Origin of the sequence: Aeromonas sp. 600276 (assembly GCF_049175815.1) — a bacterium.
Classification (GTDB): domain Bacteria; phylum Pseudomonadota; class Gammaproteobacteria; order Enterobacterales; family Aeromonadaceae; genus Aeromonas; species Aeromonas dhakensis.
On the sequence record NZ_JAAKVU010000002.1, the window covers coordinates 227877 to 285547 of the forward strand.

The following is a 57671-nucleotide window of genomic DNA, read 5'->3' on the forward strand; positions in this document are numbered from 1 at the left end:
AGCTCGACGTTGGCGGCTTTGCACATGGCATCCGCCGCTTCAATGCAGGCCACCAGGCCTTTGGTTTCAATCAAACCCAATGCATCACCCATTTGCGATCTCCCGGCCTCAAGCCTTGTGTTTAATGACGATTTTGTTGATGTCGTTGTGCGGACGGGCGATGACCAGCGAGGTCACCACTTCACCGATGCGCTGTGCCGACTCCACGCCGGAATCCACCGCCGCTTTCACCGCGCCGACATCCCCCTTCACCATGACGGTGACCAGGCCGGAGCCGATGTTTTCATAGCTGATCAGCTCCACGTTGGCGGATTTGCACATGGCATCCGCGGCTTCAATGCAGGCCACCAGACCTTTGGTTTCGATAAGCCCCAATGCATCACCCATGGTGATCTCCTCAGAACAGATTGTGTGGTGTGGTTAAGGAACCCCGTCCGTGTCACGGCGATGAGCCACGGTTGCGGCGTTCAATCGCCACTATAGGTATTGGCGGCATTTGTGGAATTTGAATCTGTAAAACTGGGATATTTAGTTTGTTATTCTGAATTTATTATTTTTATAAGCCCTATTTATCTATTTATGCTGCGACTACGAGGCTGTTTTCGCCTTGCATAAGGCCGAATTCAGGCTCGGGAAAAGATCGTTGGCCGATGTTAATGAGTTGTTGGGTAATGGGGGCCGAGAGGTAATTTGGCCAGCTGCTAACTGTGGCGGAGCTCATGTTTTGCCGGCGAGGCTAAATGTAAAAAGTGAGCGGGGTGTGACGGGAAGAAGAGATAAGGGCGGTGACGGCGGGTCAGACGGGATGAGGTTGCATTGAGAGCGTGGTGTGAGTCATGTGGATGCCGGCGCGAGGGGGGATGGGGCGGGCTGGAAAAGTAGCGGGAACCGGTCCTGCTTGGTGATGCGCAAGGGGCGTCTTGTCGGCACGGATGTGTAGTCGGGGGAAGGGGTGGCCGGCAGTCACCACGGCATTGCCTTCAGGGCAAACAGGCGGACAGGTCGCATTGGGGTGGCGTCATAGGGGCTTGCGCGGGTCAGCTTGTGGGGCAGGGCGATATGTGCGCGTCGTCGGCGCTTGGGTCGGGACTGCCGCCGTATTGCCGGAACTAGTTCAGTTTGCTGCCGGATTTGAGGGTGCAGATCCAGAGCGGCGAGTTGATGGAGCTCAGCAGTATGGCCTGCTGATTGAGCCGCTGGGCACTCAGAAACAGCCCATCGTGACTGTCGGACATCTCGCGCATGAAGTAGTCGAAGATCACGTCCGGCGACTGATCGATGGAGGAGGCGCTTGCTTCCCATTTGTTGATGCGGTACTGACGCTCGGTGGCGGAGACCCGGTTGCTGCTGTAGGTAAACGTGACGTAGCGCTGGAGGTAGAGCCAGCCTGCGGCCGAATCGGTATAGCCTTCAACCACCATGGAGCCTTTCCCCTGGCGGCCGAAATTGAAGTGGATGTTGCCGTTGACGTTCTCTTTGTTCATGTCCTCAAAGCGCATGATGCCTTTGGTGGCGCAGCTCATGACGCCATCATTTTCGCTGGGCAGCTGGTAGCAGGCATAGAGTGCCGCGGCGAGAAACAGGGTGCAGGAGAAGAGAAAAAAGGGACGCGGCGCAAGTTTCATCACGGCTTCCAGGAGTAGTAGAAATAGTTGTCGCAATAGCTGAACGGGTTATCTTCATGCATGGCGCAGTGGGCCAGAAATACTCGGCCCAGGCCGTTGGTTTCCAGTCTGTCCCCGTAGAAAAACAAAAAACGCTCGCCCGGTTTGCAGCTGATGTTCAAACGCTGGCGCACCTGCTCGAAATGCTCACCGTAGGTCGTGGCGCTGACCGAGCGCAGCATCTCGTCGCTGGCCAGCAATTCGCACTGGCTGTTGGGGATCCCGGTCAGGGTGACGGGGCGCGGCTCACGGCCATTCAAGAGACCAAATGCCAGCAGCATGAGGGCAAACGCGAGCATGCAGCCCCCCGCGATATACCAGCAGATGCCGCGTGAGGGACGTGGCCATTCGGCAGGGTCGAATGCCGGCTCGGCGGCGGCCACCGTGGAGGGCGAAGGTACTATTTCAATGGACGGTGCAGGTGCGTGCTCAATAGGCTCGATGATGACCTCGGGATTGAGCTGCAAATAACCGCGTGACACCGTGATGATGATATTGTCGATATCGTAGTGGCGAAAAGCCTTGCGCAATATGCTCAGGTATTGGTTGAGGTTGCTGTTCGATGAGGTTAATCCGTTATCGTCCCAGACTTTTTTAAGCACCTCTTCGCGGCTGACGATCCCGGTATTTCGCAAGAAAAAATAAAACAGCGCATTGGCGGTGATGGATAATTGGCTGTCCGGCTCAACGCTTTCCCGTTGAGTCAGAGAGCCATCGGTCGCGTCATAAATGAAGCGGGCATTGATGTGGTAGCGCATCTCGGCCTCAATCCATCAGCTTCACGTGGGGAGCGTCATATTATGCAGGGTCTTGACCAGCGCCTGACGGTGCTCGTTGCTCATGGTGCGCCCTTCGGTCAATTCCGATAGCCAGATGCCGTCTGCGGCATAACGCACCAGGGTGCCGGTATGGCCATTATCCAGCTCATCTCCTTGTGCCAGATGCACCAGCATCCAGTCACGCCAGCATTGTCGCAGCACCGGCTCATCCGGCATGGCCAGCGATAGCACCATCAGCTGGCGGCTCTCCTGGGTGTCCGTCAGTTCAGGAGCAGAGAGATAGTGCAGGTAAGCACGGGTAAAGCGGCCGTAGGCGGTCTTGTCTGCCGCCATCAGCGCCGAGATGGCCTCTTCCATGATGGCCAGCAGACGCGCAAACAGGGCAAAGATCAGCGCCTGCTTGTTGGGGAAGTGGTGCAGCAAGCCTCCCTTGCTCACTCCGGCCTCAAAGGCAACGGCGTTCAAGGACAGGGCGGCGATACCATCCCGGCCGGCGATGGTGGCGGCCGACTCCAGCAGTTGTCGATAAAGACGCACAGGGTCTTTTTTTCTATGTTGGGTTTCTATGTTCATGACCCAATCATACCGACCAGACGGTATGATCATTCTTGATCGCCATCAATATGAGGAAATGGGGAGTGGGAGGGAAAGTCGTTATTGTGTGGTGCTTCACAAATAACCTTGAAATAAAGATGAAAACGTCGTTTTAAATATTTTGATTGGATTTGTTTGAGAACTTTGCTTGTCAATGAGTCACGACTTGTTTATCTCCTTGTTAAAGTCATTCTCAATGAAAAACAACTATTTTAAGGAGTCGGGATAGGGATTAAGCTGTCATTTATTTACCTCATTACAGCAATCATTTTCCTGAGCGGTTATCTCTTCTTGTTAACCAGTGGGCGGCTGTTTTTTAGCAGAAAGGTATATATTTCTGCCACCTTTGGTTATGGCAGAAATATAAAAATGAAGTGTGCTTGTTAGCGTCCCCTTATTTTTCAATGGGGGGGGGCTGCCTCTTGCACCAGCTCGAGGAAGGCGCGCATGGCGGGGGTGATGCTGTGCTGGCGGGTGATGAAGGCGGTGTGGCCGATGTCGCGTTGCGGCGCCAGCGGCAGGCAGACCAGATCCGAGAGCTTGCTGGCGGATCGGGCGAGGCCGGCACTGACGATGGCCCAGCCCAGCCGGTGGCGCACGGCGCTCACCAGGTGAAACAGGGAGTCGGTTTCCAGCACCACGTCAAGCCGGATGCCGGCCCGCTCGGCGGCGCGGTCCAGATACTTGCGAAACTGCATGGTGCGGCTGGGCAGTACCAGCGGCCGTTGCTGCAGTGCGGTCAAGGTCAGCTCATCGCCGGGGAGGTGCTGATCCGCCTCGTCGCGGTTCATCAGCACCGCCATCTGGTTGTGCCCCTGGGGATAGAGGTGAAAAGTCTGTCTGGCGGCGCCGGTGAGCGGTTCGTCAAACCCCAGCCCGATATCGCACTGGTGCAGCTCCAGCTGTGACAGCAGGGCTTCGTTGCTGAGCACCGAGAGACGGATGACTATGTCGGGGTAGCGCTGCTTGCTGCGGGCGATGAGCGGCATGATGTCGACATTGGACTGGGGCACGATGCCGATGCGCAGGGTGCCGGAGAGCTCGCCATGAAACAGCGCCAGCTCCTGCTTGAGCGCCTCCTGCTCCAGCAGCATCCGCTCGGCATACTGGCGCACCAGCTCGCCCGCTTCGGTGAGGGCGACGAACTGGCTGGTACGCACCACCAGATCGGTGCCGAGGTTCTTCTCCAGCGCCGTGATGCTGGCCGAGAGGGTCGGCTGGGTGATGTGGCAGGCCTTGGCCGCCCTGGCAAAATGCTGATGTTTGGCCAGTTCGTGGAAATAGTGCAGCTGTTTGATGTTCATGATCATTCGGGAGGCGAGGATGAATCTAAAAATTAATCAATTGAAAAAACGTCGTCAATAGAACAACTCTATTGCCATATAGATTTATTTCATTGGTTTTGCGTCTGCCGCCTCTCTAAACTTGAATGCAGTTTGCATTTTTAGGCCAACCTGCATGCCTGCCTACACGCCCGTCGAGATACCCGTCAATTTGCCTGCCTCGCCCGCACTGGATCATCTGGTGGAAGAGGTGGCCGTCGCCATCAACATCAATGGCATCAACCATGCGGTGATGATGGCGACCCCGGACGATCTCGACGACTTTGCCGTCGGCTTTCTGTTTGGCGAGGGGATCATCCGGCACAACCACGAGGTCCACGACATCCAGATTGGGCTGGCGGAGCAGGGGATGGTGCTGGACATCTCCATCGCCAATCGCTCCCTGGCCGCTCTGACCGAGCACAAGCGCCGGCTGACCGGGGCGACCGGTTGCGGCATCTGCGGCGTGGCGGCGGTGGAGCAGGCGTTGCCCGCATTGCCGGTGTTGTCGCTGACGCCGCCGCTGGATGGGGCCTTGCTGGCGGGGCTGCGTGCGCAGATTACCCAGTGGCAGCTCAAGGGACAGCAACACGGCGCCCTGCATGCGGCGCTGGCGCTGGATGCCGAGGGCCGGATCCTGCACTGCCGGGAAGATATCGGGCGCCACAATGCCCTCGACAAGCTGATCGGCCTGCTGCTGCGCCGGCACAGTGCGTGCGACACCATGGTGGTGACCAGCCGCTGCGGCAGCGAGCTGGTGCAAAAAGCCGCCCGTTTCGGTGCCCGTCACCTCATCTGTCTGGCATCGCCCAGCCAGCTGGCGGTCAGGCTGGCCCTCAAATACAACCTCAACGTCGTTCATATTCCCAAGTTTGATGCCCCGGTCAGCTACTCCAGCTATCGCCCGGCGGATCCCATCGGAGAGTGCCATGAGTCATATTGAAAAGCCCGCCAAAGCCGGCGGTTTTTCGTCCCTGCAATCCACCATGAAACAGGTGCTGCGCAGCCAGAAGACCCGTCAGAACATCAAGAACCTGCTGCGGGTCAACCAGACCGACGGCTTCGACTGCCCGGGCTGCGCCTGGGGTGACAACGACCACGGCACCTTCCAGTTCTGCGAGAACGGCGCCAAGGCGGTGGCCTGGGAATCCACCGGCAAGACGGTGGGGGCCGAGTTTTTCGCGGCCCACTCGGTGCGCCAGCTGGCCACCCAGAGCGACTACTGGCTGGAGTATCAGGGACGACTGACCGAGCCGATGCGCTACAACCCGGCGACCGATCACTACGAGCCAACAAGCTGGGACGACGCTTTTGCCCTGATTGCCGACACCCTCAAGGGGCTGAATAGCCCGGACGAGGTAGAGTTCTACACCTCGGGTCGAGCCAGCAACGAGGCCTCTTATCTTTATCAGCTGTTTGGCCGCCTGTTTGGCACCAACAACTTCCCCGACTGCTCCAACATGTGCCACGAGGCGAGCGGGGTGGCGCTGATCCAGTCGGTCGGCATCGGCAAAGGCACTGTGGTGCTGGATGACTTTGACCAGGCCGATGCGGTGTTCGTCTATGGCCAGAATCCGGGTACCAACCACCCGCGCATGATGAATGCCCTGCGCCAGGCGGCGCGTGGCGGCTGCAAGATCGTCAGCTTCAACAACTTGAAAGAGGTGGCGCTGGAGCGTTTTGCCAGCCCGCAGAGCCCGCTGGAGCTGCTGACCCCGGCGGCCACCACCATCAGCCACCAGTACCTGACGCCGAAACTGGGTGGCGACATGGCCGCCATGCGAGGTATGGCCAAGTACATCCTGGAAGAGGTGCCAGAGGCGGTGGATCGCGACTTCATCGCTCGCCACACCCGCCACTTTGCCGAGTACGAGGCACAGGTACGGGCCACCGACTGGGCGGCGATCGAGCAGCAGTCCGGCCTGAGTCGCGCCGAGATCGTGCAGGCCGCCCGGGTGTTTGCCGCCAGCCAGCGCATCATCAGTTGCTGGGCCATGGGGGTGACCCAACACCTGCATTCGGTCGACACCATCCGCGAAATCGTCAACCTGCACCTGATGCGCGGCCAGATTGGCAAGCCGGGAGCGGGGCTCTGTCCGGTACGGGGCCACAGCAACGTGCAGGGCAATCGCACCATGGGGATCAACGAAAAGCCCACTGCCGCCTTCATCGACCGGCTCGAGCGTCACCTGCAGGTGAGCTTGCCACGGGCCCCTGGTCACAACGTTTACGAGGCGCTCAAGGCGCTGGACGAGGGCAAGAGCAAGGTGCTCATCTGCCTGGGTGGCAACCTGGCAGCAGCGGCGCCCGACACCGACTTCACCTACGGAGCGATCAAAAAGGCCGAACTCAACGTGCAGATCAGCACCAAGCTCAACCGCAGTCATCTGCAGGTGGGCAAGGCGGCGCTGATCCTGCCCTGCCTTGGCCGCACCGAGCTCGATATCCAGCACAGCGGCAACCAGAAGATCACGGTGGAGGACACCTTCAGCATGGTGCACGCCTCGACCGGTGCGGCCGAGCCGGTGTCGCCGCTCTGCCTCTCCGAGACCGACATAGTGGCGCGGATGGCTCATGCCACCGTGGGCAGCGAGCGAGTCGACTGGCTGGCCCTGCGCGATGACTATGCGCGTATTCGCGATCTCATCGAGCAGACCATCGCCGGTTTTGCCGATTTCAATGCCCGCATCCAGCAACCGTGCGGTTTTCATCTCGATAACTCCGCCGCCAAGCTGGTGTGGAACACCGCCAGCGGCCAGGCCGAGTTTCGTGCCTGCACCCTGCCACACTCTGTGTTGCCGGAGTGTACCCGTCATGCCGAGCAGATGAGCGATCAGCCGGTGTTGCTGCTGCAGAGCCTGCGCTCTCACGATCAGTACAACACCACTATCTATGGCATGGATGATCGCTATCGCGGCATCAAGGGCCAGCGCAACGTGGTGTTCATGAACGAGGCGGATGCTCGCCAGCTTGGCTTTGCCGAAGGGGACAGGGTCGACATGGCGGCCATCTGCAACGACGGGCGCGAGCGCTGCGTGACCGGTTTTGTAGTGGTGATCTACGAGATCCCGCGTGGCAACATCGCGGCCTACTATCCGGAAACCAACCCGCTGGTGCCCATCGACAGCATAGGGGCGGGCTCGTTTACCCCGACCTCCAAGTCCATCCCGGTGCTGGTGACAGCCTCCAATCGGCAGGACAATCTGTTGCTGCTATGAGCCGAGAGGTTTGCAGGCTAGCCGGTTCAAGCCGGCCAGCCCCATGCAGCAGAGCCTGGACATCCTATAAACAACAACGCCGCATAAGCTATGCGGCGTTGTTGTTTTTCAGCTCTGGTGCCGGTAACAGGAGTCGAACCTGCGACCTTCGCATTACGAATGCGCTGCTCTACCAACTGAGCTATACCGGCGTGCCACTAGATTCCTGAAAACCCGGGGGCAAGTCAATGAGCTGCACTCGGTTTTATGAGTGAGCTCATGGAGTTACGGTCAATGTCAGAGGTCGGCGAACTCCGGAATATGGGCCCGGCCGCGGCTTTCGAGAAAATCGAGCAGGGCGCGGGGGGAGCGTGCCAGGATCCGCTCTTCGGGGAAGCCGGCCTCGGTCACCAGCCGGTGGCAGTGCTCGAAATCCCCGAGGCTGAAGGCCACGTGGGAATCTGAGCCGAAGGTGAGGTAGGCCCCCATGTCCCGCGCCGCCTCGACGATGGCGCGGCAGTTGCCTTCACTGCCCGGGCGGGAGTGGCTGAAGGAGGAGTTGTTGAGCTCCAGCGCTACCCGATACTCTGCCGCCGCCTTGACCACCGCCTGGATATCAATGGGGAAGGCGGGATTGCCGGGGTGGCTTATCATGTCGACCCGGCCGCTCTTGATGGCGTTGATCATGGCCTGGGTGTGGGTGGCCTGGTCGCAGGGGGGGAACACCGGTTCGTGAAAGCCCGCCATGATCATGTCGAGCCGCGACTCGTAGCGCTCGGGGAAGTCTATCTCGCCGTCGATGTTCTTGATGTTGGCTTCGATGCCGCGCAGGATGCCGACCCCGTCGACCACCCGTGGCAACACGTGCAGGTTGACGAAGTGCCAGAAGTGGGGGGCATCGGCCATGTCGGGGCCATGATCCGTGGTGGCGAACAGCTTGATCCCCTTTGCCTTCGCGATGGGCAGGTAGTCATGAATGGTGCTGTAGGCGTGGGTGCTGGCGACGGTGTGGGTGTGGGTATCGACCGTGTACTTCATCTTATCTTCCCCTCTGGCGTGAGGGGCCAGCATAGCAAAGGCGGCGGGTCGAGACCATGTGGTGGCTTGTCATACTTTGTCACAAATTGAGGGCAGGTTGACAAAGTTTGAACACGCTTGGCGGCCATGATGGATGCATCGATGAAAGCCTGAACTCGCATCGATGGGTTGGATCAGGATGGTGCAACCTCATTTCCCCGCCGTCGCGCCCTGCGACGGTTTTTTTTGCCCGTTTGCCAGCGTGCTGGGTGGCTGCTGGGTAAAAAAATGCCCAACTAGCATGGAGCAGGTTGGGCGAGACTTAATGTTTAATTGCAGTGGCATAGATATAGAGTCCGATTCGTCCGTGAAGTTCCCGCCTTGTTCCCCATTTTCATGAAAAACATTTCACTAACACCTGTTCACATTCTCTTGACACAAAAGGTTGTGAAACGTACTTTTTAAACATTCGTTTAAGTGAGGTGTCCTGTGAGTAAAATCGATACCAAAAACCGCATTCTCGATGCCGCCGAGGTGTTGTTTGCCGAACGGGGGTTCGCCGATACCTCTTTGCGTCTGATCACCAGCGAGGCGGATGTCAACCTGGCCTCGGTGAACTACCACTTCGGATCCAAGAAGGAGCTGATCCAGGCGGTGCTCGATCGCTATCTGAGCCTGTTCATGCCCGAGCTGGATGCACGCCTCCATACCCTGATGACGCAGGAGCAGCTGACCCTGCTGCAGGTGTTCGAGAGCTTCGTCGACCCGCTGATGAAGCTGGTAGCGGTGCGCACCAACGGTCCGGCCATCTTCATGCAGCTGCTGGGTCGTGGCTACATCGACAGTCAGGGCCACCTGCGCCGCTTCATCACCGCCCACTACGGCCCCATTTTGCAGCGGATCACCCAGGCCATCTCCAAGGCCAACCCTGAGTTGTCGCCGGCGGATCTGTTCTGGCGGCTGCACTTCACCCTGGGCACCGTCGTGTTCACCATGGCCTCGGCCGATGCGCTGCGCGACATCGCCCAGGCCGATTTCGGCCAGCAGCTCGATGTGGAGGGGCTGGTACGCAACGTCATTCCTTATCTGGCGTCCGGTGTCGGGGCGCCCGTGGAGTCGACCAGGCTCTCCCTGGCCGTGTAACAACCAACAATAAATCAACGGAAACAGTGAAATAGAAGGAACTTGAGTATGATCACATTGCTTATCCTGCTGGTGCTGGCGATAGCCGTCGTGCTCGGCGTGCCCTCCATTCGTAAAAAGGTGGTCACCCGCCCGGTGTTCGGCATCTTCAAGAAGATACTGCCGCCCTTGTCGGCCACCGAGCGGGAGGCCATGGAAGCCGGCTCCGTCTGGTGGGATGGGGAGCTGTTTCGCGGCAACCCCGACTGGAAAAAACTGCACGGCTACGGCAAGGCCGAGCTGACCGCCGAGGAGCAGGCCTTCATCGACAACCAGGTCGAAACCCTGCTCGCCATGGTCGACGACTTCAAGATCGTCAACGAAACCAAAGACCTGCCGGAACCGGTGTGGGACTATCTGAAGAAGGAAGGCTTCTTCTCTCTGATCATCCCGAAATCCTACGGCGGCCGTGAATTCTCCGCGATTGCCAACTCCACCATCGTCACCCGCATCGCGACCAAGAGCCTGAGCGTGGCAGTCACCGTCATGGTGCCGAACTCCCTCGGCCCGGGCGAGCTGCTGATGCACTACGGCACCCAGGCCCAGAAGGACTTCTGGCTGCCAGGGCTGGCCAACGGCAAGGAAGTGCCCTGCTTCGCCCTGACCGGGCCGGAAGCGGGCTCCGATGCCGGCGCCATTCCTGACAAGGGGATCGTCTGCAAGGGGATGCACAAGGGTGAAGAGGTGCTGGGTATTCGCCTCAACTGGAACAAGCGCTACATCACCCTGGCGCCGCGCGCCACCGTGCTGGGGCTGGCGTTCAAGCTCTATGACCCGGAGAAACTGCTGGGTGACAAGGAAGAGCTGGGCATCACCTGCGCGCTCATCCCCACCAGCCACCCCGGCGTGCGCGTCGGCGATCGCCACTACCCCATGGGGCTGGCGTTCCTGAACGGCCCGACCTTCGGCAAGGATGTGTTCATCCCGCTCGACTGGATCATCGGTGGCCCGGATTATGCTGGTCGCGGCTGGCGCATGCTGGTGGAGTGCCTCTCCGCCGGGCGCGGCATCTCGCTGCCTGCCCTTGGCACCGCTTGCGGTCATATGGCGAGCCGCACCGTGGGGGCCTACTCCTATGTGCGTAAACAGTTCGGCATGTCCATCGGCAAGTTTGAAGGGGTGCAGGAAGCGCTGGCTCGCATCGGCGGCCTCACCTATCAGCTGGAAGGGGCCCGTCGCATGACCGCAGGTTCCCTGGACTTGGGTCAGGCTCCGGCCATCGTCACTGCGATTTCCAAGTACCACATGACCGAGATGGCGCGCCAGATCATGGATGACTCCATGGACATCCACGCCGGCCGTGCCATCCAGCTGGGCCCGAAAAACTACACCGGCTACGCCTACATGGGCATTCCGGTGGCCATCACGGTGGAAGGGGCCAACATCCTGACCCGCAACCTGATGATCTTCGGGCAGGGGGCCACCCGCTGCCACCCGTACGTGTTTGCCGAGCTGGAAGCGGCGGCCGATACCGACGTGGAGCGCGGCCTCGAGAAGTTTGACGCCCTGCTGATGAAGCACATCGCCTTTGGCGCCGGCAACTTCTTCGGTTCCCTGTTCCAGGGGCTGACCCTGGGTCAGTTCAACAGTGCCCCGGTGGCCGGTGAAACCGCCCGCTACTACAAGCAGCTCTCTCGCATGAGTAAGGGGCTGGCGCTGTGCGCCGACGTCTCCATGCTGATGCTGGGTGGCGATCTCAAGCGCAAGGAGATGATCTCCGCCCGTCTGGGTGACGTGCTGAGCCACCTCTACCTGGCCTCCGCCACCCTCAAGCACTACGAGGATCAGGGCCGCATGGTCTCCGATCTGCCGTTCGTGCAGTACGCGGTGGAGCGCAACCTCTACCTGATTGGCAAGGCGTTCGAGGGCTTCTTCCAGAACTTCCCGAACAAGGTGGTGGGCGCCGTGCTGGGGCGTGTGGTGTTCCCGTTCGGCGTGGGTTACAAGATGCCGGCCGACGATCGCTGCCATGCCATCTGCCTGGCCATGATGAAGCCGGGCGAGTTCCGCGACCGTCTGACCGCGCTCTGCTATGTGGGCAAGGACGAGGCGGACCCGGTCGGCCTGATGGAGCGAGCCTTCCAGGCCATGGTCGCAGTGCAGCCTTACGAGAAGAAGCTGGTGCAGGCCCAGAAAGAGGGCAAGCTGCCTCGCAAACTGGCGCTGCCGGAGCTGGTTGCCGCTGCTCTGTCTCAATCCATCCTGAGCAAGGACGAGGCGGACAAGCTGCTGGCCGCCGATGCCCTGCGCTACGAGGCGATCCAGGTGGACAACTTCGCCCCGGGCGAGCTGGAGGGATTATCCCAGCAAAATCCGGTGGTGCACGCCGCCTGAGAGAGCTCTCACTCCTGAACCTGAAACCGGCCGTCATGGCCGGTTTTTTTGTTTGTTAACCTTGCATTTACAACCTCGATTAATTCCAGTTTAATGCAATGGCCCCCACCCTTGGGGCAGGAAGCAAGGCCAGCGGAATGGCCGACAACAACAAACTCAGGAAGAGTGAATGAATCTCGCCAAAACGGCGATCGAACGCCCCATCTGGGTGGCGGTCTCGATCGTGCTGATTTTTCTGCTGGGCCTGCTCAGCATCCGGGGGCTGCCGATCCAGCTGTTTCCCGACATCGATCGCCCGCACCTCAACATCTCGGTGGACTGGCGCTCGGCCTCACCCCAGGAGATGGAGTCGGAGATAACCGACCCCATCGAGCAGGAGATGCAGGGGGTGCAGGGGCTCAAGAACCTCACCAGCAACAGCTTCCCCGGCTTCACCGAGATCGATCTGGAGTTTGCCCTCGGCACCGACATGCAGCGGGCCCAGCTTGACGTCATCTCCCGCCTGAACCGGGTCTCCGGCCTGCCGGACAAGATTGGCGGTCCCTACGTCAACAACTACAGCAGCAACGACACCCTCACCTTTTTCTTCATCCAGCAGCTGCCCGGCGCCAAGGGGCCGATCGACGATCACCAGGCGCTGATCGAGGCGCGGATAAAACCCGAGCTGGAGCGGATCCCCGGGGTGTCGACGGTCGACATCCAGGGGATCAACGAGCGCCAGATTCAGATCCGCTTCGACCCCTACCGCGCCGCCGAGCTGGGGGTGGAGATCCCGGTGCTGGCCAGCCGGGCCAGCACCGGCTGGGACGTCTCCGCCGGCACCCTCGACATCGGCCGCTGGGAGTACAAGCTGCGCTTTGCCGGCCGCTACGACGTGGCGACCCTGGGAGACAAGGTGGTGGACTGGCGCGACGGCCTGCCCATCTATCTGCGGGACGTGGCGGAGATCCAGCTGGCCCGGGAGGAGAATCCGGTGCTGCGCATTCAAAATGGCAACACCGCCATCGCCGCCCAGATCTTCAAGGAGAGCGGGGCCAACGCCCTGGCGGCGCTGGAGGCGATCAAGCTCAAGGTGGGCGAGCTCAACCGCGAGGTGCTGGAGCCGGTCGGCCTGCACATGGAGCAGTCGTTCGACGCCTCTCTCTATATCAACCGGGCGGTGAGCATGGTGACCGCCAACCTGGGGCTCGGCGTGCTGCTCTCCTGCGCCATCCTCTGGGTCTTTCTGCGCCGGCTCAAGGCGACCCTGATGATCGCGATCGCCATCCCCATCAGCATCATGCTCACCTTCTGTCTGCTCAAGGTGCTGGGACGCACCCTCAACGTCATCTCGCTGGCGGGCATCGCCTTTGCGGTCGGTATGGTGCTCGATGCCGCCATCGTGGTGCTGGAGAGCATCTACCGGCGCCACGAGCGGGGGGATCTGAGCAAGGCGGAGGCGGCGCTGGACGGCACCAGTCGGGTGTGGACCGCGCTGGTGGCCTCCACCCTGACCACGGTCGCCATCTTCCTGCCGGTGCTGCTGCTCAACGACGTGGAGGGGCAGCTGTTTGCAGACCTTGCGCTGACCATCGCCTGCGCCGTCACCGTCTCCATGCTGGTGGCGGTGACCGTGCTGCCGGCGGTGGCGGCGCGCTGGATGGGGCGCGAGCGGCTGACTGACCCCTATGAGGCGCTGTGGCAGGGTACCACCCGCCACGTGATCCGCTGGACTGCGACGCCCCGCCGGCGCTGGATCGTCATCACCCTGATGATGAGCCTGCCGGCGCTGGCCACCTGGGCCCTGCTGCCGAAGATGGACTACCTGCCGGACGTGAAGCGTGACGCGGTGGATGTCTGGATGAACTTCACCCCGGGCTTCAACCTCAAGGCCCAGCGCGAGGAGGTGATCGACACGCTCATCGCCAGGCTGGATCCCTATATGAAGGGGGAGCGGGAACCGGCCCTCAAGAACTACTACATCCTGCGCTACCCGGGCGGCGCCCAGATCGGGGTGCGGCCGAAAGAGGAGGATCAGATCAAGGTGCTGGAGCAGCTGCTGATGAAGCAGTTGCTGGTGGGCATCCCCGACACCCAGGTGTTTGGCGGTCAGGGGTCGCTGTTCGGCGGCTTTGACAGCGAGAACGGCATCTCCCTGTTGCTGCAGGGAGGTGATCTGGTTGAGCTCTATCGGGCGGCGCGGGCCGCCATGGCCATCGTCAAGCAGGATCTGCCGGGGGCCCAGGTCAGGCCGCAGCCGGATCTCGATTTCACCGCCCCCGAGCTGCGGCTGGTGCCGCAGGACAGGCGCCTCGCCGAGGTGGGCTGGGATCGCACCCCCATGCCCGCCATCATCCAGACCTTCGGCGACGGGCTGCGGGTCGGTGAGTATTTCGACGGGGAGGAGCGGCTCGACATCATGCTGATGGGGCAGACCTCCGCCAACCCGGACGAACTCAAGGCGGTGCCGCTGGCGACCCCGTCCGGGCGCATCGTGCCGCTCGGCGAGCTGCTGCGGGTGGAGCACGACATGGGGCCGGCCAGCATCTTTCGGGCTGACGGGCGGCGCAGCATCAGCCTGCAGATCTCACCCCCGGCGGGGATGAGCATGGAGCAGGTGCTCGATACCCTGCAGAGCAAAAGCTTTGCCGCCATCCGGCCACTGCTGCCCGCCGGTGGCGAGCTGCGGGTCTCCGGCAATGCCGACAGCCTGCAGCAGGCGCTCAGCAACCTGGGGGCCATCTTCCTGTTTGCGGTGATGATCCTGCTGATCCTGTTGTGGGGGGTCTTTGCCTCCCTCAAGGATGCCGTGCTGGTGCTGCTGACCCTGCCGCTCGCCACCGTCGGCGGCGTGCTGGCGCTGCACCTGAGCGGCCTGCTGGTGCCGTTGCCGATGGATCTGCTGACCATTATCGGCTTCGTCATTTTGCTGGGGCTGGTGGTCAACAACGCCATCCTGCTGGTGCACCAGACCCGCACGGCGGAGCGGGAGGGGATGAGCCGCCAGCTGGCGGTGGCCGATGCCCTGCAAAGTCGGATGCGTCCCATCGCCATGACCAGCCTCACCAGCATCTTCGGCATGCTGCCGCTGATGCTAAGCCCGAGCGAGGGCAGCGAAATCTACCGGGGACTGGCCACCGTCATCGTTGGCGGCATGAGTTGCAGCACCCTGTTTACCCTGGTCCTGCTGCCCGCCTTCCTGCGGCTGGGTGAGCGGGTCGACGTGCCGCAGGCCATTCGGCAGCGGGCCTGAGCAAGGAGCTCATCGATGACACACGGTTTTACAAGGATGGTTGTGGGCGCGGCGCTGCTGGCGGGGGGCGTGTTCCCCGCGCTGGCACAGGGCAAGATGGTGACCCTGGCGAACGTGACCCGGGGGGAGGCTGCGGCCAGCATCTGGGTCAGCGGCACGGTGGCGAGCCGCCAGCAGGCGGCGCTCAGCGCCGAGGTGAGCGGCCGGGTGGAGTGGATCGCCGAGTTCGGCAGCCGGGTCAGCAAGGGGGATGAGCTGCTGCGCCTCGACAGCGCGGCGCTGCGGCTCTCGTTGGAGCAGGCCCAGGCCGAGCAGGCCAAGTGGGAGAGCAACGTGCGCTTCGCCCGCGCCGAGTTTGGCCGGTTGGCGACCCTGCATCGCCAGAAGAGCGCCTCCCAGAGCCAGTATGACAAGGCGCGCTACGACGTGGAGCAGGCTGAACTGGCCGAGCGGTTAGCGCGGGTGCAGGTGCGCCAGATTGAGGAGCAGCTGCGCAGAAGCCACATCTTCGCGCCGTTCGACGGGGTGGTGAACAACCACTTCATCCAGCCGGGGGAGCATGTGGATGCCGGCGAGCAGGCGCTGGAGCTGGTCAACCCCGATCAGCCCGACATCCGCCTGCAGGCCCCCATCGTCTGGGCCGGCCAGCTGGCGCCCCAGACCCGGCTGCGGGTGGAAGGGGATCAGCTCAGCGGCCACGGGGTCTACTACCAGCGGGCGGCCAGCGCCGATCCCAAGTCGCGCCTCATCGAACTGCGCCTCAAGCCGGAGGGGGGGCGCTTCATCATCGGCTCGCCGGTGCGGGTGGCGTTGCCGCTGGCGGAGCAGCAGACCATGCTGCTGCCGCGCGATGCCCTGGTGCTCAACACCGAGGGGAGCGTGGTCTATCAGGTGGAGCAGCACGGCGAGGAGCTCAAGGTGAACCGGGTGCCGGTGACCGTGCTGTTCGGCGACAGCCGGCAGGTGGCGGTGAGCGGGGCGCTCAAGCAGGGGGACAGGGTGGTGGTGCGCGGCGCCGGCAGCCTGCAGGACGGCGACAAGGTGGAGCTGTTTCGCGGCTGATACCGCTTGGTCACCATGAAAAACGGCTCCCGCGGGAGCCGTTTTTGTTGCAGGCAGGAGGGGCGATTACTCGACCATCATCACCTTGCAGGTGTTGGTACTGCCGACGGTTTCCATCTTGTCGCCGTGGGTGAGCAACACCATGTCGCCGCTTTGCAGCAACCCCTTGGCCTTGAGCACGTCCAGCGCGTCGCGGCACACTTCGTAGACCGGCTTGGTCTCGTCGCCGTCAAACAGCACCGGGGTCACGCCGCGGTAGAGGTTGGTCCAGGCCAGGGTCTTGTTGTGCGGTGACAGGGCGAAGATCGGCAGGCCGGAGCTGATGCGGGACATCAGCAGCGGGGTGGTGCCCGACTCGGTCAGCGCCACGATTGCCTTGACCCCTTCCAGGTGGTTGGCCGCATACATGGTGGACATGGCAACCGCCTCTTCCACCGAGGTGAAGGTGTAGCTCATGCGGTGGTTGGAGACGTTCAGGCTCGGATGCTTCTCGGCGCCCACGCAGACGCTGGCCATGGAGGTAACGGTCTCGATGGGGAACTGGCCGGCGGCGGTCTCGGCGGAGAGCATCACCGCATCGGTCCCGTCCAGCACGGCGTTGGCCACGTCCATCACTTCGGCACGGGTCGGCAGCGGCGCGTTGATCATTGACTCCATCATCTGGGTCGCGGTGATGACCACCCGGTTCAGGCGACGGGAGTGGCGAATGAGCTTCTTCTGCACGCCGACCAGCTCGGGATCGCCGATTTCGACGCCAAGGTCACCACGGGCCACCATGACGGCATCGGAGCCGAGGATGATGTCTTCCATCGCCTCGTCGGTGGCGACGGTCTCGGCGCGCTCGACCTTGGCCACGATCTTGGCGTTGGAGCCGGCTTCGCGGGCCAGCTCGCGGGCGTAGCGCAGGTCATCGCCGCAACGAGGGAAGGAGACGGCCAGGTAGTCCACGTTCATGCGGGCGGCGGTCTTGATGTCTTCCTTGTCCTTCTCGGTCAGGGCCGGGGCGGAGAGGCCGCCACCCTTCTTGTTGATGCCCTTGTTGTTGGAGAGCGGACCGGCCACGGTGACCGTGGTGTGGATGCGGGTGCCTTCGACCTGCTCCACTTTCAGTTGCACGCGGCCGTCGTCCAGCAGCAGGATGTCGCCGGGCACCACGTCATTGGGCAGGCTCTTGTAGTCGATGCCGACCTGCTCCTGGCAGCCTTCACCCTTGCCGAGGGCGGCGTCGAGGATGAATTTGTCGCCGATGGCCAGATAGATCTTGCCGTCCTTGAAGGTGGAAACGCGGATCTTGGGGCCCTGCAGGTCGCCCATGATGGCGACGTGACGGCCCAGCTTGGCGGCGATGTCACGCACCTGGTTGGCGCGCAGGATGTGGTCTTCAGCAGTGCCGTGGGAGAAGTTCATCCGCACCATGTCGGCACCGGCACGGATGATCCCCTCGAGGATCCCTTCGCGATCGGTGGCCGGACCGAGTGTGGTTACAATCTTTGTACGTCTTGGCATGAAAGACTCCAGTTTTGAAGTTGATATGACTTGAGATACTGCCCCGTCAAGCGCATGACCCATTGCACCCGCTTGCAAGCCATCTGGGTGGCTTTTGTTACTAAATTACAATACTACACCAAGGAAGGTGGCAGAGACAGCCGGGGGCCGGGGCCCCCGTTGTTCACGAAGAGTGGGGTGTATCAAAGCGGGATTCGCGCAAACCTTCTTTGACTTTCTTCAGGTTTTCGCGAAATTTCATGCCGCGGCGCAGGGTGAAACCGGTCGCCAGCACGTCCACCAGGGCGAGCTGGGCGATGCGCGAAGCCATCGGCATGTAGACGTCGGTGTCTTCCGGCACGTCCATGGAGAGCACCAGGTTGCACTCGCGCGCCAGCGGGGAGTCCTTGGCGGTCATGCCGATGACGGTGGCGTCGTTTTCACGGGCCAGCGCGGCAATCTCCACCAGCGCCTTGGTGCGGCCGGTGTGGGAGATGAGCACCACCACGTCCCCTTCGCTGCTGTTGATGCAGCTCATGCGCATCATGACGATGTCGTCGAAGCTCACCACCGGGATGTTGAAGCGGAAGAACTTGTTCTGGGCATCGCGGGCGACGGCGGAGGAGGCCCCAAGGCCGAAGAAGCTGATCTTCTTGGACTGGGTCAGGATGTCGACGCAGCGATTGATGGCCGAGATGTCCAGGCTGTTCTTGGCGGCATCGAGGCAGGCCATGGTGGATTCGAAGATCTTGGCGGTATAGGTATCGGGCCCGTCTTCCGCCTCCACGTGGCGGTTCACATAGGGCGTGCCGTTGGCCAGGCTCTGGGCCAGATGCAGTTTGAAATCGGGAAAGCCCTTGGTATCGAGCCGGCGACAGAAACGGTTGACGGTCGGTTCACTGACGTCAGCCATCTTGGCGAGGGTGGCGATACTGGAGTGGATGGCCGTCTGTGGGGAGGCCAGGATGACCTCGGCGACTTTACGCTCTGATTTACTGAAACTTTCCAAATTATTAGTAATTTTATCAAGGGTATTCATCATCACCACCAGGCGTTTTTGTAATTTAGCTTCAGTGTCTTTGCACTAAATTCATGGCTAAGCAGGTTTCCAATCAACTTGATGACTATACAAGACAAGCTCTTATCGAAACTAATCTCGGCCCTGCAAAGTATGACTCATGTCTAATTATTTCGTTGTTTTGGTTACAAACTTCCAGTCATTCCGTGAAAGCGCTTACAAATGTTGCAAAGCAACAACACTGTGAGCGGGCGCACAGTTGCACCCATCAAACGCGCCGCAAGGGGAGGGGCTCGGGTAGAATTGGCACCAAATAATAAGTGCGGGACGGTAACGGCCGCCCCGACCCCAGTAACGAAGGAGTTGTTTTATGCAGCATACCCATGCGCTGGTCGGCGACGTAGGCGGCACCAATGCCCGGTTGGCCCTGTGCGAGCTGGCAACCGGCACCATTTCCCAGGCCAAGACCTATTCCGGGCTGGCCCATCCCACTCTCGAAGCCGTGGTTCGCCTCTATCTGGATGAGCACAAGGTGCAGGTGAGCGAAGCCTGCATCGCCATCGCCTGCCCCATCAACGGCGACTGGGTCGCCATGACCAACCACAGCTGGGAGTTCTCTATCAGCGAGATGCAGGCCAATCTGGGGCTGACCCGGCTGCAGGTGATCAACGATTTTACCGCCGTCTCCATGGCGGTGCCGGTGCTGGGGGAGAGCGATCGCATCCAGCTGGGTGGCGCGGCCCCTGTGGCCGGCAAGCCCATCGCCATCTACGGGGCCGGTACCGGCCTTGGCGTCGCCCACCTGGTGCAGGCGGGTGAGCAGTGGCTGAGCCTGCCGGGCGAGGGCGGTCACGTGGATTTTGCCGCCAACAGCGAAGAGGAGGATGCGGTGCTGCAGGTGATGCGCGCCGAGCTGGGCCACGTCTCGGCCGAGCGGCTGCTCTCCGGCCCCGGCCTCGTCAACATCTACCGCGGTCTGGTGAAGTCAGATGGCCGCGAGCCGCAGGCGTTCGAACCCAAGGACATCACCGAGCGCGCGCTGGCGGGCGAGTGCCTGGACTGCCGTCGCACCTTGAGCCTGTTCTGCGTGCTGATGGGCCGTTTTGCCGGCAACCTGGCGCTCAACATGGGCACCTTCGGCGGCGTCTACATCGCCGGTGGCATAGTGCCGCGCTTCCAGGAGTTCTTCATTGGCTCGGGTTTTCGGGTGGCCTTCGAAGACAAGGGACGTTTCAAATCCTACCTCAAGGATATCCCGGTCTTCCTCATCACCCATGAAGGGCCGGGCCTGCTCGGTGCCGGCGCCTATCTGCGCCAGTCGCTGGGCATCAAGTTGTAAGCAACGGCAGGGCGGGTGACGCAATGGACATGGTTCAGCCTTGATTCAGTGACCGTGGCGTAGAGTGTCCCTACGTACTCAAGAAGAGAGGGCGCCATAAGGAATTGGGACTTCTCTTCATCCGCTGGGTGCGTTTGTCACCTGACAAGCCTGAACTGTTTCACCGGCCCTTGCGGCCGGTTTTTTTATGCCCGCCGTTTACTGCCGGCCTGTTTTGCTGGCGATGGCGGCAGCCGGGTCTGTGTGAGGTGGCGGGGCCACAATGCAGTGCGCCTGCCGGTTGGCAGGCGCACTGGGTGGGCAGAGATGGCCTCAGGGCAGGTCGAGGGTGAAGCGGGCGCCGCCGAGCGGGGACTCGTCCACCATGATCTGGCCGCCGTAGCTGTGCACGATTTCGGTGACCACCGCCAGCCCGATCCCCTGGCCGGGGGAGCTGTCGGCGCGCACCCCGCGCTGGAAGATCTGCTGCGACTTGCCCGGGTCGATGCCGGGGCCGTCGTCCTCGATCTCGATCCGCAGTCGGTCGAGCCGGCGGCTCACCGTCACTTTGATCTCGCTGATGGCGAACTTGAAGGCGTTGTCGAGCAGGTTGCCCATCAGCTCCATCAGGTCCCCCTGCTCACCGGCGAAGAAGACGTCGTCGTCGAACTTGAAGCGGGTTTGCAGCTTCTTGTGGCGATAGACCTTGGCGAGGCTGGCCAGCAGCTTCTCGATGAGGGGCACCGGCTCGGTCCCCTTGCTGGCGAGGCGCTTGCGGCCGGTGACGGCGCGGCGCAGCTGGTACTGGATGATCTGATCCATGGTCAGGATCTGCTCATTGATGTTGTCGTGAATGTCGCGCCCGAGCTTGACCTCCTGCGCCGTCATCTGGATCAGCGCCAGCCGGGTTTTCAGACTGTGGGCCAGGTCGTTGAGGGCATGCTGGTAGCGCTGGGTCTGCTGGCGCTCGTTCTCCAGCAGCTGGTTGACCGACTCGGTCAGCGGCGTCAGCTCCCGCTCATAGTCGTTGGAGAGCGCCTCCCGCTTGCCGGCCCGGATCTCGTCGATCTGGCGCGCCATAGTGCGCAGGGAGCCCAGGCTCCAGAAGCTGGTGAGCAGCAGCAGAGCGCCGAGCAGGGCGTAGGCGAGCAGGGCCTGGCGGATGCACTGGTAGAGGTAGTCGCGGGTCTGCAGCAGGTAGCGCTTGGCGGAATCGACCATCACCACGTAATAGGTGGTGGGGCCGTCACCGTGGTTGCGCAAGAAGCGCAGGCTGTAGATGAAGTAGCTCTCGCCATTCTTGATGGTGAGGCGCTTGAAGAAGTAGTCCTGATCCAGCCCGCCCAGGTACTTCATCAGATCGTCACAGATGGAGTCCTTGACCTGGATCACCTCCGGCATGTGCAGGCTGGACCAGCTCAGCTGGCCGTCGGCCCGGCAGATCAGGGTATCAAGGTTGGGGTCGATGGCATCCGGAGTGAGCCGGCCCAGATCCGTGCTGGCCTGGGCGTCCGGCATCTTGGAGGAGAACAGCTTGGAGAGATTCTCCTGCATGCGGGTGCTGGCCTTCTGGGCCTGCTCATCGGTGTGGCCCAGATAGAGGATGTAGACCGAGAAGGACATGATGAGCGCGATGACCAGCATGGCGCTCAGCATCAGCTTGATGTGCAGCGAGCGGCGGATGAAGCGCATGGGGCGCGGCAGACGAAAGCCCATCAGCTGCACGACAGATTGAAGATGTAGCCCTGGCGGCGGATGGTGGAGATGGGTTGGATGAGCCCCTCCGGATCCAGCTTCTTGCGCAGCCGGCTCACCATCACCTCTATGGTGTTGGGGTCCCCCTCGCCGTCGCCGTAGAGCTGATCCAGCAGCTGCTGCTTGGAGACCACCTGGCGGGCGTTGCGCATCAGGTATTCGAGGATGAGGTACTCAAAGCTGGTGAGCACCACCGGCGTACCGGCGATGGTCAGCTCCTTGCGGGAGAGATCCAGCTCGTAGTCGCCAGCCTTGACCCTGGGAGAGATGAAACCGGCGCTGCGGCGCACCAGGGCATTGAGGCGGGCCAGCAGTTCGTCCTTCTGGAACGGCTTGACCAGGTAGTCGTCCGCCCCCGCTTCCAGCCCCTCCACCTTGTCCTGCCAGTTGCCACGGGCGGTCAATACGATGATGGGGAAGGGGATCTGCTGCTCGCGCAACTGGCGGATGAGCTGCAGACCGTCCATGTCCGGCAGGCCCAGATCGATGATGGCCACGTCGATGGGGTAGTCGGCGGCGTAATGGAGCGCCACCTGGGCGCTCTCGGTGCTGTGCACCTGATTCTGGGCTTCGGTCAGCAGGGTGGTGAGGTGGTGATTGAGCAGCTTGTCGTCTTCGACCAACAAAATTTTCATAAGGTGCGCGATCATGGGGATCCAGGCTGTCAATTAGAGGGCTTATGACGGGGAGAGTCAATCTGGATCCTAACAGCCCCGCCTGTATCGGGACTGAATCAGCCCGCCATTATTCACAACCCAGTCATTAGCCGGTGCGGGCCATGGCCGCGAGCTCGTCATCAGAGGTCTGCTGGCGCCACAGCCTGGCATAGAGCCCCTCGCGAGCCAGCAGTTCATGGTGGCTGCCCGACTCCACTATCTGCCCCGCCTCCATCACCAGGATGCGGTCCGCCTCGCGCAGGGTATTGAGGCGATGGGCGATGCTGATGAGGGTGCGGCCGCGGCGGATGGCCGGCATGTTGGCCATGATGGCCGCTTCCGACTCATAGTCGAGGGCCGAGGTGGCCTCGTCGAGCAGCAGGATCCTGGGGTTGACCAGCAGGGCGCGGGCCAGGGCGATGCGCTGGCGCTGCCCGCCCGACAGGCGGGCTCCCTTCTCTCCCACCTGTTGCTCGAAGCCCTGCGGCAGCTCGCGAATGAAGGTGAGGGCGCCGGCCAGCTGCGCCGCCTGCTCCAGCTCGGGCTGAGTGGCATCGGGGCGGCAGATGCGGATGTTGTCGGCGATGGTGCCGGAGAAAAGCACGCTCTCCTGCAGCACCACGCTCATGTTGCGACGCAGGGAGACGGGATCGGCGATGGCGAGATCCATGTTGTCCACCAGCACCTGACCATGTTGGGGCACATAGAGCCGTTGCAGCAAGCGGGTGAGGGTGCTCTTGCCGCAGCCGGACGGGCCCGTGATGCCGATAAACTGCCCCGGCTCGATGGCGAAGGAGAGGTTGGCCAGCACCTCGGGGGCATCCGGCTGGTAACGAAAGCGGATGTGGCGAAACTCGATGGCGCCTTGAAGGGCTGGCACGGAGGCGAGCCCGTGGTTGCCATGCTCCGGTGCCTCGTCGAGGATGTCGCCGACCCGGCGCAGGGCGATCAGGGTGTGCTGAAAATCCTGCCACACCTGGGCAAGGCGCAGCACCGGCTGGGTGACGTGACCAGCCAGCATGTTGAAGGCGACCAGTTCTCCCGGGCTCATGCGGCCGTTCAGTACCTCGCCGACGCCAAGCCAGAGCAGCAGGGCGGCAGTGAGCTTTTGTACCAGGTCGATACCCTGGCCGGCCGCCAGCCCCACCTTCCTGGCCTGAAAACCGCGCCTGAGCTGACGTGCCAGCAGGCGTTGCCACTCCTGGTAGAAGCGGCGTTCGGTGGCCGTGGTCTTGATGGTTTCGATGCCGGTGACCGCCTCGGTCAGGAAGCTGGTGGCATCGGCGTCCGCCTGATACTCCGCCTCGACCTTCTTGCGCACCAGGGGGCCTATCAGCAACCAGAGCAGGAAGTAGATCAGCAGCGAGCCCAGCACGCAGGCGGTCAGGCGCGGGGCATAGTGAAACATGACCCCGACGAACAGCAGGATGAACAGCAGATCCAGCACCAGCATCAGGGTCGAGCCGGTGAGGAACTGACGGATCTGGGCCATCTCCTTGACCCGGGTGATGATCTGGCCGGTCTGGCGGGTCTTGAAGTAGCCGATGGGCAGGCCGACCAGATGGCGATAGAGCTTGCCGGAGAGCTCGGCATTGACCTGGTTGGCCAGGTGGCCGAACACCTGGCCGCGCAGAAAGCCGTAGAGCGGCTCGGCGCAGGCCAGCGCCACCATGGCCAGAGCCAGCACATGCAGGCTGCCGAGGCTGCGTCCCACCAGCACCTTGTCGATGATGTTCTCGAACAGCAGCGGGCTGGCGAGGGCGATGAGCTGCAGCAGAATGGCGAAGCAGAAGACGTCCCGCAGCTGTTTCTGCTGGCGCAGCACCGCCGGGCTGAACCAGCCAAGCCCGAACTTGACCTCGGCCGGGGTGAGATCCTGCTGGGCCAGCAACAGAAAGTGCCACTGCGCCGCCAGGGCCGGACTCGGCAGCGGCTGCAGGCTGCTGGTGCCGCTGGCGGGATCAAACAGCTGCCAGCCCGCTGGCGTGATGGCAGTGATGGTGTACCAGCGGCCATCCCGCTTGAGCAAGGCCGGCAGCGGCAGCGCCGCGAGCGGGCAGCCCGGCCCCTGTGACAGGGCACTGCGCAGGCCAAGGTGGGCGGCGGCTTCCCGCACCGTCAGGTCGGGCGGTGCCAGATCGCAACCCAGGGCGTGGGCCAGCTGATCGGCATCGGCGGTCAGCATCAGTTGATGGGCCGCGTGGGTGAGGGCGGCGAGGGCGCCATTGGCGACGGGAGCGCGGTCGGCGGCGTGGGTTTGGTCCATCTTCATCGCTCCCGCAGCGCCTCGGCCTGATACTCGCGAATGGGGCTCAGCAGGTAGTCGATGACCCGGCGCCGGTCGGTCTTGATCTCCGCCACCACCGACATGCCCGGAGTGAGCCTGACGGGCTGGTTGTCGATCAGCATCTCGCCCTGGCTCAGCTTGACCCTGGCGGCAAAGACCAGCCCCAGCTGCTCATCGGCGGTGGCGTCGCGCGACACGCTCACCAGCTCGCCATCAATGGTGCCGTAGCGGGTGTAGGGGAAGGCGTCCACCTTGATGCTCACCGCCTGCCCCTCGTGCACGAAGCCGATGTCCTTGTTGAGGATCTTCACCTCGGCGAGCTGCACCCCTTCGTTGGGTACGATGACCAGCAACTGCTGGGCTGGCTGCACCACGGCGCCCTGGGTGTGAATGGCCAGCTGCTGCACCGTGCCGGCCACGGGGGCGCGGATCACCTCCAGGTGCTCCCGCTCGCGCAGTTTGGCGAGTTCCTGCTCGATGGCGGTCAGCTGCAGCCTGGCCTGCTGGCGCTTCTCGATCCACTCCCGTTGTTTCTGTGCCTTGAAGCCGGCCAGCCGCTCCTGCAGGCTCTGCTGCTGGGATTGCAGCACCTCCAGCTCTGCCCGCTGCTGGGCGAGCTGGCGCTGGGTCTCCAGCAGCTCTTTTTCCTGCTCCAGATACTCCACCCGGGAGATGGCCTGGGACTGGCTCAGGGTCTGACGGGCCTGCAGGCGGGGCCGGATGTTGGCCAGCAGGGTAGTGAGGGAGGCCATGTCGCCTCGCCTGGCGGCCTGGTTGGCCTGGTTGACCCCGAGTTCGGCCTGCAGATTGCTGAGGGTGCTGTGAAATTCGTGCAGCTCGCTCTGGTAGTTCTCTACCAGTGCCTGCTGCTGCTCCGGGGTGAGCCTGGCATAGTCGGGATGCTGGTCGGGTGTCTGCTCCCGGTAAAGCGCCTGGTAGCGGATCAGCGTCTGGTACTGGAAGGCCTGCTGCTGTCGCAAGCGGCTCAGATCCTGGCTGACCCCCAGGGTATTGAGGGTCAGCAGCGGCGCATCAGCGGCCACCACCTGACCGTCTTCCACGTGGATGGTCACCACCCTGGCCTGCTCGTAGGACTGGATCAGCTGGCTGCGGCCAAGCACCAGCAGGCGGCCGCTGGCGGTGGCCTGGATGTCGAGCTCGCCCCAGCAGGCCCACAGCAGGGTCAGCAGCACGCCGGCACTGAGGGTCAGCGCCGTGATGCGGGCAAAGGGAGAGGGGGGCGTCTCGGCCAGCGCCAGGTGGGCCGGCAGAAAGCCGTAGTGGGTATCCGCCTGCCGGGGTGGACGGGGTTGGCGAAAGCGGGCCAGCCAGGTACGCAGATTCATGGGGTCTCCTCGTGCAAGTCCTGCTGCAGTCGCCACAGCCGGGCGTAGTGCTCTCCTCGCGCCAGCAGGCTGGCATGGTCGCCCTGCTCCACTATCTTGCCGCGTTGCAGGACGATGATGCGGTCGCACTGGCGCACGGTGGAGAGACGGTGGGCAATGGTGATGACGGTGCGGCCGCAGGCGATCTGGCGCATGTTGCGCTGGATCAGGGCCTGCGACTCATCGTCGAGGGCGCTGGTGGCCTCGTCGAAGATGAGGATCCTGGGGTCGGCCAGCAGGGTGCGGGCGATGGCGAGGCGCTGGCGCTGGCCGCCGGAGAGCGAGCTGCCCCCCTCCGCCAGCACTGTGTCATAGCCAAGGGGCAGCCGCAGAATGAAGTCGTGGGCGCCGGCCAGGGTGGCGGCCCGGATGATCTGGTCCAGGCTGGCATGGGGCACCGACTGGGCGATGTTGTCCCGTACCGACTTGTTGAACAGGTGGTTCTCCTGCAGCACCACCCCCATCTGCTGGCGCAGGTGGTGGAGGGGGAGCTGGCGGATGGGCTGGCCGTCGATGAAGATCTCGCCCTGCTCGGGTTGATAGAGGCGCAGCAGCAACCTGGCCAGGGTGCTCTTGCCCGAGCCTGAGCCGCCGACCACCCCCAGCGTTTCACCGGGCGCTATGGTCAGGGAGAGATCATCGATGATGAGGGGGGCGTCCGGCTGATAGCGAAAGCGCACCCGCTCCAGTTGAATGGCGCCGGCACTCACCTGACCCGCGCCGTCACGCTGATGCTCGGGGGGCAGGTTGAGCATGTCACCCAATTTGTCTACCGCGATCCGGGTCTGGATGAACTGGCCCCACAGCTCCACCAGCCGTGACAGGGGCTGGGCCACGTGGCCGGCCATCATGTTGAAGGCGATGAGCTGGCCTATGGTGAGCTGCAGGCTGATCACCTCGCTCGCGCCGAGCCAGAGCACGCCGGCGCTCACCAGTTTTTGCAGCCACATGACGCCGTGCTGGGAGGCGTTGTTGAGCTGCTGCACCCGGTAACCGGCGGTCACCATCTGGCTGGTCTGCTCATCCCAGCGCCGCACGAAGCGCGGCTCCAGCGCCAGGCTCTTGAGGGTCTCGGCGCCGGCGACCGTCTCGTTCAAGAAGGCGGTGTTGGCGGCGGCGTGGCCGAACTGCTGTTCGACCGCATGCTGCATGCGCGGGGTGATCCACCAGGCGATCAACACATAGGCGGGGATAGAGAGCAGGATCACCAGGGTCAGCATGCCGGAGAGGCTGGCCATGACCGCCAGGAAGACGAACATGAACAGCACGTCCACCGTCAGGGTGAACATGGTGCCAGTCAGGAACTCGCGGATGGTGTTGAGCTCCTGCACCCGGGTCACGATGGCGCCTACCTGGCGGCTCTTGAAATAGAGCAGGGGCAGGGCAAACAGGTGCTGCACCATGCGCAGGCCGAGCTGTATGTCGATCCGGTTGGCGGTGTGGGCGTACTGATACTCCCGCAACCCGCGCAGACAGACCTCCACCAGGGCGGTGATCAGCAGCCCGAACACCAGCACGTCCAGCGTCGACCAGGCCTGATGCACCAGCACCTTGTCCATGACGACCTGAAAAAAGAGCGGGGAGATCAGCGCCAGGAGCTGCAAGACCAGTGAAAAGAGCAGTATCTCCCCCAGCAGCCGCTTCTGCTGCAGGAAGGCGGGAATGAACCAGCGGATGTCAAAGCGGCTCTGTTGCCTGCGCACTTCATAGACACGCCCGTTCCAGCGAGCCAGCAATTCCTGCTGGTCGATGATCTGCGGGTTGCCGACGGCGGGATCCAGGATCAAGGCCTGCTCCCCCTGGCGCTGGGCCAGCACGAAGGGGGCGCCGCTGTCACTGAGCAGCACCAGGGGGAGCGTCTGTTTGGCGAGTTTGCGGGGAGCAATGTGACGTTGGCGGATCCGGCTGTCGGTCTGCTGCTGCAGCCTATCGATAATAATATCAAAGGGTTCGTCTGGCGTGATATCTATATCTTTAGGGGGACAGCCCAATAATCCGGTAATAATCTTCAAGCATGCCAAAACAGACTCGTCATGCGCAGTCATAATATACCCCGTTGCCGCGTTTAAACCCCTCCTGTTTATATGGGGCAAGGTGACCTGTTGCAGGCAGGGCGCGCATACTAACGAGCCGATAATTCCCTGTCAAATTTTATATACACTGACAAACTCCATAATAAATTATTGAGCCCATATATCCTGACGTGTTCCCAAGAGGTGTGCCTCTATTAACCTTAATGAGTTCATTGATATTTATTTTGACGTAATTACTCTATTTTTGAATCATTGTTTAATTGAATCGGCTAATATTTTCAAATATGGTAAATATAGCGAAAAATGAGATGTTAGCGCCATGTTGATTTATCTTTGGCGGGATTTTTGTTTTTTGTTTTACCTTATATTTATTGATAATGGAATTTATATGACAGAGCAGTTTGTACAGACAGTATCCAGCGTCAACTACAACAAGGGTATTTTTTCCCTCTATTTCGTCGGGCAGGATCCGCTCAAGATGGCGCAGGGCGTCATGGCGGAAAGTGACAATGAGCTGGCGCTGAAACAGACGGTCCACATGCCGGCTGCTGGCTTTATGTATATGGTTTCAATGATAAAAAACATGCTTGAAGATCCGCGCATGGCCGCCGAGTTCGACAAGCTGATTGCCGCAGGCCTGATCCCGGCCGCCCCTGCCGACGCGCAGGAAAGCGCTCCTGCCGCCACAGCACAGGCTGCACCGCGCAAGAAGAAATAAATTTCCGGTTTGGGGAGTCAATGCACTTGGTATTGCAACCAACGGAACCGAACTGGCAACAAAAACAACATATGTTGGGAGGAGTCATGCTGCTCAGTCAGCACTCCTCCCTGCACCGGCGTTATTCCGTCGCCGAGTGGCAGCAACGTATATTGCCAGCATTTGAGTTGAACCAGTTCTGCTATTATGAAGACTCACACGGACGCCCGGTTGCATTTTGTAACTGGGCGTTTGTCTCTTTATCCATTCGTAACACCTTGCTGGCCGCCGAGCGCGAGCTGATCCGTGAGGATTGGCAATCCGGCGACCATATTTTTATTCCGGAGATGATAGCGCCATACGGACATGCCCGCGCCGTGGTGAGCGATCTGCGTCGCCGGATATTCTTGCCATGGAAAGGGCAGCGGGTCTGCACCGTGCGTGGTCATGTTCATGCCGAGCATGGTCAATGTGTTCGCAGGGTGCAGTGGTTTTCCATTTAATCATAATGAGTTAATACATGGGAAAGAGTGTATGGAGAAGTATTGAGTACTTCTTTACCGGTAATTACACGGCAGATGACGGAAACAATGATATCGATGCCTATGGCTTCGGTGGCGTCATCCGTGCCTATGGTGGTGACGACACCATCCGGGTCGGATCCATCGGTGCGACCGTCTATACCGGTACGGGCAACGACAGCGTCTATGGCGGTGCCGCCTATCTCAAGGTGGTTGACGACTCCGGCAACCTGACCGTCAAGGGGGCGGCGGGTTACGCCGACATCAGCAAGTCCCAGTCCGGCAACGTTCACTTTGCCGGTGCCAGCGGGGCGACCAACATCGATCACCAGGGGCGCGACGGCGACATCCGCTATCAGGGGGCGGCGCTGGCCAACTTCCTGACCCGCAAGGGGATCAGCGGCAACGTCAGCTTCGAGGGGGCCGGCGGCTACAACAAGCTCTGGCACCAGACCGACCGCGGCGATCTGAGCTACAGCGGCGCCGGGGCGGCCAACAAGCTGGACCGCACCTGGCACAGCCAGTATCAGGGCTCGCAGGGCAACATCCACTTCTCGGGGGCCGGTGCGGCCAACATCATCAGCTCCCTGGTGGAATCCGGCAACATCACCCTGAACGGGGCCGGTGCCTACAACAAGGTGTTCCGCAAGGGGCGCGAGGGGGATATCAGCTTCAACGGGGCCGGCGGCTGGAACGAGCTCTCCCGGCTGCGCAACGAGCAGGACGAGTACCTGCAGACCCGCGGCGACATCCACTTCAACGGGGCCGGCGGTTACAACCGGCTGCTGTCGGACGTGGCCGAGGGCAACATCCACTTCAAGGGGGCGGGGGGTTACAACCATCTCTCCCGCAAGGGCTCGGACAGCGATAGCTCCCCCTTCGCCGGCGCCCGTGCCGACGAGATCGCGCTGACTACCGCCACCATGGGCGGCAGCTGGATCAACCAGTCCCAGGCCGTCACGGCCATCAAGTCCAGCCTGCAACCCAATACCTACCTGTTTGCCTTCTTCGATGGCATGTACACCAAGATCAACCGGGTAGAGCTCTCCAACGATGGCGCGAGTGGTGCCCTGCGCTATCACGCCACCTCCTGGTACAAGGAGGGGAACCAGCTTGACGGGCTGGCCGGTCGTCAGATCGACGAGCACAACGGCTTCATCTCGACGCAAACCGACGGCGCCTATCGGCTGAGCGATCTGGTGTTCGAGCGGCGCCAGCGCATCAAGCTGGAGGCGGTAGAGGCGGATCTGACCGAAAACAGCTGGATCAACTACGGTGGCGGCGTGAACGTGGCGGCGGCCGACGTGACGCTCTCCAGCGCCAAGATGAGCGGTTACGCCATTTTTGAGGATGGCACCAAGGTTGACGTGAGCGCGCTGAAATCCCGGGTGCAGGCCAACACCTATGTGTTTGCCAAGCAGCTTGGCCCCTACACCAAGATAGTGGTGGTGGAGCTGGCCAACGACCGTGAGACCGGGGCGCTCAAGTACCTCGCCAAGGCCTGGTACAAGGAGGGAAACCACCTGGCGGGGCTGGCCGATCAGGTCATCTCGGAGCATACCGGCTTCACCGCCATGGGGACGGGGGGCTACTCCCTGAGCGAGGTACACTACCAGCTCGACACCGTCACGGCCGTGTCGGATCGACTGCCGGCCACCCGCGAGTTCTCCAGCCAGCTGCTGCTGCCCCGCCAGCAAAGTGGCGGCAAGAGCAAGGGTGACATCTTCTTTGACGGCGCCGGTGGCGGCAACGTCATCGAATCCGACGTGACCGAGGGCAACATCCACTTCAACGGTGCCGGTGCGGCCAACGTGCTGATCAAGCGCGGTCAGCGTGGCGACCTGGTGTTCCGTGGGGCGGGCCTTGCCAACGTGCTGGTCCACCAGGGGGCCCAGGGCCGGATGGATGTCTATGCCGCCGGTGCGGCCAACGTGCTGGTGCGCAGCGGGGATGGCGAGTACCTGGCCCGTCTGCTGGCCTATGGCAACATCTCGGTGCAGCAGGGCCGTGGCGACAGCCAGGTGGTCATGCTGGGCGGTTACAACACCCATACCCAGCTGGGCGATGGCCAGGGGCTGTGGCTGGCGGGGGGCGGTTTCAACCTGCTGACCCAGGTCGGCAACGGCCGGCTCGATGCCCTGTCGGTGGGCGGTGCCAACGTGCTGACCAAGTTCGGCGCGGGTCAGCTGACGGCCGGACTGCTGGGCGGGGCCAACGTGTTGACTCACGTCACCCAGGGGGACGAGGCTGCCGATACCCGCGCCGTGCTGCTGGGGGGCGCCAACGTGCTGACCAAGAAGGGCAACGGCAAGGTACAGGCCATTCTGGGGGGCGGCGCCAACGTGCTGACCCAGATTGGTCAGGGGGATACCCAGGCGCTGCTGCTGGGGGCTGCCAACGTGCTGACCCGGGTCGGCGATGGCGATCTCTCCACCGTGATGCTGGGGGGCGCCAACGTGCTGACCCATGTCGGCAACGGCGACACTCTGGGTGTGATGGGGGCCGCCGGCAACCTGTTTACCAAGGTGGGCGACGGCACGGCCATTGCCGCCATGATCGGCGCCGGCAACCTGTTTACCCAGATAGGCCAAGGCGATGCCTGGGCCCTGATGGGCGGGGTGGCCAACGTCTTCACCAAGGTGGGCGATGGCAATGCACTGGCGCTGATGGTGGCCAAGGCCAACGTCTTCACCCATATCGGTGACGGCCTGACCGTGGCGCTGATGCTGGCCCAGGGCAACCTGGCGACCAAGGTGGGCAACGGCATGACGCTGGCCGCCATGGTGGGCAATGCCAACGTTTTCACCCACGTCGGTGCTGGCGAGACCTTCGCCGCCATGCTGGGGCAGGCCAACCTGTTCACCAAGGTGGGGGATGGCCTGACGGCCGCGCTGATGATCGGCAAGGCCAACGTCTACAGCCACATTGGCAACGGCACCAGCCTGGGGCTGTTTGCCGGCGAGCTGAACGTGATGACCAAGGTGGGCAACGGCACCACGCTGGCAGCCCTGTTCGGCAAGGCCAACATAGTGACCCATGTCGGCAGCGGTCTGACCGGCGTGCTGGCGCTGGGCAAGGCCAACATCATCACCAAGGTGGGGGATGACTTCCTCGGCGCCATCGCCAAGGCCGATGCCAACGTGCTGACCCATGTGGGCAATGGCACCACCGCCGGCGTGCTGTGGGGCAAGGGCAACCTGCTGACCAAGATAGGTGACGGCACCACGGTGGGCCTGCTCATCTCCGAAGTGGGCAACGTGATGACCCACGTCGGGGCCGGCAGCACCATAGGCCTGGCCAAGGGGCGCGCCAACCTCATCACCAAGGTGGGTGACGGGCTGGTGGTGCAGGGCGCCTGGGGCGACGTCAACCTGCTGACTCAGGTCGGCAACGGCGATCGCTACAGCTTCGCCAAGGGCCGCGCCAACGTGCTGACCAAGGTGGGGGATGGCCGTGAAGTGGCCGTGCTGCAAGGGGAGGCCAACCTGGTCACCCAGGTCGGCAACGGCGATGGCTACACCGGCGCCTGGGGCAAGGCCAACGTCATCACCAAGGTGGGGGATGGTCGTCAGGTCGTGCTGGCCAAGGGCGATGCGAACATAGTGACCCAGGTCGGGGATGGCGAAGGCTATCAGGCGCTGCTTGGCAAGGCCAACATCGTCACCCGGGTGGGGGACGGCATCCAGGTCACCCTCGCCAAGGGGGAGGTCAACCAGACCACCACGGTCGGGGACGGTCTGAGCGTGACGGCCGCCTACGGCAAGTTCAACAACAACGTCAAGGTAGGTGACGGCACCACCGTCAACCTGGCCTGGGGTGACTACAACCTCAACACCAAGGTAGGGAACGGCCTCAACGTTGCTGTCATGAAGGGCAAGGGCAATGCCAATGTCCAGATCGGCGACGGGCTGGACATCACGGCCGCCTATGCCCGCCACAACGTGGCGATCAAGATCGGCAACGGCGACTTCTACAGCCTGGCCGTCGCCAGCAGCAATACCAGCAGCAACAAGCTCGGCACCCTGTTTGACAACATCAAGCAGACCCTGCTCGGCAGCGCGGGCAACCAGGCCATCAACTATCTGGTGCAGGGCGATGAACATGGCCCGATCAAGACCCCGCAAGCGGCCAGCCTGGGCGAGGTACAGGGACTGAGCGGCTTTGGTCTGGACGAGATTGGCGAGGTGAAATCCTCCCTGGCCGGCAGTCTGACCGGCAAGGTGAGCCAGGCCGGCGAGCGCGACGAGCAAGCAATGGACAAGGCGCTGCAGCTCGATGAGCAGGGGCTGGCCCGAGGGGGCGAGAACCTCATCGTCAACGGCGATTTCGAACAGGGGGCGCACGGCTGGCAAGATGCCGGCGCCGGCATCGAGGCCGATTTTTCCGCCGCCACTTACGGGCTGGCGACCGACGGGCACGGTGCCCGTGTCAGCGAACTGTCGACTGACCGCAATACCCAGATTTCCCAGGATCTTGCCGGCCTCAAGGCGGGCGAGACCGTCAACCTGACATTTGATTTTGCCCGTCGGGCCAATATTTCCCTGCAACACGGCATCGAGGTGCTGTGGAATGGCGAGCGGGTGTTTGCCAGCGAAGGGGACGCCAGCAGCTGGCAGAGCAAGGCGTTGACGCTGACGGCCAGAGAGGGTGCCAATACCCTGGCGTTCCGCGGCACCGGTGAGAGCAACGGCCTTGGCTACCTGCTCGACAACGTGGTGGCCATCGCCGCCGGCAAGGCCGAGATAGGCCAGGTCAGCGCCCAGCTGGCACAAGACGACAACGCCGCCCGGGCGAGAGGCGATCAGGCGAGTGCCGATGCCGACAAACAGCGGCTCGAGCAGGAGAAGGCGCAGCAGCTGGCCGCCATCGCCGGGAGCCAGTCCCAGCTGGAGGCTACCGACCAGCAGAAGCTGGCGGAGAATGGCCAGCAGCAGCGTGCCGCCATCGAGGCGGAAGCCCGCGACATGACGGTGCAACTCGATACGCTGGCCCGCCAGTTTGACCAGGTCAGAGCCCCTGACGCGGCGAGCGAGCCGTCCGGCCAGCACTGGCGCACCGGCTTTGCCGACCACCTGCTGAGCACGGTTCAGGAAGATCTGGACGATGCCGGCAGCACGGCCGGCACGGCGATCGAAGATGCCAGGCTCCGCCATGAGGCGCAGCACCAGCAGGTCGATAGCGCGCTGGCCAAGTCCAAGACGGGTCAGCAGCGCAGCGAACAACTGCAAGGTGACGCCGAGGCGGCTGGCCAGCAGCGGGCCGCCCAGGCCGAACAGCGCCGTCTCGACGCGCTGGCTCGCCAGGGAGAGGCTGCATCGCGCCAGCAGCAGGGCGAAGCGAGTGCCAGCCAGGCGCAGCTCGCCGGCGAGCAGGCGGCCAGCCAGGCCGGTTTGCAGGCCAACCAGGCCAAACAGAATGCGGCGAGCCTCAAGCAGAGCGGCGACAAGCCGAACCGCCAGGGTGCCCAGCCCGGCCAGCCCTCGGCCACCGCACAGCCCCTGCCGCAGGCCGGCGAGCTGGATGTGCCCGCCGTCGGCACCGTGTCGGCTCCTGATGAGGTCCAACCCTCGGCCATCGACACTGCCACCGGGCTGAGCGAGCAGGAGCAGTCCGCCCTCGACGGGGCGCTGGCGGCGGTCAACCGCCTGCAGATCAATGCCGGGATCCGTCAACCGGCGACACCACCTGTGCTCCCGACCCCAACACCGAGTCAGGTGCAGAAGGAGGCGCAGGCGACAGCCACGGCGACCAAGCCGGTGCAGCAGCATGAGGTACTGGCCACGGCGGCCGTGGATCTCACCGGCCTGCATGGCCCCCGCACGGGTAGCAAGGCCGTGCCTGAGTTCAGCAGTCACTTCAACGGCTCCTCCATCGGCATCGAGAACGAGCTGACGGGGCTGGTGGTGGCGTTGCCGAAGAACTCGGCACAGAAGTTTGGCTACGTGCACGATGCGGCAGGCAATCCGCTGTTCATGCTGACCAAGGACATGAACCAGGGGGGATACACCAATCCCGCCGGAATAAGCGATGTCAAAGGGATCAGCCAGTGGCAGACCCATACCATCGAGCTGGTGACCTACCCAAGCGAGATGCAGGACCAGCAGGCGGTGGAAGCTCGCAAGGAGGCCATGCTCTGGCTTGCCAGAGAGTTCACCCAGCACATCAGCCAGACCAACCACACCAGGCTCTCTGATCTGGTGAGCGAGGATGGTCGCTTCACCCTGGTCATCTCCAATGCCAACCACGTGATCGCCGCTGGCAATGGCGCCGCCCGTGACGGTCAGGGACAGACCATCGGCATGACGCCGAGCGGCCAGCAGGCGACCGTGGCGGTCAGTGCCAAGGCGTTTGGTACCGGCTCGTCCCAGGAGATCCGGCTGCTGGAGTCCGCTCCCTGGTATCACCCCGAGCTGAAGGAGCTGTTGCTGTCCAACACGGCCAACGTGCAGTGGGAGGATGCGGCCACCGCACAGAATGTGTTTGCCTACCTCACCTCCATTTACGGCAAGACGGCCGATCTGGCCCGGGAATACGGCATTCACATCAATGACTGGGATCCGCTGGCCGAGGGGATCACGCCCAACGCGCAGGGGTTGACCGATCCCAAGGTGAAGAATGCCTGGGAAATCTTGCCAAGAACCAAGCCGGTGGCCATGTTGGCCCTGCTCAGTGCCCATGACCGCAAGCTGGTGTCCGAGCAGATCCTGGCGACCCTCAAGTCGGCCTATTCACCGGCGCTGGCACAGAACATCTATGACTACTTCAAGTTTGGTGGCGAGGTGGCCGGGCATGGCATCAACAATGCGACCACGGGGGATGGCAAGCACCCGGAACCGGCCATCCTGTTCGAGTTCCGTCAGGTGCCGAACGAGCTGAGCCAGTTTGTGCCGAAGTCGGAGTCGACCGCCAGGGTAGAGGTGAAGACCCTCGACCAGTTCGACCCGGTCAGTCGCCGCACCATAGTGGCGGCGGTCAACAACCTGGTCGAGCAGAGCGCGGACTTCGACAGCTGGTATCAGGCCTATCGGGAGAGCCAGGGGCTGCCGCCGGTCAAGAATGCCAAGAAGGTGGCCTCTGCCAACCACAAGGCCGAGTGGGTGATGGCCAACCATGCCGAGGCATGGAGCCAGCTCACCGCCGAGCATCAAGCGGAGGATGCAAACGGACTGCAGGCCCTGGGTGGCCACAAGCCGGGGGATCAGAGCCCGGGCGAGGTGGATGCCGATACGGCCCCGTTGGACAAGCAGCCGCTCAACCCGCTGACCCGCTTCCTCAACGACAACCTCTACGGCACCCGCGATGAGCGGCGCCAGGTGGGCGACATCACCCGCCAACTGCTCGACCATGCGGTGAGCCAGGGCGAGGCCGAGCAGGTGACCCTGCAAGGGGACGCCGGCCGTCTGTCCGGTTACCTGCACAAGGGGGCCGAGCAGCCAGGGACGTCGCAGGATGGCAAGCCCGAGGTGGTGCTGTTCCTGCACGGTTCGGGCTCCTCCGCGGAGGAGCAGGCCGATGCGGTTCGCAGCCACTACCAGAAGCAGGGCATCGACATGCTGGCGGTCAACCTGCGCGGCTATGGGGCCAGCGATGGCGGTCCCAGCGAGCAGGGGGTCTACCAGGATGCCCGCACCATGTTCCGCTATCTGGTGGAAGAGCGAGGGGTGGCCCCTGACAAGATCCTGATCCACGGCTACTCCATGGGCGGCCCCATCGCCGCCGATCTGGCCCGTTATGCCGCCGAGCAGGGCAAGCCGGTGGGCGGGCTGCTGCTCGATCGCCCCATGCCCAGCATGAGCAAGGCGATCAAGGCCTACGAGCTGCCAAACCCGGGCGGTCTGGTGGGGGCGATCGCCAAGGCGATCAACGGTCGCTTCTCGGTGGAGAAAAACCTCGACGGCCTGCCCAAGAGCACGCCCATCATGCTGCTGACCGACAACGAAGGGCTTGGCAGCGAAGGGGAAAAACTGCGGGCCAAGCTGGCCGTGGCCGGTTATCAGGTCAGCGGTGAGCAGACCTTCTATGGCCATCTGGCCAGCAACCGCCTGATGGGCCAGTACGCCGAGCAGATCGTGGGTGACTTGTTCAACCGCACGCCGCCGGCTGCAGACATTGAGGCACCGCTCAAGGGCATCGAGGCCATCAGACGCGATCTCAAGCGCTACCAGGAGGCGCTCACCCCGCAGGTGGGCAGCAACGGGGCGACCAGAGACATCCGTACCACCAAGGCCTTCCTGGTCGGATATCAGCAAGGGCTGGCCGGCAAGGTGGTCGAGGGCTTCCAGTCCGACATGAGCATGACCCGGCTGGTGGACCTGTTCGTCCAGCCGACCCTGACGCCACAGCAGCAGGGGGCGCTGGCCTGGGAGATCGAAAACCGTGCGCTCAAGAGCACCATCAAACCCAGGATTGAGCAGTCCAACCGTCTGTTCCGCGACGTGGCCTCGCAAGGTGGCGCGGATCCATATGCCAGAGAACATCTGGCTCCCCAGCTGTTGCTGCTCAATCTGGCGGATGACGGCTTCGGCGGGCGCTGCGATCCCCTCTCCAAGCTGGTGCTGGTCGCCAAGCAGCTGGAGAGCGAGGGGCAACCCGATCTGGCGCGGCGCATGATGGAGAAGCTCTACTCCGCGGCGGCGGTGATCAACAACCCGGACCGCTACTCGGCTACCGAGCTGGACAACGCCCGCAAGCTGGTGGGCAGCCTGGCGGAGATCCACACCAACACGCCGGCCGCCTACAACTACGACAGCCTGCGCAGCATCAAGTACGACATCGTCAAGGAGAAGTGGGAGGGCAAGAACGCCATCTCGCTCGATACCGTGCTCACCAAGCTGACTGCCAAGGGCAGCGATGCCCCTGTGTTGCTGGAGCTGGATGCGCCGGGCCACGCCATGGCTGCCTGGGCCAAGCAGGGAGAGTCTGGCCGGATCTATGGCTTCTACGATCCCAATGCCGGCATCGTCGAATTCTCCTCCGCCGAGAAGTTCAGTCGTTACATGACCCGCTTCTTCGGCAAAGAGGGGCTGGATATGGCCAACGGCTACCACCTCAAGCCGGGGCCGGATGGCAAGCCGCAGTTCTTCAGGGTCAGCGAGATGAACGGCGCCGAGCTCGCCCGCTTCAAGCCGTCCAAGGATCTGGCCAACAAGGTCACCCTGCAGGAGATCCTGCAGTTGCCGGTATTTGACGAGAGTCCGATGGCGGAGCTGCCGGGCAAAACGGGAGTGACGGAGCGCACAGCCAGGCTGTTTGCCGACGTCTACAGCCCGGATGAGCTGAAAAAAGCTGCCCAGGTCTTTGCCAAGCCCATTGGCGAGTCTTATCAGCAGATCCTGGATCAGCTCGCCACGCTGCACGGTGCCAGCGGACAGGCCAAGGTAGAAGCCGCATTGCGGTTGAACAATCTGATCGACGACTACCTGGTCAAGCACGAAGGCTCCGGTAGAAACCCGGCGCTGAGCAAGCTGCAGAGTCAGCTTCACGGCAATCTCTATCGCGGCGAGCTGGCCTCGTTGCAGGCCGAGGTGACGGCGCTGGCCAAGACCCGCCCGGACCTGGCTGCCATTGTCATCGGCAAGGCCGCCGAAGAGGCGCAGGGCCAGCATCCGGGTCTCACCCAGATGGTGCTGCGCTGGGCGGCGCAAGACCCCTATCTGGCGGCCAAGGCTGGGTACCAGGGGGTCGTGCCGGCGGATCTGCCGTTTGAGGCCAGATTCCACGTCGTCCTCGGCGAACAGCATGACAATCTGAAGAAGTGGCTGAGCGAAGCCCAGGGGGAGGGACTGCTGAGCCGTGCCGTGCTGGACGACACCAGCAAGGTGCTGCATCTGGGTTACTCCTACCAGGAGCTGCAGGACATGACGGGGGAGCAGTCCGCCCAGATGGCGGTCTACTTCATCAAGGAGGTCGCCAAGCAGGCAGCCCCCGGATCTGAGCTCTCCGCCGAGCTCATCATGCTGGACAAGTTCGGTGACCGTCGTTACCTCGGCGAGCTGGAGTCCCGCCGTATCGCACAGGTCGAGAACATCTATCACAGCAGCAAGCAGACCGATGTGGCGGCCTGGGATGCCCGCTATGGTGGCGATGCCCTGCGGACGCTGAACAACCAGCTGGACGGGGAGAGCACGCTGGCCGGACAGCTGTCGCGCCTGCTGGATAACCGCAATGGCCTGCTGATCGGCGAAACCCACGGTAGCGACGTCAACGGTCTGCGGTTCGTCAACGAGCAGATGGATACGCTCAAGACCCAGGGGGTGACTGTCATCGCTCTGGAACACCTGCGCAGTGAGCTGGCTCAGCCGCTGATCGACCGTTATCTGGCGGGGGGAGAGATGTCTCCTGAGCTGGCGACCATGCTCAAGAGCAAGCACCTGGAGCCCTCCCTGTTCGAGCGGGCCCGGGAGCGGGGAATGCGGATCGTGGCGCTGGACGATGGCAGCACCGCCAGACCCGCCATCGCTGGCACCGAGCACGGCCTGATGTACCGGGCCGGGGCGGCCAACAACGTCGCCGTCGAGGTCTTGGGCAAGTTGCCGGTCGGCGAGAAGTTCGTCGCCATTTACGGCAGTGCGCACCTGGCGTCCCACAAGGGGATCGAAGGCTTCGTACCCGGCATTACCCATCGCCTGGGGCTGCCGGCCCTGAAGGTGGATGCGGACAATCGCTTCCACCTGCAGGCGGACGATGTCAGTCAGCGGGTCGAGTACGCCGATGTCGGCAGGAAGTGGACGCCGGTGACGGCGCTGGATGGCGAAGACCAGCCGGTTCGCAACCAGCGGGTCAACCAGTGGCAGCAACCTGAGGTGACACCGGGCAGCGAAGGGGGCGAGACCCGCTTCACCAGCCAGATCATCATCCAGACCGAAGATGATCCTGTGGCTGCCAAGGCCGCGGCCAGCCTGGCCGGCAAACACCCCGACCACAGCGTGGTGGTGCAGCTGGATGCAGATGGCAACTATCGGGTGGTCTATGGCGATCCGGCTCAGCTGGCCGGCAATATCCGCTGGCAGGTGGTCGGCCATGGCCGCAATGAGGATGGACAGAACAACAGCCGCCTCAGTGGCTACAGTGCCGACGAGCTGGCCGGGCGCCTGCGCCGCCTGGGCGATCGTCTGCAACAAGAGGCCGGCGTGGCCACCAAACCGAGTCACGTCAGCCTGGTGGGTTGCTCCCTGGTGAGCGACGACCTGCAGGCCGGCTTTGCCCGTCGCTTCATCCAGGCGCTGGATAACGAGGGGATCCGTACCCAGGTGTCGGCTCGCAGCAGCGAGGTGGCGGTCGATCAGGGCGGTCGCAAGCACACCCGTGGTGAGGCGGATGTCTGGGCCCGCAAGGTGGCCGCCAACAAGGTGGTGCTGACCCTCAACGACGCCGGCGAACCCGTGGTGTACAACGAGCGGGTGCGCGGCGGCGTGGCAGAAGGGGACATCGACCTGGCGAAAGTGGGCCAGAGCGAGGGCGAAAGCCGTGCCCGGGGCGCCATCGCCGACAACGACGAGACCTTCGTCGCACCCGAGAAACAGCGCCAGCCGGAGACGGCATCGAGCCAGACCAGCAGTGCGGTCAGCTACTCCGGCAACGTTCAGGTCAACGTGGGGGATGGCGAGTTCACCGCCCTCAACTGGGGGACCACCAACCTGGGGGTCAAGGTAGGCACGGGCGGCATGAAGTCGCTGGCCTTCGGCGACAACAACGTCATGGTGCACATCGGGGATGGCGACAGCAAACACAGCATCGACATCGCCGGCTACCGGGCGCTGGAAGGGGCCCAGCTGTTCGTTGGGCAACGCAACGTCAGCTTCAACCTGGGGCGCAGCAACGATCTCATCGTGATGCTGGAGAAATCCATCCCCACTCCGCCGCTGGTCAATCCGTTTGACGGGGCCGCCCGCATTGCCGGTGCCCTGCAGCAGATCGCCGGTGACGGTGCCAAACCGGATTGGGTTGCCAGCCAGTGGGATCAGTGGACCCTGGCCGGCGCCAACAAGTTCGTGGCCGACATGGCCGGTCTGGATCAGACCAGCAGCGTCGAATACGGCTCGCTCACCACCCTGGACAGCGGCAACGAGCGCAGCAGTCGCGGGCTCAAGAGCGACCTGGAAGCGACCCTCAACAAGGAGTTCAACAAGCGCATTTCCGGCGGTGGCCAAGGTGCGCAGGGCCCTCTGGACCGGGCGGGCAAGTTGCGCCAGGCCAACGAGAAGCTGGTCTTCAACTTTGCCGTTGCCGGTCAGGGGGCCGATATCCAGGTCACCACGGGCAACTGGAACTTCGTGTTCGGTGACAACATCCAGGCGATCCTGGACACCAACCTGGGCTCCCTGTTCGGGCTAATGACCCAGGAGTTCACCGCCAGCGGGCAGGCCAAGACCACCTTTACCTTCACCCCGACCGATCTGCCGCGCCAGCTGCAGAACCGGTTGCTGGGTCGTCTGGCAGGAGTGGGGGCCGATACCACGCTGGCGGACATTTTCGGCGTGGATTACAACGCCCGTGGCCAGCTGGTGGCCCGTGATGGGGCGGCCATCGATGCGCCGGCCCTGTTGCAGGAGATGCTGGGGGTCATCGCCGAGTTTGGCGGCGATCAGCTCAAGAGCCTGACTGATCCGGCCAAATGGCTCGATCAGCTCAAGGCCGGGCTGGATCTGGGGGAAGATGCCCTCAGCAGTTTTGCCCGCAGCCACGGCCTGCAGGACGAGGCGCCCGAAGAGGCCAAGTCCGGGACCGTGACGGTGCAGCAGGGGAACGAGGCCAAGCCGGCGGCGCTGCCGGCCGCTACCGAGGAGCGGGCCTTCGGCTTCAACGCCCTGAGCCTGCCCAACCTGTTTGCCACCCTGTTCAACCGGGACAAGCAGGCGGAGGTGGTGGCGCTGGCCAAGAACCTCAAGCAGAACCTGACGGCGGATCTGCTCAACATGAAGGAGCAGACCTTCGACTTCCTGCGCAACAGCGGCCATCTGCAGGGAGATGGCGACATGCATGTCTCCCTTGGCAACTACAACTTCAACTGGGGGGGAGACGGCAAGGATCTGGGGGCCTACCTCGGCGACAACAACAACTTCTGGGGTGGTCGTGGGGACGATGTCTTCTACGCCACCGGCACCTCCAACATCTTCACCGGCGGCGCCGGTCAGGACACCGGGATCATGATGGGACGGGAGAACATGATGTTCGGCGGGCAGGGTGACGACGTCGCCGTGCTGGCCGGCCGTGTCAACCGCGCCTTCATGGGCGAGGGCAACGATCAGGCCTTCATCTTCGGTGAAGAGGGCATAGTGGAAGGGGGCGCAGGCCAGGATTATCTGGTGACCTCCGGCAACTACAACCAGATCGATGCCGGCGCGGATCAGGACTTCACGGTGACCATAGGTCATCACAACCAGATCCGGCTCGGCGAGGGCGATGACTTTGCCATGGTGTTCGGCAATCACAACCGCTTGCTGGCCGAGCATGGCAACAACCAGGTCAAGCTGATGGGCTATCACGCCACCATCCGGGGCGGTGACGGCCAGGATCGCTTGATTGCCGACCAGGTCGCCAAGTTCAGCCAGCTCGATGGCGGTGCCGGCGATGACCTGCTGGTGCTGGGCGGTTACCAGAACCAGTTCAGCGGTGGTACCGGCGTCGACAGCTTCGTGTTCAGTGGCGCCGTGATAGAGAACCTGGTGCAGGACATCGGCAAGGAGGACTTCATCGTCTTCAATGATGTCAGCTGGCGGGATCTCTGGTTCAAGCGCAGCGGCTACGATCTGCAACTGCTGGTCAACCGTCGTGCCGACGGCACCAGCGAGCAGGGCAAGTTCGAGCAGCTGGGCAGTGCCACCTTCAGCAACTACTTCGCCGACAACCGGGCCCAGCTGGTGATAGGGCTTGGCGAGCAGCAGGCTGACGGCGAGCGCAGCTACAGCGCGCTCTCCCATCAGGCGGTGGACAACCTGATCCAGGCCATGAGCAGCTTCGCCCCCGAAGCGGGCGACATGGGCCTGCTCAACCGGCTCGACAGCCAGGCCAACAGCCTGGTGCAGTCGGCCTGGGGTGATGTGATCCAGGGCAAGGGGCGGGTTGCCTGAGCAACCTGACTTCCCTCCCGTAAGGTAAAAACCTGCTCTTCGGAGCAGGTTTTTTTATGCCTGTTGCACCCGAAGCGGGCGGCGCAGGCACCAACAAAAAAGCCAGTCAGGAGCTGACTGGCTTTTTATTGGTGCTTATCGGGGATCAGTCGATGAGACTGGCCCACAGGTCGTACTCGTCCGCTTCGTCGATACGGACCTTGACCATGTCGCCGGGCTTGAGGCCGGTTTCACCGTTCAGGTAGACCAGGCCGTCGATCTCGGGGGCATCGGCGGCGGAGCGGCCGGTGGCACCCTCTTCGTCCACCTCGTCGATCAGCACCAGCATCTCTTTGCCCACCTTGCGGGCCAGCTTGCGGATGGAGACCTGCTGTTGCAGCTCCATGAAGCGCTGGAAGCGCTCTTCCTGCACCTCGGCCGGCACCGGATCCGGCAGCTCGTTGGCCTTGGCGCCCTCGACCGGGCTGTACTTGAAGCAGCCGACCCGATCCAGTTCCGCCTTGTCGATGAAGTCCAGCAGCATCTGGAACTCTTCTTCGGTCTCGCCGGGGAAGCCGACGATGAAGGTGGAGCGCAGGGTGATCTCGGGGCAGATCTCGCGCCACTTCTGGATCCGCTCCAGGGTGCGCTCGACGGTGCCGGGGCGCTTCATCAGTTTCAGGATGCGCGGGCTGGCGTGCTGCAGCGGGATGTCGAGGTAAGGCAGTACCTTGCCGTCGCGCATCAGCGGGATGACGTCATCCACGTGCGGGTAGGGGTAGACGTAGTGCAGGCGCACCCACATGCCGAGCTTGGCCAGCTCTTCGCACAGGGCCACCATGCTGGTCTTGACCGGCATGCCGTCGTAGAAGCCGGTACGGTGCTTGACGTCGACGCCGTAGGCGGAGGTGTCCTGGGAGATGACGAGGATCTCCTTCACGCCGGCCTCTTTCAGGCGCTTGGCCTCGGCCAGTACCTCGCCGATGGGGCGGCTCACCAGATCCCCGCGCATGGAGGGGATGATGCAGAAGGTGCAGCGGTGGTTGCAGCCTTCGGAAATCTTCAGATAGGCGTAGTGACGGGGGGTCAGCTTGACACCCTGGGCCGGCACCAGGCTGGTGAAGGGGTTGTGGGTCGGCTTCTCCACGTATTTGTGGACGTGGCCGAGCACCTCTTCATAGGCGTGGGGGCCGGTGATCTCGAGCACCTTGGGGTGGATCTCGCGGATCTGGTTCTCTTTGGCGCCGAGGCAACCGGTGACGATCACCTTGCCGTTTTCGGCCAGGGCCTCGCCGATGGCTTCCAGCGACTCCTGCACCGCGCTGTCAATGAAGCCGCAGGTGTTGACCACCACCAGCTCCGCATCGTCATAGCTGGGCACCACGTCGTACCCTTCGGTACGCAGCTGGGTCAGGATGCGCTCGGAATCGACCAGGTTTTTGGGGCAACCCAAGGAGACGAATCCTACTTTGGGGGCCTGTTTTGTGTTGGACATCGCTCAATCACTCTTAGGTGGCTCTAGTTTTAGGGCGCGGATTTTACCGGAATGGCTAACCAAAAACTATACAGCCGGCACGCCGGAAGCGAACAATCTCTTTGCCCGGGCCACAATGGGCCGTCAAAGGAGAAAACCATGGTGGCAACAGGTCTTGCCGTCCGGTCAGCTGGGCCCTGATGTTTGTTGCTGACGCTTGAGTCAATTTGGCAGGAGAGTAAAAACAGGGGTCACTATACTCCCTGCAGGAATAGCAGAAGGACGTGCGGGATGGAGAGTTCATTTGGCGAAAAAGTGCAGAACGTGCACGCCACGCTCAGGCAGCGGTTTGACAAGTTGAGCCGGGTTGCGGTCGCCATCTATGACCAGCAGACGGACAAGCTCAAGACCTTTGCCCACAGCACGGAGGGGGGCTCGCCGCTGTTGCAGTACGAGGTGAAGCTGAGCGAGGTGCCCTCCCTGCGCTATCTGGCCGAGCGCCAGCAACCCAGGGTGCTCGATACTCTGGGCTCGCTGCAGGGGTCCCCCGCCGAGCACAGCCGCAAGCTGCTGGCGGCCGGTTATGAGTCTAGTTACACCGAGCCGCTGCTGTTCAACAGCCGGCTGTTCGGTTTTCTGTTTTGCGATGCCAGGGAGCCCGGCTATTTCGATGCGGCCATTCGCGGTGAGCTGGCGGCATACGCCCAGATCCTGGCAGCCATCATCGCCGTTGAGTTCTTCTCCATCCAGACCCTGAACGGGGCGCTGACCACGGCGCGGGAGTTCAGCCGCTACCGGGACGAGGAGACCGCCAACCATCTGCACCGCATGTCGGGCTATTCGCGGCTCATCGCCCGCGAGGTGGCAGCCCATTACCCCCTCAATGACGAGGAGGTGGAGTTCATCCATCTCTTCTCCGAGCTGCACGACATCGGCAAGATTGCGGTGCCGGACGCCATCCTGCTCAAACCGGGCAAGCTGACCCCGGAGGAGTACGCGGTGATGAAGATCCACCCGCTCAAGGGACGGGAGATGATCGCCCTGATGATCAAGGAGTTTGGTCTGGACGGCATCCATCACACCGACATGCTCAAGAACATCATTGCCTACCATCATGAGCGCTTCGACGGCCAGGGCTACCCGGAGGGGCTGGCGGGGCAGGCGATCCCGCTGGAGGCTCGCATCGTCACGGTGGCGGATGTGTTCGACGCGCTCACCAGCGAGCGTCCCTACAAGCAGGCCTGGCCGTTCGAGACGGCCTTCGAGTACCTCAAGACCCATGCAGGCAGCCAGTTCGACCCCGTCTGCGTTGCGGCTGCGCTGCGCAGCAAGGAGGCGTTTCGCGCCATCCATCAGCAGTATCGGGATCCGGCCATAACCTGACCTCTCGTTCACGCTCTCGGTGCTAGAGTCGGCTTGCCTACCGGGGGGAATGCCTGGGGGCGGGCTCTGCAATTTGATAGAGATGCTCGGAGCAAGCGCTTGCGCAGCCACAAGGCCGGTTGCTATTGCCCTGGCGCTCTGCCACTAGCCGGGTTTGGCGCCACCAGAGCAGGGCGCTCATGGCCAGGATCAATGCGAAGGCGGCCAGCATGCTCAGCAGCAGGTGTGACATGGTTCGTCCCCTTGTTGATGATTGCAGCCGCACTGCTCTGCCTGGTGACAACCACTTTCCCTACCGATCTGTTTCTCCTTGCGGCCGTTGCAGGATGGCCGGATCCCCTTGACAAGACTCCCGGCCTTGCGGCGTGACGGACTGCCCTGGCTGGCGTCGGTCAGCGGCTGAAGGTGGGCAGCAGACAGATCAAGGTGCGCCGAGCGGTACTGCCATACCGATATCCCGGCATCGAGCAGTCGGCCCAGCATGTGCTCACCGATATTTCGCACCAGCACCTGAGTGACGGCATGGGCCTGTAGCGTCGCCAGCAGGGCCTGTTTGCCACGGCAACCCTCGCCGTTGGCCGGGTTGGACATGGTCGCGAGCACCTCGCCGGCTGGACTGACAATCTGCAGTTGCTCAGCCCGGCTGACGTGGGCGGATGGCTGGCCCCGGCTCAACAGGATGGCATGGTTGCCTGGCACGGCTGCTGTATTCACGTTCTGGTTCATTGCGCGGTTTCTCCACCGGGTTGCGGGACGTCGGTTTGCATCAACAGGGCCTTACCTAAACTCAGGCACTCCACCACCTTGTAGCGGGCGCGCTTGAGGGTATTGGCCAAGGTCTGGCGAGAAACGCCCATGAGTCGGGCGGCCTCCTGTTGCTGCATGCCCTCCAGATCCACCAGGCGCAGCGCCTCAAACTCATCGGCGGCGAGGGCCACCTGCTCCAGTTCATGCATGGGGACACCATTGGGCTTGAAGCAGCTGTTGGCGGGGCGCCCGCAGATACGACGGGCTATTTTTGGTCTCGGCATAACGCCTCCTAATTTGCATATGCCACATATACGCCGCATAAATGGCATATGCAAATTAAAGAAAAATGTAATTGAAAGGCATGATCTTGTTGAGAGGGAGGTTGCGGCTTCACGAGCAGAGTTGGCGGCAACTTGATCATTTCAATGGTTCTTGTATAGTTGAAATGAAGGCGCATCCAACGAGAGACAAACATGAACAAAGAGACGGCCACCAAGGTCTTTGAATCGCTGGCATCCGGGATCCGGCTCGATGTGTGGCGGCTGCTGGTCAAGGCGGGGCTGGATGGGCGGGTCGCGGGCGAGCTGGCCGGCGAGCTCGACATCGCCCCCAACACCCTGTCGTTTCATCTCAAGGCGATGCTCAATGCCGGCCTCTTGTCGGTGGAGCAGGAGGGGCGCTTCCTGCGCTACCGCGCCAATATCCCCTTGATGCTGGACCTTATCGGCTATCTCACCGAGGAGTGCTGCGCCGGCCATCCGGAGGCGTGCGGCATGATGCGCGCCGAGTCCACTTGCTCACCCCATGTGCTGCCTGCGCAGCCCTGCTGCCACAAGGAGTAATGCCATGTCAGTCATTCAGATTTTCGACCCCGCCCTCTGCTGTGCCAGCGGCGTTTGTGGCACCGAGGTCGATCAGGCGCTGGTCACCTTTGCCGCCGATCTGGCCTGGGCCAGGGAGCAGGGCGTTGCCATCGAGCGTTTCAATCTGGCCCAGCAGCCGCTGCAGTTTGCCGAAACACCTGCGGTCAGCGCCTTTCTGACCCACGCCGGGGAGGAGGGGCTGCCGCTGGTGCTGGTGGAGGGTCAGGTGGTGCTGACCGGCCGCTATCCGAGCCGTGGCGAGCTGGCCCGCTATGCCGGCCTGCCCGCGCCGCAGGCCACCATCAAGGGCATAGTGAAAGCGGCCTGCCGTCCTGGCAGTGGTTGCTGCTAAGACATTGATATTCCAAACCATGTCGTAACGGGAGAGGCTATGTATCACTTTCTGACCAATCCGCCGCCGTTTCTCTTTTTCACCGGCAAGGGCGGGGTGGGCAAGACCTCGCTGGCCTGCGCCAGCGCGGTGGCCCTCTGTGACGCCTGCAAACGGGTGCTGCTGGTGAGCACGGATCCCGCCTCCAACGTGGGGCAGGTGTTTGCCACCGACATCGGCAATCGCATCACCGCCATCGCCGCCGTGCCCGGTTTGTTGGCGCTGGAAATAGATCCCCCCGCGGCGGCCAAGGCTTATCGGGAGCGGATCGTCGGCCCGGTGCGCGGCAAGCTGCCCGAGCGCGTGGTGCGCAGCATAGAGGAGCAGCTCTCCGGCGCCTGCACCACCGAGATCGCCGCCTTTGACGAGTTCACCGCCCTGCTCACCGACCCAGCGCTGCGCTCGGAGTACGACCATATCCTCTTCGACACCGCCCCCACCGGCCACACCATCCGCCTGCTGCAACTGCCGGGGGCCTGGAGCGAATTTCTGGCGCAGGGCAAGGGGGATGCCTCCTGCCTGGGCCCGTTGGCGGGGCTGGAGAAACAGCGCAGCCAGTATGCCGAGGCCGTCGCGGCGCTGGCCGACGGCGCTCGCACCCGGCTGGTGCTGGTGGCACGCGCCCAGCACTCCACCCTGCGGGAAGTGGCCCGCACCCACGAGGAGCTGGCTGCCATCGGCCTGGCGAACCAGCAGCTGGTGATCAACGGCCTCTTCCCCGCAGACGCTATTGCCGGTGACACGCTGGCGCAGGCCATCTGGCGGCGCGAGCAACAGGCCCTTGCCGACATGCCGCAGGGAATAAAGGGGCTGGCCCGGGATCAGGTGCCGCTGCTGGCCACCAACCTGGTGGGGCTCGACAGTTTGCGCCAGCTGCTGCAACCACAGGATGCTGGTGAGCAGGCACCACTGGCAACGTCAGCCCATCTGCCAGTCCAGCCCGAGTTGAGTTCGCTGGTGGACGAGCTGGCCGCCGACGGTCACGGCCTCATCATGCTGATGGGCAAGGGCGGGGTGGGCAAGACTACCCTGGCGGCCGCCGTGGCGGTGGAGCTGGCAAGCCGCGGCCTGCCGGTGCACCTCACCACCTCGGATCCCGCCGCGCACCTCGGCGAGACGCTGGCAGGCAGCCTGCCCCATCTCGAGGTGAGCCGCATCGACCCCCACGCCGAGACCGAGCGTTACCGCGCCCAGGTGCTGGCCAGCAAGGGGGCGGCGCTGGACGAGCAGGGGCGGGCGCTGCTGGAGGAGGACTTGCGCTCCCCTTGTACCGAGGAGATCGCCGTGTTTCAGGCCTTCTCGCGCATCATCCGCGAGGCGGGCAAGCGCTTCGTGGTGATGGATACCGCCCCCACCGGCCACACCCTGCTGCTGCTCGATGCCACCGGCGCCTACCACAGGGAGATCGCCCGCCAGATGGGGAACAAGGGGCTGCACTTCACCACCCCCATGATGCAGTTGCAGGACCCCAAGCAGACCAAGGTGCTGATCGTCACCCTGCCCGAGCCCACCCCGGTGCAGGAGGCGGCCAATCTGCAGGCCGATCTGCGCCGTGCCGGCATCGAGCCCTGGGCTTGGCTCATCAACCACAGTCTGCAGCAAGCCGCGGTCAGCTCGCCGCTGCTGCAGCTGCGGGCCGAGCGTCAGTTGCCCCATGTCGAGGCGGTCGAGCGGCAGCATGCCAGCCGCTACGCCGTGGTGCCGCTGCTTGCCGAGGAGCCGGTGGGGGCGGATGCCCTGCGCCGCCTCTGTCAGCACCACTGAACAGTCAGCATCACTGAACAAGAGCCCGGCCGCGTGGTCGGGGCGGATGGATATTTGTCGTTAACGAAAGAGATGCGGGATGACCGCATCGGGAGCCCTCATGTCTGCAACCTGTGATGCCAAGAGCCAACCGGCGATTGGCTTTTTTGAACGTTACCTCACCGCCTGGGTGGCCCTCTGCATTCTGGTGGGGATTGGGCTAGGGCAGGGCCTGCCGGATCTCTTCAAGGCCATCGGCGCCATGGAGGTGGCCAGGGTCAACCTGCCGGTGGGACTGCTCATCTGGGTGATGATCATCCCCATGCTGCTCAAGATAGACTTTGGCGCCCTGCATCAGGTGAAGGGGCACCTCAAGGGGATTGGGGTCACCCTCTTCATCAACTGGCTGGTCAAGCCCTTCTCCATGGCCTTCCTCGGCTGGCTCTTCATCCGGGTGCTGTTCGCCGACTGGCTGCCGGCGGAGCAGCTCGACAGCTATGTGGCGGGGCTGATCCTGCTGGCGGCGGCCCCCTGCACCGCCATGGTGTTTGTCTGGAGCCGCCTCACCAATGGCGATCCTTACTTCACCCTGTCGCAGGTGGCGGTGAACGATCTCATCATGGTGTTTGCCTTCGCTCCGCTGGTGGCGCTGCTGCTCGGGGTCTCCAGCATCATAGTGCCCTGGGATACCCTGCTCACCTCCGTGGTGCTCTATATCGTCATCCCGGTGATCATCGCCCAGCTGCTGCGCAAGGCCTTGCTGAAAAAGGGAGAGGCCCATTTTGACGGCGTCATGACCCGCATCCAGCCCTGGTCGGTGGCGGCCCTGCTGCTCACCCTGGTGCTGCTGTTTGCCTTTCAGGGCAACGCCATCATTGAGCAGCCGCTGGTCATCGCCCTGTTGGCGGTGCCGATCCTGATCCAGGTACTGTTCAACTCAGGGCTGGCTTACTGGCTCAATCGCAAGGTGGGGGAGAAGCACTCGGTCGCTTGTCCTTCCGCTCTGATCGGCGCCTCCAACTTCTTCGAGCTGGCGGTGGCCGCCGCCATCAGCCTGTTTGGCTTTCACTCCGGCGCGGCACTCGCCACCGTGGTCGGGGTGCTGATTGAAGTGCCGGTCATGCTGCTGGTGGTGCGCATCGTCAACGCCAGCAAACCCTGGTACGAAGCGGGGCTAAGCCGTTAACAGATGGCCGCTAACCCTTCTTATCCAATGTTTTTATTCACTTAAGCCATGAGAGACATGCCAATGAGTGCAATCACCATCTACCACAATCCAGAGTGCGGCACCTCCCGCAACACCCTGGAGCTGATCCGCAACAGCGGCGTCGAGCCGACCGTCATCCACTATCTGGAGACGCCCCCCTCCCGCGATGAGCTGGTGGCGCTGATCGCCGCCATGGGGATGCCGGTGCGCGAGCTGCTGCGCAAGAACGTGCCCCCCTACGAGGCGCTGGGGCTGGCGGAAGATCGCTTTAGCGATGACGAGCTGATCGACGCCATGCTGGCCCACCCCATCCTCATCAACCGCCCCATCGTGGTCACCCCCCTCGGCACCAGGCTGTGTCGCCCCTCGGAAGTGGTGCTCGATATATTGCCCGATCAGCAAAAAGGGGCCTTCGCCAAGGAAGATGGCGAGCAGGTGGTGGACGAGCACGGCAAGCGGCTGCGTTGACAGGGAGCGGGGTCGAGCGTCACCGGCTGACCCGGACGGTGCAGATGCACTTACCGGGTGGGCGCCGGATCTGCTACTGTGACCCTCGACTCATCACAGCGGGGGAAACAGCATGAAGATTCGATTCCTGGTGATAGCCACGGCACTGGCGCTGACCTCGGCCCCTGGCCTGGCAGACTGGGCCAAGGTGAAGGCGGCCGCGACCGAGCTTGGCAACGCGGTGAGCGACACCAGCAAGGAGGCGTGGCAGAGCGTCACCGATTTCTCCAAGGCGACATGGGCCTCGGTCTCCCAGTGGGGCTCGGAGGCGTTCAATACCGCCGGCGCCTGGACCGACAAGAGCGTGGCCACCGGCAAGGAGTGGCTGGCGGTGGCCGACAAGAAGCTCGACGAGATGCTGGAGCCCAAGACGGCGGACGAGGCGCGCCTTGCCCTCAATACCATGGCCGACACCGCCTTGGTGCGGCTGTTCAACGAACAGCCCTCGGCCAAGCTGTTGTTTGACAAGGCATACGGCTATGCGGTGTTCGACTCGCGCAAGTTTTCCCTGATGCTGCACACCAACCAGGGGGCCGGGGTGGCCGTCAACCGTTCCACCGGCAAGCATACCTACATGAAGATGTTCGGCGCCGGGCTGGCGGCCGGGCTGGGTGGCAAGTTCTATCAGCAGGTGATCCTGTTTGAGGACAAGGCCAGGTTCGATGCCTTCGTCAGCCAGGGCTGGGAGGCCACCTCCGAGGTGGGGGTCGTGGCGGGCAAGGAGAGCGCCGAGTTGACCGCCAAGTACAACGGCGGCATGGCCATCTACCAGATCGGCGAGAAGGGGCTGCTGCTGGACGCCAATATCTCGGGCTCCAAGTACTGGGTGGACAAGGATCTGACCCGCTGATTGAGCAGAGGGTGAGCAACCGCCAGTTTTTCTTCACACGGCGCGGATTGCCGTCTGTTTAATTGGTGCGAATTACAGTAAAAAGAGGGCCTTCGGCCCTCTTTTTCATGGGCGCAGCCAGGTTCGTCAGCAAGACAAGGAGAGTGGCATGACACAAGCATCAGCACAGGACGGGGCGGATGGAGCCCTGCGTCGGGAGTGGGACAAGCAGAGCATCTATCTGCGCCTGCAGGAGGGGATCCCCACGGCCTTCTGGGTCAGCGGGGATTTGGTCTCCCCCCTCGAGCCCGGCGCCGAGGGGGCGGCATACCAGGGCCACTTCGGCTGGGGGCGTGCCGACGAGGCGACCATGGCCCTGGCGCAGGCCATCGTCGCCAGGCTGGTGGCGGTAGGACTGGTTCCCCCCGAGCTGGCGGCGAGCCGCGCGGGCTACCTGCATGACGAGGTGCTGGTCAAGCTGCCCGCCGGGGAGCACTACGATCTCCACCTGAGCTATCTGAGGCTGCTGCTGGGGGAGGGGGCCGTGCCACGCCCCTGAGGGGCCGGCTCATCATCTGGCGACCATAAGAACCCCAGCTTCGAGGGTACTTCTCCCTAATTGGCACTCTTATTGCTTGGAGCCTGTCAGTGTCAATGATTTGTCTGGGGATGAAATATGGAAATCAGTGCAAGCAGCCTGATGCAAGAGATGCAGGCCCTCAAGGTGGAAGCCGGCGCCACGCCGCTCACCCAGCCTGGCCGTCAGGTCAGCTCCGATTTTGGTCAACTGCTGCAGCAGGCCCTAGGCAACGTCAACGAGCTGCAAGGGGCCGCCAACGATCTGCGCACCCGTTTCGACATGGGCGACAACTCGGTTGACCTGTCCGAAGTGATGATCGCCGGACAAAAATCCTCCATCGCCTTCGAGGCGACGGTGCAGGTGCGCAACAAGATGGTCGATGCCTACAAGACCATCATGAACATGCCGGTGTAACTCAGGCCCATGGCGACTGAGCATCATGAACATGTCAGCAATAAGGACATAAATCGTGGCTACTGATCAAAACGGCGAACTGCTGATGAACGATGAGGGCACCGCCGCCCTCGATGAGAATGAGCAGAAGAGTTCGGCACTCGGCTTCCTCTCCAACACGGACGTGCTGCGCCAGATCACCCTGATCCTGGGGCTGGCCATCTGTCTGGCCATCGCCGTTTTCATCCTGTTGTGGGGCAAGGAGCCGGACATGCGTCCCCTTGGCACCTATACCACCCAGGAGCTGGTCAAGACCCTCGACTTCCTCGATCAGCAGAAGATCCCCTATCAGGTGGATGGCAAGAGCGTGCTGGTCAATGCCGAAAACTTCTCCAACATCCGGCTGGCGCTGACCCGTGCCGGTCTGGCCAACGCCACTGACGCCAGCACCGACGGGGAAGACATCCTGCTCAAGGACTCCAGCTTCGGGGTCAGCCAGCGGATGGAGAGCGAACGCCTCAAGCTGAGCCGCGAGCGCCAGCTGGCCAGCGCCATCGAACAGTTCCAGAACGTGGCCAAGGCCCAGGTGCTGCTGGCCATTCCGAAAGACAACGTGTTTGCCCGCAACGAACGCAAGCCCAGCGCCACCGTGGTGCTGAGCCTCAAGGGCAATGCCCTCGGTCAGGGGGAAGTGGACTCCATCGTCGACATGGTGGCCTCCGCCGTGCACGGTCTGGAGCCGACCCGCGTCACCGTGACCGACCAGAATGGCCGCCTGCTCAACTCCGGCTCCCAGGATCCCGTCTCTGCCCAGACTCGCAAGGAGTTTGCGATGCAGCAGAAGCAGGAGCTGGAATACAAACAAAAAATTGACGCCATCCTGATCCCGGTGCTCGGCGCCGACAATTATACGGCGGAGGTCGACCTCTCCCTCGACTTCTCCCAGCAGGAGCAGACCCGCAAGACCTACAACCCGGACCTGCCGGCGGTGCGCTCCGAAATGACCATGGAAGAGAACAGCGCCAATGGCAGCAACGGTGGCGTGCCCGGCGCCCTCTCCAACCAGCCGCCCGCCGCCTCCAACATTCCGCAGCAGGCGACCGGCCCGAACGCCGAGACCACCGCCTCCAGCTCCGGCCGCTCCCGCAAGGAGGCGACCCGCAACTTCGAACTGGATACCACCGTCAGCCATATCCGGCGCCAGATGGGTGGCATTCGCCGCATGACCGTCTCGGTAGCGGTGGACTACAAGTCGGCCACTGCCGCCGATGGCAAGGTGAGCCGCGAGCCGCGCACCCAGGCCGAACTCGATACCCTGCGTCGTCTGCTGAGCGGCGGCCTTGGCTTTGATGTGACCCGTGGTGATACTCTGGAGGTGGTCGCCATCCCGTTCAACCGGCCCGAGCTTGAAAACGTGGCCGAGGCGCCGCTCTACGAGCAGCCCTGGTTCTGGCGCGCGGTGCGCATCGCCGCCTCCGTGCTGGTCATCATAGTGCTGATTGTCACCGTGGTGCGCCCCATGCTCAAGCGCCTGCTCTATCCGGATGCCAAGCCGGAAGGGGAACTGGATTTCGACAACCACACCGTGCTGGGTGGGGATGACGAGCTCAGTCTGCTGGCGGCTCAGGCCGAAGCCGAGCCGGTGTTCGGGGTACGTGACGGCCATCTGAAACTGCCGGATCTGCACCGTGACGAAGACTTGCTCAAGGCGGTACGTGCCCTGGTGGCGAACGAACCGGATCTGGCCGCACAGGTCATTAAAGAATGGGTAGCGAACAAAGATGGCTGACGAAAACAAGACACAGGTCACCGGCAATGACATCACCGACAGTCAGCGCCAGATCCTGGATCAGATGAGCGGCATGGAGATGGCGGCGGTATTGATGCTGAGCCTCAACGAAGAGGACGCCGCCCAGATCTTCCGCCATCTCGAGCCCAAGCAGGTGCAGCGGCTCGGCATGTCGATGGCCTCCATGTCGGATTTCAGTCACGACCGGGTGGCGGCGGTCCACCGTCAATTCATCGACGACATCCAGAAGTACACCAACATCGGTATCGGCAGCGAAGACTTCGTGCGCAAGGCCTTGGTGGCCGCCCTTGGCGAAGACAAGGCCAGCAACCTGGTGGATCAGATCATCCTTGGGTCCGGCGCCCGCGGTCTCGACTCCCTCAAGTGGATGGATGCCCGCCAGGTGGCCAGCATCATCCAAAACGAACACCCGCAGATCCAGACCATCGTCCTCTCTTATCTGGAGCCGGAGCAGTCCGCCGAGATCCTGAGCCAGTTCCCGGAACAGGTGCGCCTGGATCTGGTGATGCGCATCGCCAACCTGGAAGAGGTACAACCGGCGGCGCTGCAAGAGCTCAACGACATCATGGAGAAACAGTTCGCCGGTGCGGCGGGTGCCCAGGCAGCCAAGATGGGCGGCCTGAAGGCGGCGGCCAACATCATGAACTACCTCGACACCAACATCGAGGGTCAGCTGATGGACTCCATCCGCGAGTCGGACGAGGAGATGAGCCAGCAGATCCAGGACTTGATGTTCGTGTTCGAGAACCTCATCGACGTGGACGATCGCGGCATCCAGACCATGCTGCGGGAAGTGCCTGGCGATCTGCTGCAGCGGGCCCTCAAGGGCTCCGACGACCAGATGCGCGAGAAGATTTTCAAGAACATGTCCAAGCGTGCCGCCGAGATGCTGGCAGACGATCTGGAGGCCATGGGGCCGATCCGGGTCTCCGAAGTGGAGGCCGCCCAGAAGGAGATCCTCTCCATCGCCCGCCGTCTGGCGGATGCCGGCGAGATCATGCTGGGTGCCGGTGGCGGCGAGGAGTTCCTCTGATGAACGCTTGGTTCGACGTGCATAGCACTCCCGGCAGCGTGATGACGAGGAGTGCGGCAGCCAGATGAACAACAACAAACTGCGCGGCTATGTCAGACCCGACGGGGACGAGAGCCAGGTTCAGACCTGGGGCTGGCCGGAGATGGAGGTCGAGACCGAGGTCGAGACCAATGCCCTCGGGCTGACCCCGGACTGGTATCGGCAGGAGGAAGAGGTGCCGGTCGAAGAGCCGGCCGAGGAGCCGGCCCCCAGCATCACCGCCGAGGAGCTGGAAGCCATTCGCCAGGCCGCCTGGGAAGAGGGGATGGCCGAGGGGCGTGAAGCCGGTTACGCCAAGGGGCTCGAGGAGGGCAAGCTGGAAGGCTTGCAGCAGGGCCATGCCGCCGGACTGGAGCAGGGCAAGGAGGAGGGGCTGGCCCTCGGCCGCGAGCTGGTGGAGCAGCAGATGAGCCACTGGCAGGGGCTGATCGATCGCCTCGCCAACCCGCTCAAGGAGCTGGACAGCGCGGTGGAGCAGCAGCTCATCGCGCTGGTGATGCAACTGGCCCGCGCCCTCATCCGTCATGAAGCCGAGACCTCGCCCAGGCTGCTGCTCGAAGCGCTCAAGCAGGGGCTGGCGCTGCTGCCCGCCGCCGAACTTGGGGTCACCCTGATGCTGCACCCGGACGATCTGGCCCGGGTCGAGCAGGCATTTGGCGCCGAGGAGTGCGCCAAGCGCCACTGGCGACTGCAAAGCGATCCCACCCTCTCCCCCGGCGATCTGCAACTGGCCACCGAACTCTCCAGCATCGATCTGACCCTCTCGGGGCGCATCGACCAGCTGCTGCGCAACTTTCTGCGGGACAACGCCGGCCAGGATGGCCGCGGCTAGCGGCCCTGCCTGCTTGCCCTGCCTATTTTTCAACGCATTCAACACCAGCTTTCAGGAGGCCGGATGAGCGGCTCGTTACTCAATCGGTTGCAGGGGTATCGGGTACGCGATATCGCCCCCAAACCCCCGGTGGCCGGCAAGCTCACCCGGGTGGTGGGCTTGACCCTGGAGGCCATCGGCTGTCGCGCCGCCATCGGGGCACTCTGTCGCATCGACACCCAGGATGGCTCGCTGGAGGCCGAAGTGGTCGG

Annotated in this window: 40 protein-coding genes and 1 tRNA gene (2 of these 41 cut by a window edge); 23 read left to right on the forward strand and 18 right to left on the reverse strand. The window is 62.9% G+C overall.

Features of this window, described 5'->3' with window-relative positions:
• The 6 genes from G5134_RS03170 to G5134_RS03195 all read right to left on the reverse strand — a co-directional run.
• A protein-coding gene (locus G5134_RS03170) for a BMC domain-containing protein (RefSeq protein WP_011705244.1) crosses the window boundary here: on the reverse strand, nucleotides 1-92 show its 5' portion. It extends 193 nt beyond the left edge of the window; only the first 92 of its 285 coding nucleotides appear in the window; its start codon is at nucleotides 90-92; its stop codon lies beyond the left edge, outside the window.
• A 16-nt stretch (nucleotides 93-108) separates the two neighbouring features.
• Entirely contained in the window at nucleotides 109-387 is a 279-nt protein-coding gene (locus G5134_RS03175) for a BMC domain-containing protein (protein WP_010634659.1), read from the reverse strand.
• A 722-nt stretch (nucleotides 388-1109) separates the two neighbouring features.
• Nucleotides 1110-1625: a FidL-like protein gene (locus tag G5134_RS03180; RefSeq protein ID WP_024941064.1), complete on the reverse strand. Its 516-nt coding sequence runs from the start codon at nucleotides 1623-1625 to the stop codon at nucleotides 1110-1112.
• Nucleotides 1625-2422, reverse strand: a complete 798-nt coding sequence (locus G5134_RS03185; RefSeq protein WP_024941063.1) for a winged helix-turn-helix domain-containing protein — start codon at nucleotides 2420-2422, stop codon at nucleotides 1625-1627. The genes G5134_RS03180 and G5134_RS03185 overlap by 1 nt, the downstream gene beginning before the upstream one ends.
• A 21-nt stretch (nucleotides 2423-2443) precedes the next feature.
• Nucleotides 2444-3016, reverse strand: a complete 573-nt coding sequence (locus G5134_RS03190; RefSeq protein WP_421231862.1) for a TetR/AcrR family transcriptional regulator — start codon at nucleotides 3014-3016, stop codon at nucleotides 2444-2446.
• Nucleotides 3017-3438: 422 nt separating this feature from the next.
• On the reverse strand, nucleotides 3439-4347 hold the full coding sequence (locus G5134_RS03195; RefSeq protein ID WP_408839880.1) for a LysR family transcriptional regulator: 909 nt from the start codon (nucleotides 4345-4347) through the stop codon (nucleotides 3439-3441).
• A gap of 148 nt (nucleotides 4348-4495) precedes the next feature.
• On the opposite strand from G5134_RS03195, the gene fdhD reads away from it, so the two are divergent.
• Together fdhD and G5134_RS03205 are read left to right on the forward strand one after the other, a co-directional pair.
• Nucleotides 4496-5302 (forward strand): formate dehydrogenase accessory sulfurtransferase FdhD, encoded by an 807-nt coding sequence (gene fdhD, locus G5134_RS03200; protein ID WP_065018226.1) that lies wholly within the window; start codon nucleotides 4496-4498, stop codon nucleotides 5300-5302.
• A complete protein-coding gene (locus G5134_RS03205; RefSeq protein ID WP_065018227.1) occupies nucleotides 5289-7577 on the forward strand; it encodes an FdhF/YdeP family oxidoreductase in 2289 nt (762 codons plus the stop codon). Before fdhD ends, G5134_RS03205 begins: the two co-directional genes overlap by 14 nt.
• 115 nt (nucleotides 7578-7692) lie before the next feature.
• Here G5134_RS03205 and G5134_RS03210 read toward each other — a convergent pair.
• Both G5134_RS03210 and G5134_RS03215 read right to left on the reverse strand, forming a co-directional pair.
• Nucleotides 7693-7768, reverse strand: a tRNA-Thr gene (locus G5134_RS03210).
• A gap of 85 nt (nucleotides 7769-7853) precedes the next feature.
• Nucleotides 7854-8594 (reverse strand): phosphatase, encoded by a 741-nt coding sequence (locus G5134_RS03215; RefSeq protein WP_010634652.1) that lies wholly within the window; start codon nucleotides 8592-8594, stop codon nucleotides 7854-7856.
• 468 nt (nucleotides 8595-9062) lie between these two features.
• Between G5134_RS03215 and G5134_RS03220 the strand changes: the two genes are divergently transcribed.
• The 4 genes from G5134_RS03220 (at nucleotide 9063) to G5134_RS03235 (ending at nucleotide 16383) form a co-directional block, all read left to right on the forward strand.
• The gene (locus tag G5134_RS03220) at nucleotides 9063-9716 is read left to right on the forward strand and encodes a TetR/AcrR family transcriptional regulator (RefSeq protein WP_017781124.1); all 654 of its coding nucleotides are present in this window, start codon (nucleotides 9063-9065) and stop codon (nucleotides 9714-9716) included.
• A 48-nt stretch (nucleotides 9717-9764) separates the two neighbouring features.
• Nucleotides 9765-12089, forward strand: coding sequence for an acyl-CoA dehydrogenase (locus tag G5134_RS03225; RefSeq protein WP_065018228.1), 2325 nt, complete (start codon nucleotides 9765-9767; stop codon nucleotides 12087-12089).
• Nucleotides 12090-12258: 169 nt separating this feature from the next.
• Nucleotides 12259-15321 carry an efflux RND transporter permease subunit gene (locus G5134_RS03230; protein ID WP_421231863.1) on the forward strand — a complete coding sequence of 1021 codons (3063 nt, stop codon included), beginning with the start codon at nucleotides 12259-12261 and terminating at the stop codon, nucleotides 15319-15321.
• 15 nt (nucleotides 15322-15336) lie between these two features.
• Nucleotides 15337-16383 (forward strand): efflux RND transporter periplasmic adaptor subunit, encoded by a 1047-nt coding sequence (locus tag G5134_RS03235; RefSeq protein WP_408839875.1) that lies wholly within the window; start codon nucleotides 15337-15339, stop codon nucleotides 16381-16383.
• Nucleotides 16384-16449: 66 nt separating this feature from the next.
• Here G5134_RS03235 and pyk read toward each other — a convergent pair whose 3' ends face one another.
• Nucleotides 16450-17889, reverse strand: a complete 1440-nt coding sequence (gene pyk, locus G5134_RS03240; protein WP_005298729.1) for a pyruvate kinase — start codon at nucleotides 17887-17889, stop codon at nucleotides 16450-16452.
• A 163-nt stretch (nucleotides 17890-18052) separates the two neighbouring features.
• Entirely contained in the window at nucleotides 18053-18910 is an 858-nt protein-coding gene (locus G5134_RS03245; RefSeq protein WP_039215309.1) for a MurR/RpiR family transcriptional regulator, read from the reverse strand.
• 346 nt (nucleotides 18911-19256) lie between these two features.
• Between G5134_RS03245 and glk the strand changes: the two genes are divergently transcribed.
• Complete coding sequence (gene glk / locus G5134_RS03250) at nucleotides 19257-20225, forward strand: glucokinase (protein ID WP_260750715.1); 969 nt, start codon at nucleotides 19257-19259, stop codon at nucleotides 20223-20225.
• A gap of 312 nt (nucleotides 20226-20537) precedes the next feature.
• On the opposite strand, the gene G5134_RS03255 is transcribed toward glk, so the two are convergent.
• The 5 genes from G5134_RS03255 to G5134_RS03275 form a co-directional block, all read right to left on the reverse strand.
• Complete coding sequence (locus G5134_RS03255) at nucleotides 20538-21920, reverse strand: ATP-binding protein (protein WP_005298736.1); 1383 nt, start codon at nucleotides 21918-21920, stop codon at nucleotides 20538-20540.
• Nucleotides 21920-22594: a response regulator transcription factor gene (locus G5134_RS03260; RefSeq protein ID WP_010634645.1), complete on the reverse strand. Its 675-nt coding sequence runs from the start codon at nucleotides 22592-22594 to the stop codon at nucleotides 21920-21922. Before G5134_RS03260 ends, G5134_RS03255 begins: the two co-directional genes overlap by 1 nt.
• A gap of 127 nt (nucleotides 22595-22721) precedes the next feature.
• Nucleotides 22722-24881, reverse strand: a complete 2160-nt coding sequence (locus G5134_RS03265) for a type I secretion system permease/ATPase (protein WP_421231864.1) — start codon at nucleotides 24879-24881, stop codon at nucleotides 22722-22724.
• A gap of 2 nt (nucleotides 24882-24883) precedes the next feature.
• Nucleotides 24884-26248 (reverse strand): HlyD family type I secretion periplasmic adaptor subunit, encoded by a 1365-nt coding sequence (locus G5134_RS03270; protein WP_065018234.1) that lies wholly within the window; start codon nucleotides 26246-26248, stop codon nucleotides 24884-24886.
• A complete protein-coding gene (locus G5134_RS03275; RefSeq protein WP_065018235.1) occupies nucleotides 26245-28332 on the reverse strand; it encodes a peptidase domain-containing ABC transporter in 2088 nt (695 codons plus the stop codon). The genes G5134_RS03270 and G5134_RS03275 overlap by 4 nt, the downstream gene beginning before the upstream one ends.
• Before the next feature lie 307 nt (nucleotides 28333-28639).
• Between G5134_RS03275 and G5134_RS03280 the strand changes: the two genes are divergently transcribed.
• From G5134_RS03280 to rtxA, 3 genes are read left to right on the forward strand one after another with little or no spacing between them, the layout of a single operon-like run.
• Complete coding sequence (locus tag G5134_RS03280; RefSeq protein ID WP_080689684.1) at nucleotides 28640-29038, forward strand: peptide chain release factor 1; 399 nt, start codon at nucleotides 28640-28642, stop codon at nucleotides 29036-29038.
• Between the two features lie 20 nt (nucleotides 29039-29058).
• Nucleotides 29059-29520 carry an RTX toxin-activating lysine-acyltransferase RtxC gene (gene rtxC, locus G5134_RS03285; RefSeq protein ID WP_010634639.1) on the forward strand — a complete coding sequence of 154 codons (462 nt, stop codon included), beginning with the start codon at nucleotides 29059-29061 and terminating at the stop codon, nucleotides 29518-29520.
• A 17-nt stretch (nucleotides 29521-29537) separates the two neighbouring features.
• Nucleotides 29538-43607 carry an MARTX multifunctional-autoprocessing repeats-in-toxin holotoxin RtxA gene (gene rtxA, locus G5134_RS03290; protein ID WP_065018236.1) on the forward strand — a complete coding sequence of 4690 codons (14070 nt, stop codon included), beginning with the start codon at nucleotides 29538-29540 and terminating at the stop codon, nucleotides 43605-43607.
• Nucleotides 43608-43752: 145 nt separating this feature from the next.
• On the opposite strand, the gene rimO is transcribed toward rtxA, so the two are convergent.
• Entirely contained in the window at nucleotides 43753-45081 is a 1329-nt protein-coding gene (gene rimO / locus G5134_RS03295; protein WP_010634637.1) for a 30S ribosomal protein S12 methylthiotransferase RimO, read from the reverse strand.
• A 270-nt stretch (nucleotides 45082-45351) separates the two neighbouring features.
• Between rimO and G5134_RS03300 the strand changes: the two genes are divergently transcribed.
• Nucleotides 45352-46443, forward strand: a complete 1092-nt coding sequence (locus G5134_RS03300; protein ID WP_024942930.1) for an HD-GYP domain-containing protein — start codon at nucleotides 45352-45354, stop codon at nucleotides 46441-46443.
• Between the two features lie 213 nt (nucleotides 46444-46656).
• On the opposite strand, the gene G5134_RS03305 is transcribed toward G5134_RS03300, so the two are convergent.
• A complete protein-coding gene (locus tag G5134_RS03305) occupies nucleotides 46657-47169 on the reverse strand; it encodes a NifB/NifX family molybdenum-iron cluster-binding protein (protein ID WP_024942929.1) in 513 nt (170 codons plus the stop codon).
• Complete coding sequence (locus G5134_RS03310; RefSeq protein ID WP_024942928.1) at nucleotides 47166-47474, reverse strand: DUF134 domain-containing protein; 309 nt, start codon at nucleotides 47472-47474, stop codon at nucleotides 47166-47168. Before G5134_RS03310 ends, G5134_RS03305 begins: the two co-directional genes overlap by 4 nt.
• 192 nt (nucleotides 47475-47666) lie before the next feature.
• On the opposite strand from G5134_RS03310, the gene G5134_RS03315 reads away from it, so the two are divergent.
• The 12 genes from G5134_RS03315 to fliI all read left to right on the forward strand — a co-directional run.
• Nucleotides 47667-48035: an ArsR/SmtB family transcription factor gene (locus tag G5134_RS03315; protein ID WP_005298747.1), complete on the forward strand. Its 369-nt coding sequence runs from the start codon at nucleotides 47667-47669 to the stop codon at nucleotides 48033-48035.
• Nucleotides 48036-48039: 4 nt separating this feature from the next.
• Nucleotides 48040-48408: an arsenite efflux transporter metallochaperone ArsD gene (gene arsD / locus G5134_RS03320; RefSeq protein WP_005298749.1), complete on the forward strand. Its 369-nt coding sequence runs from the start codon at nucleotides 48040-48042 to the stop codon at nucleotides 48406-48408.
• 39 nt (nucleotides 48409-48447) lie between these two features.
• Nucleotides 48448-50211 (forward strand): arsenical pump-driving ATPase, encoded by a 1764-nt coding sequence (gene arsA, locus G5134_RS03325; protein WP_065018238.1) that lies wholly within the window; start codon nucleotides 48448-48450, stop codon nucleotides 50209-50211.
• 100 nt (nucleotides 50212-50311) lie between these two features.
• Nucleotides 50312-51376 (forward strand): ACR3 family arsenite efflux transporter, encoded by a 1065-nt coding sequence (gene arsB / locus G5134_RS03330; protein WP_065018239.1) that lies wholly within the window; start codon nucleotides 50312-50314, stop codon nucleotides 51374-51376.
• Between the two features lie 63 nt (nucleotides 51377-51439).
• Complete coding sequence (gene arsC / locus G5134_RS03335) at nucleotides 51440-51865, forward strand: glutaredoxin-dependent arsenate reductase (protein WP_065018240.1); 426 nt, start codon at nucleotides 51440-51442, stop codon at nucleotides 51863-51865.
• 112 nt (nucleotides 51866-51977) lie between these two features.
• Nucleotides 51978-52754 carry a beta cell expansion factor BefA gene (gene befA, locus G5134_RS03340; protein WP_065018241.1) on the forward strand — a complete coding sequence of 259 codons (777 nt, stop codon included), beginning with the start codon at nucleotides 51978-51980 and terminating at the stop codon, nucleotides 52752-52754.
• Between the two features lie 148 nt (nucleotides 52755-52902).
• Nucleotides 52903-53292: a hypothetical protein gene (locus G5134_RS03345; RefSeq protein WP_024942923.1), complete on the forward strand. Its 390-nt coding sequence runs from the start codon at nucleotides 52903-52905 to the stop codon at nucleotides 53290-53292.
• Between the two features lie 117 nt (nucleotides 53293-53409).
• On the forward strand, nucleotides 53410-53727 hold the full coding sequence (gene fliE, locus G5134_RS03350; protein WP_005298759.1) for a flagellar hook-basal body complex protein FliE: 318 nt from the start codon (nucleotides 53410-53412) through the stop codon (nucleotides 53725-53727).
• Between the two features lie 55 nt (nucleotides 53728-53782).
• Nucleotides 53783-55495: a flagellar basal-body MS-ring/collar protein FliF gene (fliF, locus tag G5134_RS03355; protein WP_005298761.1), complete on the forward strand. Its 1713-nt coding sequence runs from the start codon at nucleotides 53783-53785 to the stop codon at nucleotides 55493-55495.
• A complete protein-coding gene (gene fliG, locus G5134_RS03360) occupies nucleotides 55488-56549 on the forward strand; it encodes a flagellar motor switch protein FliG (protein ID WP_005298762.1) in 1062 nt (353 codons plus the stop codon). The genes fliF and fliG overlap by 8 nt, the downstream gene beginning before the upstream one ends.
• Nucleotides 56550-56613: 64 nt before the next feature.
• Entirely contained in the window at nucleotides 56614-57420 is an 807-nt protein-coding gene (fliH, locus tag G5134_RS03365) for a flagellar assembly protein FliH (protein WP_065018242.1), read from the forward strand.
• A 63-nt stretch (nucleotides 57421-57483) separates the two neighbouring features.
• On the forward strand, nucleotides 57484-57671 hold the beginning of the coding sequence (gene fliI / locus G5134_RS03370) for a flagellar protein export ATPase FliI (protein ID WP_005298767.1). 1144 nt of this gene lie beyond the right edge of the window; only the first 188 of its 1332 coding nucleotides appear in the window; its start codon is at nucleotides 57484-57486; its stop codon lies off the right edge, out of view.

Bases quoted from the DNA above. Each gene is read 5' to 3' on its own strand.
- G5134_RS03185 (WP_024941063.1), bottom strand. From the start codon at position 2,422: ATGCGCTACCACATCAATGCCCGCTTCATTTATGACGCGACCGATGGC.
- G5134_RS03305 (WP_024942929.1), bottom strand. From the start codon at position 47,169: ATGAACCAGAACGTGAATACAGCAGCCGTGCCAGGCAACCATGCCATC.
- G5134_RS03235 (WP_408839875.1), top strand. From the start codon at position 15,337: ATGACACACGGTTTTACAAGGATGGTTGTGGGCGCGGCGCTGCTGGCG.
- fliG (WP_005298762.1), top strand. From the start codon at position 55,488: ATGGCTGACGAAAACAAGACACAGGTCACCGGCAATGACATCACCGAC.
- fdhD (WP_065018226.1), top strand. From the start codon at position 4,496: ATGCCTGCCTACACGCCCGTCGAGATACCCGTCAATTTGCCTGCCTCG.
- rtxC (WP_010634639.1), top strand. From the start codon at position 29,059: ATGCACTTGGTATTGCAACCAACGGAACCGAACTGGCAACAAAAACAA.
- G5134_RS03300 (WP_024942930.1), top strand. From the start codon at position 45,352: ATGGAGAGTTCATTTGGCGAAAAAGTGCAGAACGTGCACGCCACGCTC.
- fliH (WP_065018242.1), top strand. From the start codon at position 56,614: ATGAACAACAACAAACTGCGCGGCTATGTCAGACCCGACGGGGACGAG.
- pyk (WP_005298729.1), bottom strand. From the start codon at position 17,889: ATGCCAAGACGTACAAAGATTGTAACCACACTCGGTCCGGCCACCGAT.
- rimO (WP_010634637.1), bottom strand. From the start codon at position 45,081: ATGTCCAACACAAAACAGGCCCCCAAAGTAGGATTCGTCTCCTTGGGT.
- G5134_RS03260 (WP_010634645.1), bottom strand. From the start codon at position 22,594: ATGAAAATTTTGTTGGTCGAAGACGACAAGCTGCTCAATCACCACCTC.
- G5134_RS03205 (WP_065018227.1), top strand. From the start codon at position 5,289: ATGAGTCATATTGAAAAGCCCGCCAAAGCCGGCGGTTTTTCGTCCCTG.
- arsD (WP_005298749.1), top strand. From the start codon at position 48,040: ATGTCAGTCATTCAGATTTTCGACCCCGCCCTCTGCTGTGCCAGCGGC.
- arsB (WP_065018239.1), top strand. From the start codon at position 50,312: ATGTCTGCAACCTGTGATGCCAAGAGCCAACCGGCGATTGGCTTTTTT.
- G5134_RS03180 (WP_024941064.1), bottom strand. From the start codon at position 1,625: ATGAAACTTGCGCCGCGTCCCTTTTTTCTCTTCTCCTGCACCCTGTTT.
- G5134_RS03190 (WP_421231862.1), bottom strand. From the start codon at position 3,016: ATGAACATAGAAACCCAACATAGAAAAAAAGACCCTGTGCGTCTTTAT.
- G5134_RS03270 (WP_065018234.1), bottom strand. From the start codon at position 26,248: ATGAATCTGCGTACCTGGCTGGCCCGCTTTCGCCAACCCCGTCCACCC.
- G5134_RS03225 (WP_065018228.1), top strand. From the start codon at position 9,765: ATGATCACATTGCTTATCCTGCTGGTGCTGGCGATAGCCGTCGTGCTC.
- fliE (WP_005298759.1), top strand. From the start codon at position 53,410: ATGGAAATCAGTGCAAGCAGCCTGATGCAAGAGATGCAGGCCCTCAAG.
- G5134_RS03310 (WP_024942928.1), bottom strand. From the start codon at position 47,474: ATGCCGAGACCAAAAATAGCCCGTCGTATCTGCGGGCGCCCCGCCAAC.
- G5134_RS03275 (WP_065018235.1), bottom strand. From the start codon at position 28,332: ATGACTGCGCATGACGAGTCTGTTTTGGCATGCTTGAAGATTATTACC.
- G5134_RS03265 (WP_421231864.1), bottom strand. From the start codon at position 24,881: ATGGACCAAACCCACGCCGCCGACCGCGCTCCCGTCGCCAATGGCGCC.
- arsA (WP_065018238.1), top strand. From the start codon at position 48,448: ATGTATCACTTTCTGACCAATCCGCCGCCGTTTCTCTTTTTCACCGGC.
- G5134_RS03245 (WP_039215309.1), bottom strand. From the start codon at position 18,910: ATGATGAATACCCTTGATAAAATTACTAATAATTTGGAAAGTTTCAGT.
- G5134_RS03175 (WP_010634659.1), bottom strand. From the start codon at position 387: ATGGGTGATGCATTGGGGCTTATCGAAACCAAAGGTCTGGTGGCCTGC.
- befA (WP_065018241.1), top strand. From the start codon at position 51,978: ATGAAGATTCGATTCCTGGTGATAGCCACGGCACTGGCGCTGACCTCG.
- G5134_RS03280 (WP_080689684.1), top strand. From the start codon at position 28,640: ATGTTGATTTATCTTTGGCGGGATTTTTGTTTTTTGTTTTACCTTATA.
- arsC (WP_065018240.1), top strand. From the start codon at position 51,440: ATGAGTGCAATCACCATCTACCACAATCCAGAGTGCGGCACCTCCCGC.
- rtxA (WP_065018236.1), top strand. From the start codon at position 29,538: ATGGGAAAGAGTGTATGGAGAAGTATTGAGTACTTCTTTACCGGTAAT.
- G5134_RS03230 (WP_421231863.1), top strand. From the start codon at position 12,259: ATGAATCTCGCCAAAACGGCGATCGAACGCCCCATCTGGGTGGCGGTC.
- G5134_RS03215 (WP_010634652.1), bottom strand. From the start codon at position 8,594: ATGAAGTACACGGTCGATACCCACACCCACACCGTCGCCAGCACCCAC.
- G5134_RS03255 (WP_005298736.1), bottom strand. From the start codon at position 21,920: ATGGGCTTTCGTCTGCCGCGCCCCATGCGCTTCATCCGCCGCTCGCTG.
- G5134_RS03195 (WP_408839880.1), bottom strand. From the start codon at position 4,347: ATGATCATGAACATCAAACAGCTGCACTATTTCCACGAACTGGCCAAA.
- G5134_RS03345 (WP_024942923.1), top strand. From the start codon at position 52,903: ATGACACAAGCATCAGCACAGGACGGGGCGGATGGAGCCCTGCGTCGG.
- glk (WP_260750715.1), top strand. From the start codon at position 19,257: ATGCAGCATACCCATGCGCTGGTCGGCGACGTAGGCGGCACCAATGCC.
- G5134_RS03315 (WP_005298747.1), top strand. From the start codon at position 47,667: ATGAACAAAGAGACGGCCACCAAGGTCTTTGAATCGCTGGCATCCGGG.